At 74.0% G+C, this 56,324-nt stretch carries 49 protein-coding genes, 1 tRNA gene and 1 riboswitch (1 of these 51 running past the window's edge); of the genes, 28 read left to right on the forward strand and 22 right to left on the reverse strand.

From position 1 onward, the window contains the following. The first annotated feature begins 115 nt into the window (after window positions 1–115). Together ACXET9_RS13165 and ACXET9_RS13170 are read left to right on the forward strand one after the other, a co-directional pair. On the forward strand, window positions 116–1,036 hold the full coding sequence (locus ACXET9_RS13165) for a carbohydrate ABC transporter permease (protein ID WP_457887098.1): 921 nt from the start codon (window positions 116–118) through the stop codon (window positions 1,034–1,036). Next, the gene (locus tag ACXET9_RS13170; protein WP_457887100.1) at window positions 1,033–1,947 is read left to right on the forward strand and encodes a carbohydrate ABC transporter permease; all 915 of its coding nucleotides are present in this window, start codon (window positions 1,033–1,035) and stop codon (window positions 1,945–1,947) included. The genes ACXET9_RS13165 and ACXET9_RS13170 overlap by 4 nt, the downstream gene beginning before the upstream one ends. Before the next feature lie 41 nt (window positions 1,948–1,988). Here the strand turns inward: ACXET9_RS13170 and ACXET9_RS13175 are convergent, their stop codons facing one another. After that, window positions 1,989–2,846, reverse strand: a complete 858-nt coding sequence (locus ACXET9_RS13175; RefSeq protein ID WP_457887101.1) for a hypothetical protein — start codon at window positions 2,844–2,846, stop codon at window positions 1,989–1,991. A 172-nt stretch (window positions 2,847–3,018) separates the two neighbouring features. Next, the gene (locus ACXET9_RS13180) at window positions 3,019–4,260 is read right to left on the reverse strand and encodes a calcium:proton antiporter (protein ID WP_457887102.1); all 1,242 of its coding nucleotides are present in this window, start codon (window positions 4,258–4,260) and stop codon (window positions 3,019–3,021) included. A gap of 353 nt (window positions 4,261–4,613) precedes the next feature. Between ACXET9_RS13180 and thiD the strand changes: the two genes are divergently transcribed. After that, window positions 4,614–5,555 carry a bifunctional hydroxymethylpyrimidine kinase/phosphomethylpyrimidine kinase gene (gene thiD / locus ACXET9_RS13185; protein WP_457887103.1) on the forward strand — a complete coding sequence of 314 codons (942 nt, stop codon included), beginning with the start codon at window positions 4,614–4,616 and terminating at the stop codon, window positions 5,553–5,555. Window positions 5,556–5,601: 46 nt separating this feature from the next. Here the strand turns inward: thiD and ACXET9_RS13190 are convergent, their stop codons facing one another. Next, entirely contained in the window at window positions 5,602–5,832 is a 231-nt protein-coding gene (locus ACXET9_RS13190; RefSeq protein WP_457887104.1) for a hypothetical protein, read from the reverse strand. A gap of 77 nt (window positions 5,833–5,909) precedes the next feature. Then, the gene (locus tag ACXET9_RS13195; protein WP_457887105.1) at window positions 5,910–6,260 is read right to left on the reverse strand and encodes a hypothetical protein; all 351 of its coding nucleotides are present in this window, start codon (window positions 6,258–6,260) and stop codon (window positions 5,910–5,912) included. Between the two features lie 269 nt (window positions 6,261–6,529). Between ACXET9_RS13195 and ACXET9_RS13200 the strand changes: the two genes are divergently transcribed. Then, window positions 6,530–8,113, forward strand: coding sequence for a SulP family inorganic anion transporter (locus ACXET9_RS13200; protein ID WP_457887106.1), 1,584 nt, complete (start codon window positions 6,530–6,532; stop codon window positions 8,111–8,113). Window positions 8,114–8,162: 49 nt separating this feature from the next. On the opposite strand, the gene ACXET9_RS13205 is transcribed toward ACXET9_RS13200, so the two are convergent. From ACXET9_RS13205 to ACXET9_RS13225, 5 genes are all read right to left on the reverse strand, one after another. After that, window positions 8,163–9,008, reverse strand: a complete 846-nt coding sequence (locus ACXET9_RS13205) for a carbohydrate ABC transporter permease (protein ID WP_457887107.1) — start codon at window positions 9,006–9,008, stop codon at window positions 8,163–8,165. Beyond that, window positions 9,005–9,859: a carbohydrate ABC transporter permease gene (locus ACXET9_RS13210; RefSeq protein WP_457887109.1), complete on the reverse strand. Its 855-nt coding sequence runs from the start codon at window positions 9,857–9,859 to the stop codon at window positions 9,005–9,007. The genes ACXET9_RS13205 and ACXET9_RS13210 overlap by 4 nt, the downstream gene beginning before the upstream one ends. A 76-nt stretch (window positions 9,860–9,935) precedes the next feature. Continuing rightward, on the reverse strand, window positions 9,936–11,246 hold the full coding sequence (locus ACXET9_RS13215; protein WP_457887110.1) for an ABC transporter substrate-binding protein: 1,311 nt from the start codon (window positions 11,244–11,246) through the stop codon (window positions 9,936–9,938). Window positions 11,247–11,334: 88 nt separating this feature from the next. After that, the gene (locus ACXET9_RS13220; RefSeq protein ID WP_457887111.1) at window positions 11,335–12,492 is read right to left on the reverse strand and encodes an LLM class flavin-dependent oxidoreductase; all 1,158 of its coding nucleotides are present in this window, start codon (window positions 12,490–12,492) and stop codon (window positions 11,335–11,337) included. 197 nt (window positions 12,493–12,689) lie between these two features. Continuing rightward, window positions 12,690–12,762 (reverse strand) — tRNA-Arg (locus ACXET9_RS13225). 84 nt (window positions 12,763–12,846) lie between these two features. Here ACXET9_RS13225 and ACXET9_RS13230 point away from each other — a divergent pair. Then, the gene (locus ACXET9_RS13230) at window positions 12,847–14,316 is read left to right on the forward strand and encodes a nitrilase-related carbon-nitrogen hydrolase (protein ID WP_457887112.1); all 1,470 of its coding nucleotides are present in this window, start codon (window positions 12,847–12,849) and stop codon (window positions 14,314–14,316) included. 23 nt (window positions 14,317–14,339) lie between these two features. Then, window positions 14,340–15,023, forward strand: a complete 684-nt coding sequence (locus ACXET9_RS13235; protein WP_457887114.1) for a copper resistance CopC family protein — start codon at window positions 14,340–14,342, stop codon at window positions 15,021–15,023. Window positions 15,024–15,164: 141 nt separating this feature from the next. Here the strand turns inward: ACXET9_RS13235 and ACXET9_RS13240 are convergent, their stop codons facing one another. Then, window positions 15,165–15,347 carry an antitoxin gene (locus ACXET9_RS13240; protein ID WP_457887115.1) on the reverse strand — a complete coding sequence of 61 codons (183 nt, stop codon included), beginning with the start codon at window positions 15,345–15,347 and terminating at the stop codon, window positions 15,165–15,167. 166 nt (window positions 15,348–15,513) lie between these two features. Between ACXET9_RS13240 and ACXET9_RS13245 the strand changes: the two genes are divergently transcribed. The 4 genes from ACXET9_RS13245 (at window position 15,514) to proC (ending at window position 22,560) form a co-directional block, all read left to right on the forward strand. Further along, window positions 15,514–16,428, forward strand: coding sequence for a DeoR/GlpR family DNA-binding transcription regulator (locus ACXET9_RS13245; RefSeq protein ID WP_457887116.1), 915 nt, complete (start codon window positions 15,514–15,516; stop codon window positions 16,426–16,428). A gap of 99 nt (window positions 16,429–16,527) precedes the next feature. Beyond that, window positions 16,528–21,297: a hypothetical protein gene (locus tag ACXET9_RS13250; RefSeq protein ID WP_457887117.1), complete on the forward strand. Its 4,770-nt coding sequence runs from the start codon at window positions 16,528–16,530 to the stop codon at window positions 21,295–21,297. 20 nt (window positions 21,298–21,317) lie between these two features. After that, the gene (locus ACXET9_RS13255) at window positions 21,318–21,587 is read left to right on the forward strand and encodes a hypothetical protein (RefSeq protein WP_457887118.1); all 270 of its coding nucleotides are present in this window, start codon (window positions 21,318–21,320) and stop codon (window positions 21,585–21,587) included. A gap of 82 nt (window positions 21,588–21,669) precedes the next feature. Then, window positions 21,670–22,560 (forward strand): pyrroline-5-carboxylate reductase, encoded by an 891-nt coding sequence (gene proC, locus ACXET9_RS13260; protein ID WP_457887119.1) that lies wholly within the window; start codon window positions 21,670–21,672, stop codon window positions 22,558–22,560. Between the two features lie 109 nt (window positions 22,561–22,669). On the opposite strand, the gene ACXET9_RS13265 is transcribed toward proC, so the two are convergent. The 3 genes from ACXET9_RS13265 to ACXET9_RS13275 all read right to left on the reverse strand — a co-directional run bounded on the left by ACXET9_RS13265 (window position 22,670) and on the right by ACXET9_RS13275 (window position 27,310). Continuing rightward, the gene (locus tag ACXET9_RS13265) at window positions 22,670–24,904 is read right to left on the reverse strand and encodes a phosphatase PAP2 family protein (RefSeq protein WP_457887121.1); all 2,235 of its coding nucleotides are present in this window, start codon (window positions 24,902–24,904) and stop codon (window positions 22,670–22,672) included. Window positions 24,905–25,132: 228 nt separating this feature from the next. Then, window positions 25,133–25,819, reverse strand: coding sequence for a potassium channel family protein (locus tag ACXET9_RS13270; RefSeq protein WP_457887122.1), 687 nt, complete (start codon window positions 25,817–25,819; stop codon window positions 25,133–25,135). 75 nt (window positions 25,820–25,894) lie between these two features. After that, a complete protein-coding gene (locus ACXET9_RS13275) occupies window positions 25,895–27,310 on the reverse strand; it encodes a TrkH family potassium uptake protein (protein ID WP_457887261.1) in 1,416 nt (471 codons plus the stop codon). Between the two features lie 162 nt (window positions 27,311–27,472). Between ACXET9_RS13275 and ACXET9_RS13280 the strand changes: the two genes are divergently transcribed. The 4 genes from ACXET9_RS13280 to ACXET9_RS13295 all read left to right on the forward strand — a co-directional run bounded on the left by ACXET9_RS13280 (window position 27,473) and on the right by ACXET9_RS13295 (window position 32,625). Continuing rightward, complete coding sequence (locus ACXET9_RS13280) at window positions 27,473–28,726, forward strand: acetoin utilization protein AcuC (protein ID WP_457887123.1); 1,254 nt, start codon at window positions 27,473–27,475, stop codon at window positions 28,724–28,726. 197 nt (window positions 28,727–28,923) lie between these two features. Then, window positions 28,924–30,675, forward strand: a complete 1,752-nt coding sequence (locus tag ACXET9_RS13285) for a dynamin family protein (protein WP_457887125.1) — start codon at window positions 28,924–28,926, stop codon at window positions 30,673–30,675. Continuing rightward, window positions 30,672–32,408, forward strand: a complete 1,737-nt coding sequence (locus tag ACXET9_RS13290) for a GTPase family protein (protein ID WP_457887126.1) — start codon at window positions 30,672–30,674, stop codon at window positions 32,406–32,408. Before ACXET9_RS13285 ends, ACXET9_RS13290 begins: the two co-directional genes overlap by 4 nt. A 118-nt stretch (window positions 32,409–32,526) precedes the next feature. Then, window positions 32,527–32,625 (forward strand): 30S ribosomal protein bS22, encoded by a 99-nt coding sequence (locus tag ACXET9_RS13295; protein WP_019174583.1) that lies wholly within the window; start codon window positions 32,527–32,529, stop codon window positions 32,623–32,625. 297 nt (window positions 32,626–32,922) lie between these two features. Here the strand turns inward: ACXET9_RS13295 and ACXET9_RS13300 are convergent, their stop codons facing one another. Both ACXET9_RS13300 and ACXET9_RS13305 read right to left on the reverse strand, forming a co-directional pair. Continuing rightward, window positions 32,923–33,225 carry a glutaredoxin family protein gene (locus ACXET9_RS13300; protein WP_457887127.1) on the reverse strand — a complete coding sequence of 101 codons (303 nt, stop codon included), beginning with the start codon at window positions 33,223–33,225 and terminating at the stop codon, window positions 32,923–32,925. A gap of 144 nt (window positions 33,226–33,369) precedes the next feature. Beyond that, window positions 33,370–33,897, reverse strand: coding sequence for a YceI family protein (locus tag ACXET9_RS13305; protein ID WP_457887128.1), 528 nt, complete (start codon window positions 33,895–33,897; stop codon window positions 33,370–33,372). Window positions 33,898–34,059: 162 nt separating this feature from the next. Between ACXET9_RS13305 and ACXET9_RS13310 the strand changes: the two genes are divergently transcribed. From ACXET9_RS13310 to ccsB, 6 genes are read left to right on the forward strand one after another with little or no spacing between them, the layout of a single operon-like run. After that, a complete protein-coding gene (locus ACXET9_RS13310) occupies window positions 34,060–34,635 on the forward strand; it encodes a MarR family winged helix-turn-helix transcriptional regulator (protein ID WP_457887129.1) in 576 nt (191 codons plus the stop codon). A 55-nt stretch (window positions 34,636–34,690) separates the two neighbouring features. Next, complete coding sequence (locus ACXET9_RS13315) at window positions 34,691–35,338, forward strand: histidine phosphatase family protein (RefSeq protein ID WP_457887130.1); 648 nt, start codon at window positions 34,691–34,693, stop codon at window positions 35,336–35,338. Further along, a complete protein-coding gene (locus ACXET9_RS13320) occupies window positions 35,335–35,958 on the forward strand; it encodes a TlpA family protein disulfide reductase (protein ID WP_457887132.1) in 624 nt (207 codons plus the stop codon). Before ACXET9_RS13315 ends, ACXET9_RS13320 begins: the two co-directional genes overlap by 4 nt. Then, the gene (locus ACXET9_RS13325) at window positions 35,955–36,821 is read left to right on the forward strand and encodes a cytochrome c biogenesis CcdA family protein (RefSeq protein ID WP_457887133.1); all 867 of its coding nucleotides are present in this window, start codon (window positions 35,955–35,957) and stop codon (window positions 36,819–36,821) included. The genes ACXET9_RS13320 and ACXET9_RS13325 overlap by 4 nt, the downstream gene beginning before the upstream one ends. Then, on the forward strand, window positions 36,821–38,725 hold the full coding sequence (gene resB / locus ACXET9_RS13330) for a cytochrome c biogenesis protein ResB (RefSeq protein WP_457887134.1): 1,905 nt from the start codon (window positions 36,821–36,823) through the stop codon (window positions 38,723–38,725). Before ACXET9_RS13325 ends, resB begins: the two co-directional genes overlap by 1 nt. After that, the gene (gene ccsB, locus ACXET9_RS13335; protein ID WP_457887135.1) at window positions 38,722–39,813 is read left to right on the forward strand and encodes a c-type cytochrome biogenesis protein CcsB; all 1,092 of its coding nucleotides are present in this window, start codon (window positions 38,722–38,724) and stop codon (window positions 39,811–39,813) included. Before resB ends, ccsB begins: the two co-directional genes overlap by 4 nt. 13 nt (window positions 39,814–39,826) lie before the next feature. On the opposite strand, the gene ACXET9_RS13340 is transcribed toward ccsB, so the two are convergent. Then, entirely contained in the window at window positions 39,827–40,252 is a 426-nt protein-coding gene (locus ACXET9_RS13340) for a PLD nuclease N-terminal domain-containing protein (protein WP_457887136.1), read from the reverse strand. 71 nt (window positions 40,253–40,323) lie between these two features. On the opposite strand from ACXET9_RS13340, the gene ACXET9_RS13345 reads away from it, so the two are divergent. Continuing rightward, window positions 40,324–40,761 (forward strand): DUF4229 domain-containing protein, encoded by a 438-nt coding sequence (locus ACXET9_RS13345; RefSeq protein ID WP_457887137.1) that lies wholly within the window; start codon window positions 40,324–40,326, stop codon window positions 40,759–40,761. Here ACXET9_RS13345 and ACXET9_RS13350 read toward each other — a convergent pair. The 3 genes from ACXET9_RS13350 to ACXET9_RS13360 form a co-directional block, all read right to left on the reverse strand. Beyond that, complete coding sequence (locus tag ACXET9_RS13350; RefSeq protein WP_457887138.1) at window positions 40,725–41,621, reverse strand: 1,4-dihydroxy-2-naphthoate polyprenyltransferase; 897 nt, start codon at window positions 41,619–41,621, stop codon at window positions 40,725–40,727. The two genes, ACXET9_RS13345 and ACXET9_RS13350, sit on opposite strands and share 37 nt — an antisense overlap. 196 nt (window positions 41,622–41,817) lie before the next feature. Then, entirely contained in the window at window positions 41,818–43,116 is a 1,299-nt protein-coding gene (locus ACXET9_RS13355) for an AMP-binding protein (protein WP_457887139.1), read from the reverse strand. A gap of 9 nt (window positions 43,117–43,125) precedes the next feature. Next, window positions 43,126–44,121, reverse strand: a complete 996-nt coding sequence (locus ACXET9_RS13360) for a 1,4-dihydroxy-2-naphthoyl-CoA synthase (protein WP_457887140.1) — start codon at window positions 44,119–44,121, stop codon at window positions 43,126–43,128. Window positions 44,122–44,179: 58 nt separating this feature from the next. Here ACXET9_RS13360 and ACXET9_RS13365 point away from each other — a divergent pair, with 58 nt between their 5' ends. From ACXET9_RS13365 to ACXET9_RS13375, 3 genes are read left to right on the forward strand one after another with little or no spacing between them, the layout of a single operon-like run. Next, window positions 44,180–45,157, forward strand: coding sequence for an o-succinylbenzoate synthase (locus tag ACXET9_RS13365; protein ID WP_457887141.1), 978 nt, complete (start codon window positions 44,180–44,182; stop codon window positions 45,155–45,157). Window positions 45,158–45,182: 25 nt separating this feature from the next. Then, window positions 45,183–47,072 carry a 2-succinyl-5-enolpyruvyl-6-hydroxy-3-cyclohexene-1-carboxylic-acid synthase gene (gene menD, locus ACXET9_RS13370; protein ID WP_457887142.1) on the forward strand — a complete coding sequence of 630 codons (1,890 nt, stop codon included), beginning with the start codon at window positions 45,183–45,185 and terminating at the stop codon, window positions 47,070–47,072. Then, window positions 47,072–48,808 (forward strand): S1C family serine protease, encoded by a 1,737-nt coding sequence (locus tag ACXET9_RS13375; protein WP_457887143.1) that lies wholly within the window; start codon window positions 47,072–47,074, stop codon window positions 48,806–48,808. Before menD ends, ACXET9_RS13375 begins: the two co-directional genes overlap by 1 nt. Window positions 48,809–48,856: 48 nt before the next feature. On the opposite strand, the gene ACXET9_RS13380 is transcribed toward ACXET9_RS13375, so the two are convergent. Then, the gene (locus tag ACXET9_RS13380; RefSeq protein WP_457887144.1) at window positions 48,857–50,164 is read right to left on the reverse strand and encodes an isochorismate synthase; all 1,308 of its coding nucleotides are present in this window, start codon (window positions 50,162–50,164) and stop codon (window positions 48,857–48,859) included. Window positions 50,165–50,286: 122 nt separating this feature from the next. Here ACXET9_RS13380 and ACXET9_RS13385 point away from each other — a divergent pair, with 122 nt between their 5' ends. Further along, window positions 50,287–51,732 carry a cell division protein PerM gene (locus ACXET9_RS13385; RefSeq protein WP_457887145.1) on the forward strand — a complete coding sequence of 482 codons (1,446 nt, stop codon included), beginning with the start codon at window positions 50,287–50,289 and terminating at the stop codon, window positions 51,730–51,732. A gap of 14 nt (window positions 51,733–51,746) precedes the next feature. On the opposite strand, the gene ACXET9_RS13390 is transcribed toward ACXET9_RS13385, so the two are convergent. Continuing rightward, window positions 51,747–52,217, reverse strand: coding sequence for a hypothetical protein (locus ACXET9_RS13390; RefSeq protein WP_457887146.1), 471 nt, complete (start codon window positions 52,215–52,217; stop codon window positions 51,747–51,749). 138 nt (window positions 52,218–52,355) lie between these two features. Here ACXET9_RS13390 and purN point away from each other — a divergent pair, with 138 nt between their 5' ends. The 3 genes from purN to ppk2 all read left to right on the forward strand — a co-directional run bounded on the left by purN (window position 52,356) and on the right by ppk2 (window position 55,915). Then, window positions 52,356–52,928 (forward strand): phosphoribosylglycinamide formyltransferase, encoded by a 573-nt coding sequence (gene purN / locus ACXET9_RS13395; RefSeq protein WP_457887147.1) that lies wholly within the window; start codon window positions 52,356–52,358, stop codon window positions 52,926–52,928. Window positions 52,929–52,958: 30 nt separating this feature from the next. Beyond that, window positions 52,959–53,036: riboswitch (ZMP/ZTP riboswitch) on the forward strand. A 44-nt stretch (window positions 53,037–53,080) separates the two neighbouring features. Then, a complete protein-coding gene (gene purH / locus ACXET9_RS13400) occupies window positions 53,081–54,742 on the forward strand; it encodes a bifunctional phosphoribosylaminoimidazolecarboxamide formyltransferase/IMP cyclohydrolase (RefSeq protein ID WP_457887148.1) in 1,662 nt (553 codons plus the stop codon). Window positions 54,743–55,009: 267 nt separating this feature from the next. After that, window positions 55,010–55,915, forward strand: coding sequence for a polyphosphate kinase 2 (ppk2, locus tag ACXET9_RS13405; RefSeq protein ID WP_457887149.1), 906 nt, complete (start codon window positions 55,010–55,012; stop codon window positions 55,913–55,915). Window positions 55,916–56,019: 104 nt separating this feature from the next. Here ppk2 and ACXET9_RS13410 read toward each other — a convergent pair whose 3' ends face one another. Then, window positions 56,020–56,324 carry the end of a polysaccharide deacetylase family protein gene (locus ACXET9_RS13410; protein WP_457887150.1) on the reverse strand. The gene runs 1,417 nt beyond the window's last position, so 305 of the gene's 1,722 nt are visible here — the last part of the coding sequence; its start codon lies off the right edge, out of view; its stop codon occupies window positions 56,020–56,022.

Genomic DNA, 56,324 nt, shown 5'->3' on the forward strand with positions numbered 1-56,324 from the left:
CCGTCGGCCCCGCCCGCGCCTGTCCGTCTCCGCCCGGCTCTGCCCGTCTCAGCCCGGCTCAGCCCGGCTCCGCCCGGCTCTGTCCGTCCGTCATCCGTCGATGCACGAGGTGCCCGTGTCCAGCACGAAATCCCTGTCCTCCCGGGCCCGTCGCTACGGGCCCGCCCTGCTCCTGATCTCCCCGTCGCTGATCCTCGTGGGGATCTTCGTCTACGGGCTGATCGCCAAGAACCTGTGGATGTCGGCGACCGACAACCACACCGCCGCCCAGGCCAACGGCCGCAAGCCGATCGCCTTCGTCTTCCTGCAGAACTACATCGACCTGTTCGCGACCTCCGCGTTCCGGCATTCGATGGCGAACCTCGTGCTGTTCACCGTGGCCTTCCTGATCGGCGCGATGGTGATCGGCTTCGTGTGGGCGTGGCTGCTCGAGCGGCCCCTGCCCGGCGGGCGGATCTTCCAGACCGTCTACCTGTTCCCGATGGCCATCTCGTTCGTCGCCTCGGGCGTCGTGTGGCGGTGGCTGCTGAACTCGAACCAGGGGGAGTCCGCCTCGGGCCTGAACCGGCTGTTCCAGATGGTCGGCGTCGGCTTCCTGCAGAACCCCTGGTGGAACAACGTCACCTTCGGCATCCTCGCGATCGCCCTGCCCGCCGTCTGGCAGCTCTCCGGCTACGTCATGGCGCTGTTCCTCGCGGGCTTCCGCGGGGTGTCCGACGAGCTGCGCGAGGCCGCGCGGATGGACGGGGCGAGCGAGCTGAAGATGTACCGCCACGTGATCTTCCCGCAGCTCACGCCCGTGCTGATGAGCGCGGTCGTGATCATCGCCCACATGTCGCTGAAGTCCTTCGACCTGATCATGTCGATCTCGAAGCCCGCGAACTTCCAGACCAAGGTGCCCGCCGTCGACATGTTCGTGTTCAAGTCGAGCTACGACTACGCGAACGCGGCGGCCGTCGGCATGATCCTGCTGATCGTCGTCGGCATCCTCATCGTCCCCTACCTCATCTCGCAGAACAGGGAGAAGCGCCGATGAGCGCCGCCGCCCGCACCGACAGCAGCATCCCCGCGGGGACTGTCGCCTCGGCCCGCCCCGCCTCCCCCGATGCGCGCAGGACCCGCGCCCGTCGCGGCCGCGGGATCCTCACGATGCGCTACCTGCTGCTCCTGGCCGGCGTCGTGTTCGTGATGATCCCCGTCTACGTCCTGCTCATCACGAGCTTCAAGGGCGTGGGGGATGCGAGCCCCGCCCGCGCCTGGCTGCTGCCCGAGAGCTGGACCCTGCAGAACTGGTCGACGGCCTGGGACCAGCTCGCCCCCGGCCTCCTGCGCTCGGCGACGATGGTCATCCCCTCGACGATCCTGTCCTCGATCCTCGGCTGCATGAACGGGTTCGTCCTCTCGCGCTGGCGGTTCCCCGGGGCCGACATCGTGTTCACGCTGATCCTGTTCGGCATGTTCCTGCCGTACCAGGCGGTGATGATCCCGCTGCTCGAGCTGGTGCTCGCCCTGCCGATCCCCAACGGGATCCCCTCGCTGATCCTGCTGCACGTCGTCTTCGGCATCCCGATCACGACGCTGATCTTCCGCAACTACTTCGAGACGGTGCCCGAGGAGCTCATCGAGGCCTCGACGGTCGACGGCGCCGGCATGCTGCGCACCTTCTGGTCGGTCGCCCTGCCGATCGCGGTGCCGGGCTTCGCCGTCGTCCTGATCTGGCAGTTCACGAGCGCCTGGAACGACTTCCTGTTCGCCGTGTTCTTCTCGACCGCGGTGAACGGGCCCGTCACGCTCGTGCTCAACAACCTCGCCAACGGGGCGCTGCTGACCGACTACGGCGTCTCGATGGCCGGCGCTCTGCTGACCTCGCTTCCGACGCTGCTGGTGTACGTGCTGCTCTCGCGCTACTTCATCGCCGGTCTCATGTCCGGCTCGGTGAAGGGCTGAGCCGCGATGCAGGGGTGAGAGGGGGGGCGGGCGACGCCGCGTCAGCCGACGGCGCGGCTGAAGCGCACGAGCTCCTCCGACGCCTCCTGCACGCAGCTCGGCAGCGATTCGTCCTCGGCGACGAGGCGGGCGCGAACGAGCCACGAGGAGCTCGAGGGGTCGAACAGGTAGCCCCACAGCGGGGCCTCGGGCACCGCGCAGGCGACCGCCGCGGTGGCCGCGTTCAGGCGGGCTCCGAGGTCCGAGGACCTCTCGAGCAGCTCGGCGGAGTGGTCGACGGGGCGTCGCCCGTCGGCCGCTGCCGCCGCCAGCAGGTACACGCGGCGGACCCCGGGCCGATGCGCGGTCCCCTCGATCTCGGCGCGCAGGCGCGCGAGTGCGAGACCGGCCGGGTGGACGCCGTCGGTCCAGGTCAGCGTCGCCTGCAGGGGGATCCAGCGGGGCTGGCGGCGGTCCCAGAACAGCGAGGTCGTGGCGGCGAAGGGATGCCCGGTGGCGGCCGCGATGAGGGAGAGCGTCACCGCGGGATGCCGCCATTCGGCGTCGGTGGTGTCCCGGAAGACCGCGATCTCGCCCTCCCAGCGCGGGCGCAGGGCGTCGACGTCCTCCGCCCGGCCTCGCCCGTGGGCGACGAGCACCTCGAGGCACAGGGCGATCTCCGCGAGCGTCGCCGTGGGATCGCCGAGGCGCTGGTGCAGCCGAGCCTCGATGCCGGCGGAGAGATCGATGAAGGCGTCGAGCGCGGCGCCGCCGTCGATCCGCGTGCCGTCGGACCGGGTGCCCTCGACGCCCGCGTCCTCCAGCACGTCGCCGTCGAGGACCTCCCAGGGGTCCGGCGTCCGCACCCGCGGGCCGCGGAGGCGGGGCCCGCGCAGGAGGTCGCCGTCATCGAGGGTCATGGGGGCCTCCTGCAAGTCCGTTCTGCGCTGGCCCGAAGCATGGCCGACGGGACCGAACCGCTGGTGGCCGGGGGATGTCGGGAGGACGAGCGTTCGGCGCAGGAGCATGATCCGCCTCACGAACAGGCGGAGGACCGCCCGGGATCAGCTCAGCGGAGTCAGCTCAGCGGAGTCAGCTCAGCAGGAGGACCCCGTAGACGGCGAACAGCACCAGATGCGCGACGCCGTGGACGGGCCCGGGCCGACGCGACAGCAGCGTCACCGCCGTCAGGGCGAGCGAGGCGCCGAGCATCGCCAGCATCGCCGGGCTCTCCGCGGAGATCACGTGCGCTCCGGTCAGCAGCGAGATCGCGAGGACCACCGGGATGGTGAGGCCGACGGTCGAGACGAGGGCGCCGTGGCACAGGTTCACCACGCGCTGCATCTCGCCGCCGATCGCGGCGCGCACCGCGGTGATCGACTCCGGCGTGAACACGATCAGTGCGATCAGGAGGCCGCCGAGCGCCGTCGGCGCGCCGAGGCGGGCGAGGCCGTCGTCGAGCAGGTCGGCCATCCGATGGGACAGCAGGACGATCGGCAGGGCCGTCGCCACCAGGATCGCGGCGCGGACGAGCAGCTCCCCGCGGTGGGCGGACACGAGGGCGCCCAGGGAGCGGGCCGAGGCTGACGCGGGGGCGGAGCCCGTACCGACCTCCTGGAAGTCCGCGGCACCGCGGCCGGTCTGCAGGACCAGGAAGAGCACGTAGACGCCGATCGTCAGCAGCACGATCGGCACCTCCTGGGCGCGCGAGAAGGAGCCGTCCTCGCCGATCAGGGCCGGCAGGGCGAAGGCGATGAATCCGAGCACCGTCAGCAGCACGAGATAGACGACCGCGCCCCGCGGATTCGCGCGGGGGAGGGGTGCGGTGGCGGCGGGGCCGACGGCGACGCGGCCGGCAGCGGGGCGGCGCGGACGGCGTGCGAGGGCCGCGGCGAGGAGGCAGACGCCCATGACCAGGTTCAGGATGATCATCGAGACCGCCGAGACGGAGTCCCGGCCGATCGTCGGATGTTCACCGGGGCCGAGGAGCACCGCGGCGATCAGCACCACCTCGATGGTGACGATCGACAGGGTCAGCACGAGCGTGCCGTAGGGGTCGCCGAGCAGGCGGGCGAGGGCTTCGGCCTGGTGGACGACGCCGAGGGCGCACACCACGATCACCGCGATGATCGCCGCGAGCACGGCCACGAGGACTCCCGCGGGGAGCGTCGCCGAGAGGGGGCCCGCCAGCAGGATCGTCGCGAGCACACCGCCCCAGCCCAGGACGAGGCGGAGCACGGTCGGGAGATCGAGGAGGGCGGCGAGGCGCCGGCCGGCGCGGTGGGCGCGGGCGGCGTCGGGCGCGCTCCCGGCGGGGGAGGGGGTGGACGGCATGGTGTCGGGGCCTGTTCCGCGAGGCCGTCCTCGCCCGGAGGGGGGGCCGACGGGTCGTCCCGGCGGCCGCGCCCCGTCGTCGGGCGCCCGTCCAGGCTAGGCGATCGCGCCGTCGGCGGCCAGCGATCGGGGCGGGATCCACGGGCGTGGTGACCGGTCTGACCAGGACGTCCGGGGGAGGTCGGGAGCGTCCGGACCGGTGGCCGGGGATGGCTGGCAGCTGCTCGGATTCCGCGGGCGCGCGGTGCGACGCGTAGCATCGGGCGCGTGGCACGGGGTGCCGGCGGTGGTCGTCGGCTGAGATCAGACCCGTCGAACCTGCTCCGGTCAGCACCTGCGAAGGGATCGTCACGATGTTCAGCACCAGCGCGCCCGCGCTCCCGATCACGAAGCCCGACGAGGGGCTCCGTCCGCCGACGGCGCTCACGATCGCGGGCTCGGACTCCGGCGGCGGCGCCGGCATCCAGGCGGATCTGAAGACCTTCAGCGCCCTCGGCGTCTACGGGACCTCCGCCCTGACGGGCCTGACCGCGCAGAACACCCAGGGGGTGCAGGGGATCCTGCCGGTCCCCGTAGACTTCGTGATCGCGCAGCTCATGTCCGTCGTCGACGACATCCCGATCGACGCGACGAAGCTGGGGATGCTGACCTCCGCGGAGATCGTCGAGGCGCTCGCCGAGCGGATCGGCGGCCGACGGGACGACTTCGGCCTGATCGTGCTGGACCCCGTGATGATCGCGACCAGCGGGGACGCGCTGCTGCCGGAGAGCGCGAGCGCGGCCCTGCGCGACCGGCTGCTGCCGCTGGCCGACGTGCTCACGCCGAACCTGCCGGAGGCGGCGGCGCTCCTCGACGAGGAGGTCGCCGTGGACCTCGCGGGGATGCAGGCGCAGGCGGAGCGGCTGCGCGCGCTCGGCCCGCGGACGGTCGTGCTGAAGGGCGGGCACCGCGACGGAGTCGCGCTGGGCGGCGCGGCGGACGGCGCGGTGGACGGCGCGGCAGAGGACGCCGCGGACGGGGACGACGAGGTCGTGGACGTCGTCGCGCACGAGGGCGGGGTGGAGCTGCTGCGGGCCCCGCGGGTCCGCACGCGCAGCACCCATGGCACGGGCTGCACGCTCTCCTCGGCGATCGCCGCGGCGCATGCGCGGCGGGGCCGTCGGGAGCTGGATCTCGGGGCGGTGCGCGCGGCCCGCGACTTCCTGCAGCGGGCGCTGGTCGGGGCGCGCGACTGGGAGCTGTCGCGCACCCCGAGCAGCGGGCGCGGTCCGGTCGACCACCTCGTCGACTGGTGAGCGCGCCGGATCCGGCGGGCTCGCCGGGACCTGCGGGGTCGGCCGCTCAGGCGGAGCGGCGCGTGATCCGCGGATAGACGGGGCGCGGGGCGCGGGCACCGAGCGCGGCGAAGCGCGTGAGGTCCGCGTCGCGGTCGGCGTCGAGCTCGGCGGAGCGCTCCGGCTCGAGGACGGCGGTCGTGCGACGGCGGGTCAGGACCCGGTCGTCGGCGGCATCGTGCTCGTCGAGATAGTCGAAGTGACGGGCGGCGGTGTCATGCGTGTCGGTGATCTTCACGGAGATCTCCTCCCTGGGCAGGTCAGGGTGTCGGTATCCGACGAGGGGCCTCGTCGGTCCGCTCAGCATGGCACCCGTCACTCCGCATCAGGCGAAGGCGAGCTGGGTTGTGGATGAGTGTCGTCGGGGGAGGACTCAGGAAAGCCCTTGTCCGACGCAGAGTCCGGCGCAGCAGGCGCAGAAGGGGTCCCATAGAGCCCCTGGGCGCGCGCGAGATCGTCCTCGATGTCCTCTTCGCTGACCTCTCCGCGACCGTTCCGGAAGCCCATCGTCACGCCGATCACGACGCCGATCACGACGCCCAGGACCGCCCCGGCGAGGAGGTTCCCGAAGCCCGCCATCCCGATCGCGATGCCGACGACGATGCCGATCGGCATGCCGAAGGTGAGCCAGGTGGCATCGAACGAGGAGCGCTTCTCGTCGGACATCGGTCCTCCGTCCGGGTCGCCCGGCGGGATGCGCCGGGGTGGGGTGGGGTGGGTCGAGGGTGCGCTTCGAGCGTAGTCCCGCCCCGTGCCCGGGCCGCTCGCAGCCGGGGCCGGGGAGGCCGACGCCACTCGGCCGACGCCGCTCGGCCGTCGCCGCTCGGCTCCGGCTCGGCCCCGGCTCGGCCCCGGCTCGGCCCCGGCTCGGACCCCGCCCGGACCCCACTCGGACCCCGCCCGACCGTCGGACCCCGCTCCCGTAGGATCCGGACGTGAACTCCCCCCACGCCGCCGAGGCACCCGTGCGCTCCGTGACCGAGGCCCTCCGCAGACCGCGCGCGCTGACCACCGAGGTCCTCGCCGGCGCGGTCACCACCCTCGCGCTCATCCCCGAGGTCATCTCCTTCTCGGTGATCGCCGGCGTGGACCCCAAGGTCTCCCTCGTCGCCTCCGTCGTGCTGGCGATCTCCATGTCGATCCTCGGCGGACGCCCCGCGATGATCACCGCCGCCGCGGGCGCCGTCGCCCTCGTCGTCGCGCCGCTGGTCGCCGAGCACGGCGTCGAGTACCTGCTGCCGACGGTGATCCTCGCCGGCATCGTCCAGATCCTCTTCGGGGTCCTCGGCCTCGCGAGGATCATGCGGTTCATCCCGCGCTCGGTGATGATCGGCTTCGTCAACTCCCTGGGCATCCTCATCTTCACCGCGCAGCTGCAGCATGTCCTCGACGTGCCCGCGGCGGTCTATCCGCTGTTCGCGCTGACGCTCGTGATCGTGATCGGCCTGCCGCGGTTCACGCGCGCGGTCCCGGCGCCGCTGATCGCGATCGTCCTGGTCACCGCGATCGCGATGATCGGCGGCCTCGACGTCCCCGATGTCGGCGACCAGGGCGAGATCGCCGGCGGCCTCCCCGGCCTCACGCAGCTGCAGGTCCCGCTGAGCGTCGAGACGCTGCGGATCATCGCGCCGACCGCCCTCAGCGTCGCGTTCGTCGGCCTCATGGAGACCCTGCTGACGGCGAAGCTCGTCGACGACATCACCGACACCCGCTCCTCGAAGTCCCGCGAGTCCTGGGCCCTCGGCGTCGCGAACATCCTCGCCGGATGCTGGGGCGGCATCGCCGGCTGCGCGATGATCGGCCAGACGGTCGTCAACGTGAAGCTCGGCCGCGCCCGCACCCGCATCTCCACCTTCATCGCGGGCGCGCTCCTGCTGCTCCTGGTCACCGTGCTCTCGGACCTCATGGCCCGCATCCCCATGGCCGCGCTCGCCGCGGTGATGATGGTCGTCGCGGTCTCGACCGCCGACTTCCACAGCATCCGTCCGTCGACGCTGCGGCGGATGCCGCTGTCGGAGACCTGCGTGATGGTCGTGACCGTCGTCGTGGTCGTCGCGACCCACAACCTCGCCATCGGCGTCGGCACCGGCGCGATCCTCGCGATGGTGCTGTTCGCGCGCCGGGTCGCGCATGTGACGACCGTCCGACGGAGCGTCGTCCCGGCCCCGTCCGACGGCGCTGCGATCGACGGCGCGGCCCCGGAGGTCCGGTACACGGTCCGGGGTCCGCTGTTCTTCGGATCCAGCAACGACCTCGTCGAGCAGTTCTCCTATGCGGAGGACGCCGAGACGGTCGGGGCCGATAGAACCGATGGAACCGATGGAGCCGACGGCGCGGACGCTCCAGGGGGCTCGGTGCTGGTGGACTTCTCGGCGGCGCAGATCTGGGACGCCTCGACGGTCGCCGTGCTCGACGCGGTGCAGACGAAGTACGCCGAGCACGGGCTGGACGTGCGCTTCGCCGGCCTCGACGAGATCTCCGCCCGCTTCCACGGACGGCTGACGGGGACGCTCGGCTGACGGGGATGCTCGGCTGATGGGGGCCGGCCGACGGGCGGTCCGGGCCCCGTCATCCGCGCAGCGCGCCCGCGGTCATGCCGGCGACGAACCAGCGCTGCAGGAGGACGTAGGCGAGCACCATCGGCAGGGAGGCGATGATGACGCCCGCGAACAGCAGCGGATAGTTCGTCGCGTACTCGCCCTGGAAGTCCAGGAGGGTCTTGGGCAGGGTCGAGCGGCTTGGGTCCGTGATGAACAGCAGCGGGTAGAGCAGGTCGTTCCAGTGCATGACGAACAGGAAGATCGCGGCGGCCGACAGCGAGGGCGTCGACAGCGGCATCGCGATCCGCGCATAGAGCTGCCAGGAGCTCGCGCCGTCGACCTCCGCCGCCTCCATGAGTTCCCCCGGGAGGGTGCGGAGGAAGCCGGTGAGGAGGAAGATCGCGACCGGGCAGGTCACCGCGATGTTGATGAGCACGAGGCCGGTCAGGGTGTTCGTCAGGCCCAGCTGTCGGAAGATCACGTACTGGGGGATCATCGCGACCTGCGCCGGGACGGCGAGGCCGAGGGCGAACAGGCCGAAGAGCCCGGTGCCGAGGAGCCCGCCGATCCGCGAGATCGCGAATGACGCCCAGCTCGAGACCAGCAGCGTCAGCGTCACGGACGCGGCGGTGACGATGGCGGAGTTGCGCAGCGCGGGGCCGATCCGTCCGCCCGTCAGGAGTGCGACGAAGTTGTCCGCCGTCGGCACCGCCGGCAGCGAGAACGGATCCGCGAACAGCTCCTGGGTGGTCTTCACGGAGGTCACGAGCACCACCAGCAGAGGCAGGCCGATGACGAGCGTATGGACGAGCAGGAGCGAACGGCGGGGGAGGTCGCCCCAGTCGGTCGCCCGACGCAGGCGCGTGCGGCTCATCGGTCGCTCCCGCCGGAGACGAGCGCGACCGCGCGGCGCGGCAGGAGCGTGATCGCGGCGATCAGCAGCATGAGCAGGATCGACTGGGCGGCGGCATAGCCCATCTCGAAGTTCCCGAAGGCGGAGTGGTAGATCAGCGTCGCGAGGATCTCCGTGGCATGGTTCGGGCCGCCGCCGGTGCTGACGATGATCAGGTCGAAGGCCTTGAAGGACTGGATCGTCGTGTAGGCGACGACGATGACCGTCGCCGGCTGCACCAGCGGGACCGTCACATGGCGGAGCTTCTGGAGGCGCCCGGCGCCGTCGAGCGACGCCGCCTCATACAGCTCCTGCGGGATCTGCTGGAGGCCCGCGATGTACACGACCATCAGCTGACCGGCGTGGAACCACACCTGGACGATCGCGAGGTAGAAGATCGCCAGCTGCTGGTCGCCCAGCCACGGCTGCTGCAGGGAGCCCAGGCCGACCGCCTGCAGGAGGCGGTTCGCGAGCCCGAACGTCGGGTCGTAGACGAAGCTCCACACGAAGGCGACCGCGACCGACGACAGCACCGTCGGGAAGAAGAACAGCGCTCGCAGCGCCACATGGGCCCGCGAGTTCCGCACCAGCGCGAGCGCGAGGACGAACGACAGGGCCGTCTGCGCGACCACCACCGTCAGCATGAACACCAGCGAGTTCCCGAACGCCTTCGCGAACACCGAGTCGCCCGTCAGCAGCCGCCGGTAGTTGTCCAGCCCCACCCAGGAGAAGTCCGCGGAGAGGCCGTCCCAGTCCGTCAGCGAGTACTGGACCGCCTGCACCACCGGCCACAGCACGAACCACGAGAACACGACCGCGGCCGGCACCAGCATGGCCGCGAGCGTCGGGTCGAGATGCCGCCAGAGCACCGCCCGACGTCGGCCGGGCCGGCTCAGAGCTTCTCCTCGATCAGCGCCTGCGCCTCCTCGGCGGCCTGCTCTGGGGTGCTCCCGGTCGCGACCGCGAGCAGGGAGTTCTCCACCGCGGTGCGGATGTCCAGGTCGATGAACTGGAAGCGGGGCGCGAGCAGGGTGCCCGCGACTGCCAGGGGGAGAGGGCCTGCAGGTCCGGGTTGGTGTACTCGACGCCCTGCACGGTGACGTGCTGGGCGGTGCCGTCGGCGTAGAGCGCCGCGTTCTCCGGGTCGGAGAGGAACTCGATCCAGGCGAGCGCGCCGTCGGGATTCGTCGCCTGCGTGTTCACGCCGAGGATGAAGGTGGAGTTGAAGATGCCCTCGTAGGCGGGGTCGGTGCCGGCGTCGTTGGTCATGACGGGCGAGAGGTCGATGCCGAACTCGGCGCCGGCCGCGCGGGCGACCCCGATGTGGAAGCTGCCGGTGGGGAGGATCGCGGCCTGCCCCTGGCCGAACAGCGCGACGGCGCCGTCGGTCGTGGTGCCCTCGAAGTTCGCCTGGAAGTACTGGGCGATCGTCGCGAACTGCTCGAGGGAGCGCAGCCACCAGTCGTCCGTCGCCGCGTACTCGCCGCTCTCGATGCGGGCGAACATGTCGTCCGTCGGCCCGTTGTTCATCGCGAGCGAGTTGATGATCTGGAAGGCGTTGGCGGCGTCGCCGCCGGGCCAGGCGATCGGGTCGACGCCGATCCCCTTGAGCCTGTCGAGCGCGTCGACGTAGGCGTCCCAGTCGCCCGGGACCTCCGAGATGCCGGCCTGCTCGGCCAGGTCCGTGTTCAGCAGCGGCATGTTGAACACGAGCTGGTAGGGGACGCCCAGCTGGGCGCCGTCATGGATGCCGGGGCTGATGAGGTTCGGCTCGTAGCCGCCGACGAGCGCGGCGTCCGTGAGATCCGTGAAGATCCCCAGCTCCGCGAACTGCTCCAGCTGCGTGCCGCGGAACGCGGTCAGCGCGTCGCCGACGTCGCCGTCCTTCGCCTTCTGCGCGGCCGTGGACTGGTACTGGTCGGAGGGGTCGATGACCTGCTCGACCGCGAGACCGTCATGCTGCTCGGCGAAGGTCGCGGCGAGGTCCTCGAGGACGGTGCGGTCCTCGCTGCGCCAGTGGTAGAAGCTCAGGGACCCGGAGGCGGAGCCGCCGTCGGAGGCGCCGGCTCCCGCGGACGAGCTGCCGGGCCCGCCGCAGGCGGACAGGGCGAGGCCCGCGGCGGCGGCCCCGGCCGCGCCGAGGACGGTGCGACGGGCGGGAGCGGCGCGGAGTGCAGACGCGGTGCGGCGGGAGGCGGGGGAGGTCGAGAAGAAGGGCATGGGGGCTCCAGAGGCGAAGGACGTGCGAGCGCAGGACGTGCGAAGGGAGGACGAGCGAAGGAGGACGAGCGGGACGCGAAGGGCCGGGTCAGACGCCGGCGCGCCGGCCGGCGGAGGTCAGGGCCTGCACACGCGGGACGACATGGGCGCCGACGCGCAGCGCCTCCTCGCGGTGCGGGTAGCCCGGAAGGATGAACTCGTCGATCCCCAGGTCCGCGTACTCGGCGAGGCGCTCGGCGACCTCGTCGTAGGAGCCGACCAGCGCCGTCCCCACGCCCTCGCGCACGAGCCCGATGCCGGACCACAGGTTCGGGCCGATGACCAGGTCGGCGACGTCGGAGGGGATGGATTCCCCGTGCAGCGCCCCCATCCGGGCCTGGCCGACGGAGTCCATCGACGCCAGCCGCGCCTGCACCTCCGCGACCGCGGCCGGATCGAAGGAGGACTGGATCGCCCGGGCGACGTCCCACGCCTCCTCGGCGCTCTCGCGGGCGATCACGTGGATGCGCAGGCCGAGACGGAGCGTGCGCTCGCGCCCGTGATCGTGTTCGACGGCGCGGACGCGGGCGATGCGCTCGGCGATCTGCGCGAGGGGCTCGCCCCACAGGAGATAGGTGTCCGCGTGGTCGGCGGCGACCTCGAGGGCCTTCGGCGAGGCGCCGCCGAAGAAGATCGGCACCGGCTGCGGGGAGGGGTCGACGAGCTCCGCGCCGACGAGGCGCAGGTGGGAGCCCTGGAGGTCGACGCGCTCGCCGTGCAGGAGCGGACCGATGGCCCGCAGGGCCTCGTCGGTGATCTCGTAGCGCTCGTCGTGGGCGGCATGGACCCCGTAGCCGGCCTGCTCGGAGGGGTTGCCGCCGGTCACGACGTTGAGGATGAGGCGCCCGCCGTGGATGCGCCGGAAGGTGTCGGCCTGCTGGGCGAGGAGGGTCGCCGACTGCAGGCTGGGACGGAAGGCGACGATGAAGGACAGGCGCTCGGTCCGCGCGGCCACGGCGGAGCACACCACCCAGGGGTCGGGGCAGCCTATGCCCACGGGCGTGAGGACGCCGTGGAAGCCGGCCTCCTCGGCCGCGAGCGCGATGTCGGTGAGCTCGGCGAGGAGGGCGGGGGAGTCCGGTGCCGGCGCGGGGGAGGCGGAGCGGTGGTGGGCTCCGGGCGTCGTGGAGTCGCCCTGCGGGGGCAGGAACCAGTGGAAGCGCGGCAGGGCGGCCGAGCGCTCCGCGGCGAGAGAGGACGAGGTCATGGCGGGGTTCACTCCCGGGAGGGACCCGCATCGGTCGGCGGGTCGCGGTCGAGGACACCCAAACCCTATCGAATGGATCGGATAACTAGAGATTATGTGAACGCCTGCGGCGCAGCGGTGCGGTGAGGGGGTGTCTCGTCAGGGTGGCCTCGACGTCGGATGCAGCGGCCGGCGCGCCGTCGCGCTGGTCAGATCAGTGCCCCCGGGCAGATTCGAACTGCCGACACCCGCTTTAGGAGAGCGGTGCTCTATCCCCTGAGCTACGGGGGCCGATCGGTCCGACGAGCAGTGGCGCGGGGCGCCTCCGGATGCACGGACCTCGGTCATCCTAGCGGGCCGTGGCAGGATCGCCCCATGTCGACCGCCGCCGCGTCCGCAGAACCTCACACCGCGGGGGAGCACGGGCCCCGCATCGCCGGGATCGTCCTCGCCGGGGGCGCCGCCACGCGCCTCGGGGGCGAGGACAAGACCCGTCGGACGATCGCCGGGGCGACGAGCCTCGAACGGGTCCTGCGCAGCATCCCGCCGGGGCTGCGGGTCGTCGTCGGCCCGGAGAAGGATGACGGCGCGCGGATCGCCGCCGAGCACGGCGCCCGGTTCGTGCGGGAGGACCCGCCGCGCTCCGGGCCCCTCGCGGCGCTCGCGCGCGGGGTCCAGGAGGTCGTCGCGCTCGAGGACTCCGACGTCCGGGTGCTGGTGCTCGGCGGGGACATGCCGTTGCTGCGTGCCGAGACGCTCGAGCGCCTGGTCGCCGCGGATCGGGCGGGGGAGCGGGTCGTCGCGCTGACCGCGCCCGACGGGCACCTGCAGTTCCTCTGCGCCTGCTGGCCGCTCGCGCGGTTGCGGCGGGCGCTGGCCGCGGTCGAGCGGCCCGAGGGCGGATGGGCCGACCTCAGCCTCCGCCGCCTCTACCGGGAGCTCGCCGAGGGGGAGCTGATGACGCTGCCGGCGACCGGCGCCGAGGTGGCCGACCTCGACACCCCCGAGGACGTCGCTGCGGTCGAGCGCGCCGCCGGGCCCCGCATCGCCCTCGCGCAGATCCGGGCGAGCGAGGTCGTGGAGACGAATCTGCGGGCCGTGGAGGCCGCCGCGGCGGAGGCCGCCGGGGCCGGCGCCCATCTCGTGCTGCTGCCCGAGGCGACCCTCACGCCCTTCGGCACCGACCTGCATCGCGCGGCGAGCGCGCACCATGAGCGCTTCGAGAACGCGGTCGCGGAGATCGCCGAGCGCCACGGGATCGTCGTCGTCGCCGGCTCGTTCGTCGCGACCGACGACGGACGGGTGCGCAACACGGTCATCGTCCGCGGCGGCGGACTGCACGCCGACTACGCGAAGATCCACCTCTACGACGCCTACGGGGCGCGCGAGTCCGACACCGTCGAGCCCGGCACCGAGCTCGTCACCATCGACCTCGCCGGTGCCCGGTTCGGGATCGCCACCTGCTACGACGTGCGCTTCCCGGCGCAGTTCACGGCGCTCGCCCGCGCCGGCGCGCAGGCCGTCCTGCTGCCCATGGCCTGGGGCGACGGCCCCGGCAAGAGCGATCAGCTCGAGGTGCTCCTGCGGGCGCGGGCGCTCGATGCGACGGTCGCGATCCTCGCCGCCGACCAGGCGCCCGACCCTGAATACACCGGGAGGGCGGCGCGCGGGGTGGGGCTCAGCGCCGTCGTCGGGCCCCTCGGCCAGGTGCGCCGGCAGCTGGGCCGGGAGCCGGGGATGATCGTCGCCGATCTCGATCTCGCGGAGATCGCGCAGGCCCGCGCCGCGCTGCCTGTGCTCGAGCACGGTGCCGAAGACCACCTCGGGGGCGCGACCCCGCGCTGAGACGGAGGACTAGCCTGGAGGGCGTGACCACGACGACCAGCCCTCGCCCCGCGCCGCGCAGCATCCTGCGCAGCTCCGCCCCTGCCGCGCTCGTCGCCCTCCTGGGCGCCCTGCTGCTGGCGCTCGCGCTCATGCCCGTCTCCGCGAGCGCGCACGACACGCTGATCTCCTCGGATCCCGAGGACGGCGCGACGGTGGAGACCTCGCCGGAGCAGCTGACGTTCACCTTCTCCGCGGACATCCTCGACGTGACGCCCGTCGTGCGGATCAGCACCGAGGACGGCACCGAGGTCCTCGAGGCGACCCCCGCGATCGACGGTCCCGAGGCCGTCGTCGTGCTCGACGAGCCGCTCGCCGCGGGCACCTACACGATCCAGTGGCGCGTGGTCTCCTCCGACGGCCACCCCATCGAGGGCACGCAGACCCTGACCGTCGAGCAGGACACGGCGGGTGCGGCCGACGCGACCGATGGCGCGGCCGACGAGGCGACCGGTTCCGCCGACGCGACCGACGAGGCGAGCGCCGCGAGCGACGCCGGCGGCGCCGAGGAGACGGAGCAAGCGACCCCCATCGCCGAGGACACCGTCATCGAGGAGCCCGCCGAGGAGGAGGGCGGCGCGCCGGTCGTGCTGATCGTCGTGATCGCCGTCGTCGTGATCGCCGTGATCGTCGCGGCCGTGCTCACGCTGCGCAAGAAGAAGGACTGACCTCCGGGTCCTGAGGCCCCAGGCGCCTGAGGCCCCTCAGGCGCCTGGGGCCCTCGCGGCTCCTGCGGGCCGTGCGGACTCTGCGCGGCCCCGGACATGACGAAGCCCCCGACGATCATCGTCGGGGGCTTCGTCATCGGCTCACTTGTCGCTGAGGCCCAGCTGATCGCGGGCGGCGTCGGCCGCCTGGTCGACCTTGTCGTCGTACTGGTCAGGAGTGCGCTCCTTCACCTGGTCGGTGACGGCGTCGATGCCCTTCTCGACCGCGTCCTCGTTCTGGCCGGCGAGGTCCTTGACCTTCTTCAGCGCGTCGTCGAAACCCATCTCTCGATGTCCTCTCGTCCTTCGGAGACGCCCCGTCCGGGACGACGCCGACAATGTAGGACAGGGGAGACGCGGCGCACAATCCGCACCGCCGACGCGCAGCGCCCGTGCCTGTTCCTGCGCGGACGGACGCTCGGGATCGCGGGTTCCGCGCAATACTGGATGCGTGAACGTGAGCATCCCGCCCTCCGACCAGGTCCCCGCCGTGCCCGGCACCGGCACCGGCACCGGCGACTCCGGCGCGCCCGCCGTACCCGACACGCCCGCGCCCCCCGCGCGACCGGCCGCTGCGCTGGACAAGCCGGCCCGCTGGGACCACGTGCTCACCCTGCTCAGCGAGGCCAAGCGCCTATCCGTCGCTGACGTCGCCGCGGACCTGGGCATCAGCGAGTCCACCGTCCGCCGCGACTTCGTCGAGATGGAGCGCGCGCAGCTGGCCCGCCGCACCCACGGCGGGATCGTCGCGATCGACGTCGCCTACTCCCTCGCCGCCGGCCCCCGCTCCACCGATCAGGACGGCGCCCACCGCGAACGCGTCGCCACCCATGCCGCGACCCTCGTCTCGCCCGGGCAGATCATCGGCTTCAACGGCGGCCGCACCACCACCTCGACCGCCCGCCGCACCGTCTCCCGCCCCGACATCGACTCCCGCGACGGGGCCCCCGGCCTCACCGTCGTGTGCGCGGCGCTGAACATCGCGACCGAGGCGGTGCTGCGACCGGCCGTGCGGACCGTCGTCCTCGGCGGCGTCGCCGAGCCCTACTCCTTCGAGCTCACCGGCCCCCTCGCGACCGCGACGATGCGGGACCTGTGGCTCGACACCATGTTCGTCGGCACCGTCGGCATCGACGTCGACGCGGGTCTGACCTGCAACTCCGACGCCGAGGCCGGGGTCACGCGGATCATGATCGGCCACGCCCGGAGGGTCGTCGGCCTCGCGACCGCCGACAAGATCGGCCACCGCGCCCTCGCCGGCATCTGCCCGGTCTCGGCACTCACCGACCTCGTGATCACCGGACCCGTCGACGACGCCCTGCGCGAGCACCTCGCCGATGCCTCCGTCCGCCTCCACGAGGTCTGATCCCGCGCGGTCGCCACGACGTCGGTCCCGCTCGTGATCTGCGGCGGCCACGGCACGCCTGCACGGCACGGCCAGGCCCTGGCGGTAGCGTGACGAAGCATGTGGAGACTTCTGCGCGGGAAGAAGCGTTCCGAGGACCCCGCCGGGGAGTCGGAGCGTCAGGACGACGCGCTCGCCGCGGCCGCCCGCGGTGTGCGCGAGGAGCGCGAGCGCGCCCGGCAGCGTGCGCTCGCGCAGACCGCGGCGCTCGCCGCCGAGGTGCGGGCGGGCTCGGTCGCGCCCGCGCGGGAGACCGCTCCGGCGCCCGTGCCGCCGAGCCCGACCGGCGGCGTCGGCGTCATCGTCTCCGCCCACCATGACGAGGTCGGCGCCGGCATCGCCCCCGAGCAGAACGAGGACGACCTCGGTCATGAGCCGCGCGAGGTCGCCCCGCTGAGCCGCGAGGACGTCGTCGCCGAGGCCGTCGACGGCTGGATCCACCAGATCACCGGCGGCGTCACCGCCCCGTCGTTCCTCACGCAGATGCGGGCCGGCGAGACCGTCCTGGACCTCACCCACTCGCACCCCTCGGGTCTCGCGCAGCTCCTCGCGGGCCGCGGCCCCACGCGCCTGTCCTCGCTGGTCCGCGAGGTCGGCGCGCTCGCCGACGCCCGCGCCCACGCCCGCTCCCTCCGCGAGGCCGCCGAGCGGCACGCCGAGGAGGTGGGTCTGACGACCTGCCACCTGGGCATCGGCGAGGCCACCTGGATCCCCGCCGACGGCAGCGCCCCCGTGCACGCCCCCGTCCTGGTGCGGCCCGTGACCCTCCGTCTGCGCGGGAACGCCCGCGAGGACGTGGAGCTCGAGGTCGACGCCACCGCCGACCTCAACCCCGTGGTGCTGCGCGCCCTGCGCGAGGCCGGGGTCGCGATCGACGCCCGCGCCCTGCTCGCCACGACCGACGGCCCCTACGGCTTCGACCCCAACCCCGTGCTCGACGCCTTCCGCGCGCTCGGGCAGCCCCTGCCCGGGTTCCGCGTGACCCACGCGCTCGTCGTCGGCAACCTCATGGACGCGACCGGCTCCGTCGCCGAGGACCTCGCCGCCGACACCGCGGACTGGGCCGCCGACGATCTCGTCGCCGCGCTCGCCGGTCATGCGGGCGCCCGCGCGCTGCTGCGTCCGGAGGCCGACGGGGCGTCCGGGGAGGCCGAGGCCCCGACGATCCCCGAGACCGATCTCGTCGCCGCCGTCGACCCCGACCACCGTGCCGTGATCGAGCGGGTCCTCGCCGGCGGGGACCTCGCCGTCGCGGCAGTCCCCGGCACCACGTCCCTCGACCTCGTCGTCGACCTCGCCGAGGAGCTCAACGCCCGCGGACGCAGCGTCCTGGTCGTCTCCCAGCGCGCCCGGAACCTCGCCGCCCTCGCCGAGATCGCCCGCGAGCGCGGCATCGGCGAGCTCCTCGCGGACCTCTCCCCGGACCCGTCCCTGCAGCGGAAGTCCTCGGCCGCGCTCCTGCACAGCCTGCGCCGCGCCGGCACCCACGCCCTCGCCGAGACCGAGACGGGGCCGAGCCCCGAGGACCTCGCGGCCCTCGCCGAGGCCCGCGAGATCCTCACCGGGCACGTGGACGCCATGCACCGCGTCCAGGAGCCGTGGGGCGCCTCCGCGCACGACGCGATCTCGGCGCTCGCCGCCCTGACCCGCCTGCGGCCCTCGCCGCGCACCGCGGTGCGCCTGGACGTCTCGGTCGCGGCCCGCATGATCGGCGAGGCCCGCCTCCCGTATGCGGAGGCGCTGCGGGAGGCCGCCGAGTTCGGCGTGCTCACCTCCGGTCCCGAGGAGACCGCCTGGTACGGGGCGCCCATCAGCACCTCCACGCAGGCCGAGCGGGCCATCGAGCTCGTCGACGAGCTGCGCGCCGAGCTGCTGCCGCGCCTGCGCGCCGCCCTGGACGCGACCGGCACCGCGCTGGGCCTGACCGCGACCTCGACCCTCGAGCGGCTGCTCGAGCGGATCGCGCTCATCGACCGGGTGGCGGTCCTCCTGGACACCTTCCAGGGGGCCGTCTTCGCGGCGCCGCTCGAGGACCTCGTCGCCGCGACCGGCGACAAGCGCTGGCGCGCCGAGCACGGCGTCACCATGGGCTGGGGGACGCGTCGGCGCCTGCGCAAGGAGGCCTCCGCCCTGCAGCGGCCCGCCGCGCTCGCCCCCGACCTGCACCAGGAGCTCGTCGGCGCGCGGCGCCTGCGCGAGGACTGGCGCCGCGAGAGCGCCCAGGAGGACTCGTCGCCGACGGTCCCGGAGGGCCTCGACAGGGTCCGCACGACCGCCGCCCGGGTCCAGAAGGCCCTCGACGAGCTCGGCGTGCTGCTCGACGGCACCGAGATCGGCTCCCGCCTCGCCCGCACCGACATCGCCGCGCTCGAGGAGCGGATGGAGCATCTCGCGCGCGATCGCGACGACCTCGCGACCCTCCCGCGCCGCACCGTGCTCCTGCGCCGCCTCGCCTTCGACGGCCTCGGCGACCTCGTCGAGGACCTGCGGCTGCGCCGCGTGCCCGCCGGGCAGGTCGCCGCCGAGCTCGAGCTCTCCTGGTGGCGCAGCGTGCTGGAGCTCATCGCCGGCGCCGAGCCCACCATCTCGCAGTACGACGGGACCTCGCTGTCCCAGGTCGCCGAGCGCTTCCGCCGGCTCGACGCGCAGCTGCTCGCCGACGCCTCCGAGCGCGTCCACCGCGGTGCCGACGAGGTCCGCGTGGAGACCATGAAGGCCTATCCGGACACCTCCCGCGCGGCGATCGCCGAGCTGGTCCGCTCCACGACGGTGTCGATCCGCGATCTCGCGGCGAAGTACGAGGACATCATGTTCCGGGCGCGCCCCACCTGGCTCGCCTCCCCGTACCTGGTCCCGCAGGTGATCCCGCGCGGCCACCACTTCGACGTGGTCATCGTCGCCGACGGCGGCCGCCTGCCCACCGCCGCGGCCCTGCCCTCGATCGTGCGGGCCCGGCAGACCGTCGTCGTCGGCGACCCCCTCGAGTACGGGGGCGAGACCGCCCCGAGCCTGCTCGACGACATGCTCCGCATCGCCCCCCACATCGAGCTCCACCGCGACACCCACACCGCCCGCGAGGGCCTGCGGGCCTTCGCGCAGCGGCGCGCGCTGAGCGTCGACGTCATCGCCGTCCCCAGCCCGGTCCCCGCCGAGGACGATCGCCTGGTGCTCGTCGAGAACGGTCGCGGCCCGGTGACCGAGGGCATGGAGTACGTCGAGTCCACGGAGGCGGAGCTGCGCCGCGTCACCGACCTGGTGATCGAGCACGCCCGCTCCCGCCCCGAGCGGTCCCTCGCGGTCCTCACCTTCACCCCCGAGCATGCGCGCCGGGTGATGGAGCGGGTGATGAGCACGGTCTCGGTGATCCCGAACCTGCGGCCCTTCTTCGATCCCGGCGCGGGCGAGCTGTTCACCGTGCTGCCCGCCGCCCATGCCTCCTCGATCGTGCGCGACGACGTGATCGTCTCGGTCGGCTTCGGGAAGACCCCGCACGGCCGCCTGCTGCACCGCTTCGGCCCGCTCTCCGAGCCCGGCGGACGCAAGGCCCTCGCCACCGTCATCACCCGCGCCCGCGGCCGCACGACCGTCGTCTCCTCGATCGACGTCGACGACCTCGACCCCTCCCGCCTGCGCTCCGACGGCGCCCGCGACCTGCGCGCCATGCTCTGGGTGCTGCGCGGGGGCCCCGACGTCCCCGTGCTCTCGCATGTCGCGGAACTCACCGGCCAGGGAGAGGCCGTCGCCCCGCCGGAGCCCGAGGCCGACGCGGCCCCCGGCGCTGACGGGGCCCGGGGAGCCGACGGGGCGGATGCCCGGCTCGCCGGCACCAGCCTCGCCCCGCGCCCGGGGGAGGGCGCCGCCGCGGCCGACGGCGGAGCCGCGAGCACGGCGAGCACCTCGAGGACCGGCTCTGCGGGCGGCTCCGGCTCCGAGAAGACGGACGACGAGCTCTCCGACGAGGACCTCGACGCCGCGATCGCCGCGGCCCTCGCCCGCAAGACCGGCTCGGGATCCTCGGCGTCGGCGTCGGCGTCGGCCCCGGAGCAGGCCCCGGATCAGGCCTCGGAGCCGTCCCCGGCATCCGCCTCGGCGGACCCGGCCGGAGGTGCCGCGGAGCCCGCGGGCGCGTCGGACGACTCGCCGGCCGCCTCCGTCGCCTCGGCCGCCTCCGCAGCGTCTGCGTCATCCGCATCGGCGGCCTCGCCGACGGACGCCGCCGAGCCGCGCGGACTCGAGACGGATGCGCTCGTGCGGGACCTCGCTGACCGCCTGTGGCGCCTCGGCCTGCTGGTCGAGCGCGACTTCGGCACCACCGAGGACCGCATCGAGCTCGCGCTCGGGCATCCTGATCTCCCCGGTCGTCTGCTGCTCGCCGTCGACACCGACGGCGCCCGCTATGTCGACACCCCCAGCCAGCGCGAGCGCGACCGCCTGCGGGCGGAGCGCCTCGAGGCCGCCGGCTGGGCGACCGAGCGCGTGTGGTCGTGGGCCCTGTTCATCGATCCCGACGGCGAGGCTGAGCGGATCCGTCGCGCTCTCGACCGGGCCTATCGTCTCGTGCAGGCGGAGGAGCTGCCGGGTGCACCGAAGGGCGTCGGGACGGTCCGCCATCGTCTGCCGCGCCCGCAGATCGCCGCCGGGCACCCGCTCTCGTTCTACTCGAGCGAGGACTTCGACCAGGTCGTCGAGTACATCTGCTCCGACGGCCGCGCCCGCCTCGAGGAGCACCTGGGAACCGAGGTCCGCAGCTTCCTCGGCTTCGAGAAGCGCTCCGTGCTGCTGGACGTCGCCGTCATGAGCGCCATCCGCCGCTACCAGGAGCGCCAGTGAGCGCCCGGCCGAGACGGATCGTGATCTCGTCCCTCACCGGTCGCCCGATCCCCTGGGACGACGAGGCCGACGCACCCGCGAACGGCCCCGGGACGGGCGCCGGTTCCGGGACGGGCGCCGGGAGCGGGTCCCGCGGCGGGACGGGCGCCGGCGGACCCGCGGACGTGACGGGCGGGGCGAAGATCCTGCCCGATCGGGTCGCCGAGGATGCCCCGCGGCCCGGTGAGGACGAGTCCAACGACGACCGCCTGCTGCGGGACGTGCCCCCGCACTGGGGCCGCGGCGCCTGAGCGCGCGTCGGACGGTCGCGCGGAGCGGGGCCGTGCGCGGTCCGGTGAGCGCCAGCGGCTCGTCGGCCCCTACGATCGATCCATGAGCTCGCACGACACCTCGTCCACCACCCCGCCGGCCCCCGCCGCCGGCTCTGACCCTGCTGACCTCGCTGACCTCGCCGATCTCGCCGACCTGTCGATCGCCGTGATCGGCGCCGGGAACATGGGCGGGCCCGTCGTCCGCGCGTTCCTCGCCGCCGGCGCGGATCCGCAGCGCCTCGCGATCGTGAACTCGAGCGACGAGAGCAGCGAACGGGCCGCCGCCGCGCTCGGCGTCACCGCGCCCGGGCGCCGGGAGGCGATCTCCTCCGCCCGCGTCGTCGTGCTCGGCGTGAAGCCGTACCAGGTGATCGCGCAGCTCGGCGAGATCCGCGAGCTCCTGGCCGAGGATGCGCTGGTCGTGTCCCTCGCCGCCGGGATCTCCCTCGCCGCGATGGAGGAGGTCCTCGGGGAGGGGCGCGCCGTGCTGCGCGCCATGCCCAACACGCCGATCGGGATCGGCGAGGGCGCCGTCGGGATCATGCGGGGCACCGCGGCCGACGACGCGCAGGTCGAGCTGGTCCATGCGCTGTTCGCCCGCGCCGGCGTCGTCGTCCCGATCACCGAGGACCAGATCCACGCGTTCATCGCCGCCGCCGGCTCCCTCTCCGCGATCGTCTTCGCGCTCGTCGAGGCCATGGTCGACGAGGGCGTGCGGCAGGGCCTGAAGCGCGACCTCGCCGCGGCGCTCGTGCAGCAGACCGTCCGCGGGGCCGCGACCATGCTGCTCGAGGACGGCACCCACCCGGCCGTCGCCCGCAACGCGGTCTCCAGCCCCGGCGGCACCACCGTCGAGGGCCTCGCCGAGTTCGACCGCCAGGGCGTGCGCGCCGGCGTCGCCGCCGCCATGGCCGCCTGCGCCCGACGCTCCCGCGAGATGACCGGCAACTGACCGCCGGACCCGGACCCGGACGGGACGCAGAGGACGACGACGCCCGCCTCGCGCTCTCCGAGCGCAGGGCGGGCGTCGTGCCGTCCGGGAGAGGGCGGAGCCGATCCGGTCAGCCGCGGCGGCGCACCAGCACGGTCGTGCCGACGCCCGCGGCGATCAGCAGCCCGGCCGCGGCGGCCAGGCCGAGCGCCGGGAAGCCCGTGCGAGCCAGGGAGCCCTGAGGACGGGACGAGGTCGAGCCCGCCTCGGTCGAGCCGGTCGAGCCGGTCGACCCGGTAGAGCCCGTGGACCCGGTCGCCGAGCCCGCGGAGGAGCCGCCGTCGGACGCGGCGCTCGTGGCCTCGCCGGTGCCGGAGCCCGCGGGGTCGGCGGACTCGGCGGGCTGGGTCGCCGGAGCGGTCGTCGGCTCGGCGCCGTCGACGGGCGCGGTCGCGCCGTCGGTCGGCTCCTCGGAACCGTCGGTCGGCTCCTCGCCGTCCGTGCCGGGCTCGCCGGACTCGTCGCCGGCGGCGGTCAGCACCAGCTGGCCGTCGCGCACCGCGAGCTCGGCGTCGACGCCGTCGGCGAGGCCCTCGACCTGCAGCTGCAGGGCGTCGGCATCGGCGGACAGCGCGGCGGCGGAGACGAGGATGACGTCCTCGGAGAGGTCCGTGCCCGCGGGCACGCTCACGCGGACGGTGCCGGCGAGAGAGGCCTCGCCGGCGACCTGCACGAGCGCGCCGGAGCCCGCGACGGTGCCGGCGGCGGAGCCCGTGGCGTCGAGGACGAGGGCGCCGTCGGAGCCGAGGTCGAGGCCGCCGTCGAGGACGAGCGAGCCGTCGACCGCGAGGGTGCCGCCGGCCACCGCGACATCACCGGTGCCGAGCGCCGAGGCGGTCGCCGCGCGCAGCAGGCCGCCCTCGACGAGGGTGCCGCCGGTGTAGGAGTTCTCGCCCGCCAGGACGAGCTCGCCGTCGCCGGCGAGGGTGAGGGAGCCCGCGCCGTCGATGTCGTTCTGCCAGGCGTCGGCGGCGGAGTAGCCGCCGTCGGCGGTCGAGAGGGTCACGGCGACATCCGTGTCGAAGGCGCCGTAGCCGCCCTGCGCCGCGTACAGGTTCAGGCGGCCCCAGCCCTCCTCGTCGTCCAGCAGCGGGTAGCCGGACTCGAGGCCCGTGGAGTGCAGCACCCAGCGCAGCTGCTCGTCGTCGAGGTAGGGGAAGCGGGTCTCGATGAGGACCTCGGCGCCCTTGGGCACGCGCACGTCCTCGTCGGTCGCGCCAGTCTGCTCGAAGCCGTAGGTGAGCGAGGCGGTGTAGGTCGCGAGCTCGGCGTCGTAGTCGGGGTCGACCAGCGGCTCGTCCTCGCCCTGGGTCTCGAGCCAGGCCTGGCCCTCGTCGTAGGCCTCGTCCTTGACGGCGTCGAGGGAGTCGTCGGAGAGCGCGCCGGCGGTGATCGCGGTCGACAGGACGCGCCCGCCCATCACGTCGAGCGGCGAGTGCATGCCGAGCTGGATGCGGCTGGTGCCGATCTCCTGCGCGGTCAGCAGCAGGTCGTCGTACTGCTGGGGGAACGAGTGGGCGAGGCCGTAGACGGCCATGTACCCGGCGCTCGTGTGGCCCGAGGGGAAGCCTCCGTCGCTCCCGGCCTCCTCGACGGGCTTGCGCAGGGGCTCGGCGTAGGACGGCAGGTCCACGTCCTCGGACCAGCGGTACGGCCGCGGGTACTGGTAGTACGCCTTGGCGTTGTTCGAGGTCGCCGAGTGGTTGCGGATGTCGTCGACGAGCTGGACGGTCGCCCCGAGCTCGCCATCGGCGTCGGCCCAGGAGCCGTTCTCGTTGGACTCGTCGGAGTACTTCACCGTGGAGGCGTCCGCGGGGACCTCGTCGGGGATCGTGGTGCCCGCGTTGACGGCGGCCCGGTAGGCCTCCGTGTAGGGGCCGAGGCCCTCGGTGGCCGTGTAGTTCTGGTGGCGCCGGTCGATGACGTAGGCGCGCTCCTGCTGGGCGTCGGTCGCGCTCGTGGAGATCTCGATCGACTGGGCGATGTTGGAGTCGGTCACCGCGGGCTGCAGGGAGACGCCGGAGTCCCAGGTCTCCCCGGGCTGCCAGATCTCCAGCATGCCGTCGAGGACGCCGACGGCGGCGTTCCCCGAGGGATCCAGGACGTCGGAGGTGTTGGTGTCCCACACGTCGACGTAGTAGCCGTAGACGGCGGCGTGCGGGGCGATCGCGGAGGAGTCCAGCAGCGCCTCGTCCTCGGGGGCGGCGAGGGCGGCGGTGGGCAGGGCGAGGGTGGAGAGCACGGCGGTGCCGGCGAGGAGGGCGAGCGGCCGACAGGCGCGGGACGTGCGGGCGGGGTGGGACAAGCGGTCACCTCGGGGGATGGGGCGGGGAATCGGGACCCGTCGAGGCTAGGAAGCGTCGGGGAACGGCAGGGCGACGGCCGATGGACGGCGAGGGACGCGCAGGCCGCACGCCGGTGACCGCTCGGTCACGACTTTATGGCGGATAGTGCCGTCTCCAGTGCTGCAGCCGTCGGAGGTCTCGGCGCCGCGGGCGCCGATGCCCCGCCTCCGATGCCCCCGCCTCCGGCGTCACTTGGGACGCGTGGAGAACCGCTCGATCGCCCCGGTCTCGCCGGCGACGATGACGACGTCATGGGGCTGCACGATGGTCTCCGGCGCCGCATAGGTGAAGTCGCGGCCCGGGGACTTCACGCCGACGACGGTCACGCCGAACAGCTTGCGCACGTCCGACTGCGCGAGGGTCAGGCCGTGGATCTCCTTGGGCGGGCGCATCTTCACGATCGCGAAGTCGTCGTCGAACTCGATGAAGTCCATCAGCCGCCCGTTCACGAGGTGGGCGACGCGGTTGCCGGCGTCGGCCTCGGGGAAGACGACATGGTGGGCGCCGATGCGCCGCAGGATCTTCCCGTGCGCGGCGGAGATCGCCTTCGCCCAGATCACCGGGCCGCCGAGGTCCACGAGGTTCGCGGCCACCAGCACGCTCGCCTCCACCGAGGAGCCGACGCCGACGACGGCGACGGAGAAGTCGCGGGCGCCGATCTCCTCGAGCACCTCCGCCTGCGTGGCGTCGGCCTGGACGACGTGGGTCAGCTTCGGGGCGTACTCCTGGACGAGATCGGCGCGGGCGTCGATCGCCAGCACCTTGGTGCCGAGCTCCTCGAGGGTCAGGGCGAGGGCGGCGCCGAAGCGTCCCAGCCCGATCACGAGCACGCCGTCGCCGTGCTGCCGCTGCCGACCGCCGTTGCTGCGAGCCATGGCTCCTCCTGCGGGGATGGATGGGGAGAGAGGGGAGAGAAGGGAATGAAGGGAGAGAGCGGGTGAGCGCCGGGCTCAGCCGACGATCGGCCGCTCGCGCGGCAGGCGCACCAGGCGCGCGCGGGAATGCAGCGCGAGGGCGGCGCCGACGGTCATGGGGCCGAGTCGCCCGACGTACATGCAGATGATCAGCACGATCTTCGCATCCGTCGGCAGGGCGCCGGTGATGCCGGTGGACAGGCCCACGGTGCCGAAGGCGGAGACCACCTCGAAGAGCGACTGGTCCAGCGAGAAGGGCGTCATCCGCAGCAGCGCGAAGGTGCCCACGAGCACGATCGTCGCCCCCAGCATGAGCACGCCGATGGCCTGGCGGATGGTGTCGTGGGGGATGCGCCGGCCGAATATCTCGACGTCGGGGTCGCCGCGCACCTCCGCCCAGATCGACAGCACGAGCAGCGCGAAGGTGGTCACGCGGATGCCGCCGGCGGTCGAGCCGGAGCCGCCGCCGATGAACATGAGCACGTCGGTGAACAGGCGCCCCTCGGTGGTCAGCTCGCCGACGTCGAGCATCGCGAAGCCTCCCGAGCGGGGCATGACGGCGGTGAACGCGGCGGCCAGCAGCTTGCCGGGGAGGCTCTCGGCGCCGAGGGTCTGCGGGTTCGACCACTCCATCGCGAGGAACCCGACCCAGCCGGCGGCGAGCAGGACCGCGGAGGTCGCCAGCGTGAGCTTCACGTGGACGCTCCAGCGGTGCGGGGTCCGCCACTTCTTGACCAGCACGAGGATCACGGGGAAGCCGAGCGAGCCGATCGCGACGGCGATCGCGATCGGCACCATGAACAGCGGATCCCCGGCGTACTGCTCGATCCCGGCGGCCTCGGGGACGAAGCCCGCGTTGTTGAAGGCGCTGATCGCGTAGAACATGCCGAGGAACAGCGAGCGTCCGGTGCCGTGCTCGGTGGAGATCATGTACGGCGTCATCGTGATGAAGGTGAGCACCTCGAGGGAGGTCGAGGTGATCACGATCGTGCGCAGCACCCCGCCGACCTCGGCGAGGCGCTCGGTGCGGGTCTCGGAGGCGGTGCTCAGGCGCTGGGCGAGGCCCAGGCGGCGCATCACCGACAGGCTCAGCAGCGAGGCCAGGGTCAGCATGCCCATGCCGCCGAGCTTGATCGCGATCATGATGACCAGCAGCCCGAAGGTCGACCAGTGGCGGCCCGTGTCGACCGTCGACAGGCCCGTCACGCAGATCGCCGAGACCGCCGTGAACAGGGCGTCGACGACGGGGGTGCGGGTGCCGTCGGTCGTCGCCGCAGGCAGCTCGAGCAGGAGCGTGAACAGCAGGATCAGGCCCGTGAAGGCCGCCAGGGCCAGACGCACCGGCGTCGGCCGGCGCAGATGCGCGGCGGCTCGGCGCCAGCCGACGGGGCGCTGGCGCGCCGGCGCCCGTCGGATGCGGCGCAGCCCGGAACCGGGTCCGTCGTGGACCATCATCGGCCCGCCTCCTGCCTGCCGTCCCGCTGCGGGCCGAGGACGGCATCCCCGGGGATCGGGGATGCACCGCGCCCGGGAGGGCGCACCCGCTGCGCGCCGGGCAGTCTACGTCGCAGGCGCGTCCCCGGAGCGCCGTCCGCGATGGGTACGCTTCGATCCATGCGTGACGAGGCGAAGGACGCGGCGGACCCGGAGCAGACGGCCGCCGGCTGCGCCGTGGTGTGGGACGACGCCCTCGCGGCCTACGACTTCGGCCCCTACCACCCCATGTCCCCGGTGCGGCTGACGCTCACCCACGAGCTGGCTCGCAGCGCCGGGCTGCTCGGGAGGCCGGGCGTGCGACGGATCGGCGCGCCGGTCGCGACCGACGAGCAGCTGCTGACCGTGCACGAGCCCGAGCTCCTCGCCGCGGTCAGGCGCGCCTCGCATCCCGCGGACCTCGCCCATCCCGACGAGCTGATCGCCTTCGGCATCGGCGGCGACGACGTCCCCGCCTTCGAGGGCATGCACACCGCGGCCGCGCGCATCGCCGGCGGCTCCCTCGCCGCGGTCGACGAGATCCTCTCCGGCCGTGCGCGCCGCGCCGTGAACATCGCCGGCGGCATGCACCATGCGAAGCCGGGCGCTGCCTCCGGCTTCTGCGTCTACAACGATGCCGCGCTCGCGATCCGCCGCGCCCTCGACACGGGCGCGGAGCGGGTGCTGTACGTCGACGTCGACGTCCATCACGGCGACGGCGTCGAGCGGGCGCTGTGGGACGAGCCCCGCGCGATCACGCTGTCGATCCACGAGACGGGGGAGCGGCTGTTCCCCGGCACCGGCTTCATCCAGGACACGGGCGGCTCCGGCGCCCCGGGCAGCGCGATCAACGTGCCGCTGCCGGCCCGCACCGACGCCGCCGGCTGGGTGCGGGCGATCGGGGCCGTGGTCCCCGCGCTCGCGCGCGCGGTCCGGCCGACGCTGCTGGTGACCCAGCACGGCGCCGACACCCACCACGGGGATCCGCTCGCGGACTTCACCGTGACCCTCGAGGCCCAGCGCGCGGTGATGATGATGCTCGCGGAGGTCGCCGACGAGGTCTGCGAGGGCCGCTGGCTCGCCCTCGGAGGCGGCGGCTACTCCGTCATCGACGTGGTCCCGCGCTCCTGGGCGCAGCTGATCGCCGTCGCCAGCGGCGAGAGCGTGGATCCGACGACGCCCCTGCCCGCCGCCTATCTCGAGGCCGCCGCCCGCGCCCGCGCCGACCACGGCCTCTCCCCGGAGCCCGGGATCCTCACCTGGGGCGACGAGCGGCCGCTCGCCGTGCGCGACTGGACCCAGGGCTTCGACCCCGAGGACCCCCTGGACCGCGCGGTCCAGGCCGCCCGCCGCGCCGCCTTCCCCGACTGGGGCCTGGACCCCTTCCTCGACTGACGCCGCCGCCGGCGCCGCCTGCTCCGCCGGCGCCGCCTGCTCCGCCGCGCCGCCTGCTCCGCCGCGCCGCCTGCTCCGCCGCGCCGCCTGCTCCGCCGCGCCGTCGCCCGTCTCCGTCGCCCGTCCCTGCGACAATGGCCGCGATCCCTGCCCGCGACCGTCCCCGGCCGCGGGACCCGGAGCGATCGGGAGGTTCCATGAGCAGCACCGACACCGCGGTCCTCGACGACTTCGCCGAGCACCTGCGCGCCCTCGACCTGCCGCTGCCGGTCGACGGCGCCGAGGAGGCACGCACGGAGGTCGCGGGCGCGCTCACGCAGCTCGGCGATCATGTGATCCCGCGCCTGGAGTCGCTGGACGCGCCGCTGCTGGTCGTCGTCGGCGGCTCCACCGGCGCCGGCAAGTCCACGCTCGTGAACTCGCTCGTCGGCGAGGAGGTCAGCCGCTCCGGCGCGATCCGCCCGACGACCCGCCGCCCGGTGCTCCTGCACCATCCGGCCGACGAGGCCTGGTTCACCGGGCGTCGGATCCTGCCGGGCCTCGCCCGCGTCCGCGGCGGCGACGGGACCGGCGGGGCCGACGGCACGGGCGCCGAAGGGGACCTCGCACCGTCGACGAGCCTCGAGCTGCGCTCCCTCGAGGCGGTCCCGCGGGGCCTCGCCCTGCTGGACGCGCCCGACATCGACTCCGTCGCGATCGGCAACCGCGAGCTCGCCCGGCAGCTGCTGCGCGCGGCCGACCTCTGGCTGTTCGTCACCACCGCGAACCGCTACGCCGACGCCATCCCGTGGGAGGTGCTGCGCACCGCCGCCGCCCGCGACGTGACCGTCGACGTCGTCATGAACCGCATCCCCGACGTGCCCGGCGTCGCCGAGGAGCTCGAGGAGGACCTCCGCGCCATGCTCGCGCGCGAGGGCGTGCCCGCGACCCGTCTGCTGCTCGTGCCCGAGACCGACCTCGGGGAGGACCGGCTGCTGCCGGAGACGGCGATCTCCGCGCTGCGCGAGCATCTGACCGCCCTGGCCTCCGATGCCGAGGGCCGCGGACGCATCGCCCGCCGCACCCTCGCCGGCGCCGTCGGCTCCCTCGCCGGCTCGGCCCGCGGGATCGCCGCCGGGGCGCGGGCCCAGGAGGCCGAGCAGCAGCGGCTGCGGGAGGAGGCGGCCGCCGCCTTCGCCGAGTCCCGGGCGCGGATCGAGGAGGCCGTCGGCGACGGCTCCCTGCTGCGCGGCGAGGTCCTCGCGCGCTGGCAGGACGTCGTCGGCACCGGCGAGTTCCTCCGCGGCGTCGAGACCGTGGTCTCGCGCCTGCGCGACCGCATCGGCATGGCGCTCACCGGCCGCACGGCCCCGGCCGTCGCCGCCGAGGAGGCCCTCGGCACCGGCCTCGTGCATGTCCTCATCGACGAGTCCGCGCGCGGCGCCGAGCGTGCCGAGAGCGCCTGGCGCGCCTCGCCCGCCGGGCGCTCCCTCGTCGAGGGTCGGGACCTCTCCCGCCTGCCCGACGGCTTCGGCGACGAGGCCTCCGCGGCCGTCCGCGCCTGGCAGGGCGATGTGCTCGAGATGGTCCGCTCCGAGGGCGCCGACCGCCGCACCAAGGCCCGCGTGCTGTCCCTCGGCGTCAACGCCGTCGGCGTCGCCCTCATGATCGTCGTGTTCGCCTCGACCGCCTTCATCCCCACAGGCCTCGAGGTCGGGGCCGGCGCCGCGACCGCCGTCGTCGGCCAGAAGCTGCTCGAGACGATCTTCGGCGACGAGGCCGTGCGCCGGATGGCCCGCATCGCCCGGGAGAAGCTCACCGCGCGCCTGGACGCCCTCGTCGACGCGCGGGTCGCCGTCTTCGACGCCCGCCTCGACGAGCTCGGCCTCGGCGGCGGCGCCGACGCCCTCGACGCCGACGCCGCGGCCCTCGAGGACCTCGCCCGCGGCATCCGCGAGGGCGCGGCATGAGCCCCCGGGACGGCGGCGCTCGCCGGGGCCGGGGTCGGGGTCGGCGCCGCGGGGAGGCGGCGGTCCCGCTCGCCGAGCGGATCGCGGCGCTCGAGCGGGCCGTCGGCGCCCTCGACGGCGTCGCCCCGGACGGCGAGGTCGCGGCGGTGCGCGAGACCCTCGGCCGGATCGACCGTCGGCGCGCGCTCTCGGCGGAGCACACCGTCGTCGGCGTCTTCGGCGCGACCGGATCGGGGAAGTCGAGCCTCGTCAACGCGCTCGTCGGCCGCGAGATCTCGCGGGCGGCGGTGCGGCGTCCGACGACGGGCGCACCGGTCGCCGCGGTCCTCGGCGAAGCGGGCAGCGAGGCGCTGCTGGACTGGCTCGGCGTCGAGGACCGGCACCTGCTCGACGGCAGCGGCGCCGTTCTCGAGACCGCCGCGCGCGAGACCGCCGCCCGCGGTGCCGCCGACGAGGGCGCCGGGCTCCCCGGCCTGGTGCTGCTGGACCTCCCGGACTTCGATTCCGTGGAGGCCGACAACCGCGCGATCGTCGAGCGGATGACGGGCATGGTCGACGTGATCGTGTGGGTCACCGATCCGCAGAAGTACGCCGATGCGGTGCTCCACCGCGAGTTCGCGGCGCCCTTCGCGGGGCACGATGCGGTCACCCTCGTAGTCCTCAACCAGCTCGACCGGCTGCGTGCCGACGAGCGGGAGGGCGTGCTCGCCTCCCTCGAGCGGATCATCCGCGCCGACGGGCTCGCCTCCGCCCCCGTGCTGGGGGTCTCCGCACGCACGGGCGAGGGCCTGGACGATCTGCGGGACCGGATCGCGGGGATCGCCCGCGGACGGGAGGCCGTCGCCGCCCGGCAGCGGGCCGACGTCGCCGGCGCCGCGACGCGCCTGCTCGCCGCCGCGGACCCTGCCGGGCTCCCGGGGCGCATCCCCGCGGCCGCCGTCGACGCGCTCGTCGAGGACCTCTCCGTCGCCGCCCGCATCGACCCGGTCGCGACCGCCGTCGGCGCCTCCTACCGGTACCGCGCGCAGGGCCGGGTCGGCTGGCCGCCGGTGCGCTGGCTGCGGAGGCTGCGGCCCGACCCGCTGCGCCGCCTGGGCATCGGCACCGGCCGCGACCGCGCCGAGCTCGAGCGGACCTCGCTGCCGGCCCCCGATGCGGCCGCCCGCGCCCGCGCCTCGGGCGGCGTGCGGCGCCTCGCCGACGCCGCCTCCGCGGGCGGCACCGACCCCTGGCGCGCGGACCTGCGCCGCGCCGCCCGCGCCCGCGAGGACGAGCTGCCCGATGCGCTCGACCGCGCCGTCGCCGAGGCCGATCTGCGCGCGGGGGAGCGCGCCCCGTGGTGGCCGCTGCTGGACGTGCTGCAGTGGATCGCGCTGCTCACCGCGGTCGTCGGGCTCGGCTGGCTCGCCCTGAACGCGGGCCTCGCCTTCCTCGGCATGCCCTCCCTGCCCCTGCCGATGCTCGAGGGGCTGGGGGTGCCGGTCCCGCTGCCGACCGCCCTCATCGTCCTCGGCATCGCGGTCGGGATCCTGCTGGCCACGGCCGGCACCGCGATCGCCGTCGCCGTCGGCGCCGGGCATCGTCGGCGCGCCCGACGGGTGCTGCGCGGGCGCGTGCGCGAGGTCGCGCAGGCGCTCGTCGTCGCCGAGGTCGACGAGCGCCTGGAGGCGGCCTCCGCGGCTGCGAGCGATCTCGCACACGCCGGAGGGGTGAGGCCCAGCTCTCCCGTGTAGAATCGCTGGTCGACCGTGGCGCCGGACCCGCGCACTACCGCTGTGGAGCATCCGCGGGCCGCGCATCTCACTCCGCCGCACCACCAGCAGGCCTCCGGCCTGCAGAACAGAGGCACCCATGGGTTCTGTCGTCAAGAAGCGTCGCAAGCGCATGTCGAAGAAGAAGCACCGCAAGCTGCTTCGCAAGACGCGCCACCAGCGTCGCAACAAGAAGTGAGCTGACGCCCCGACCTGCGGCGCCGTCGGCGGCGCTCGTCAGGGCCGGCTCCCGACCCCCTCGGACCAGATCCGCGGGGGTCGTTCTCTGTCCGCCGCGGGAGGCGCCGGGAGCGTGCAGAGCCGCATGCGCCGGAGCGCGCAGGCCGACGAGCGGACGGACGGGGAACGGACGGGGAGAGGCATGAGGAGACGCGCGCTGCTCGGCCTCCTCCTCGGCGCGGGGCTCGTGCTGCGGACCGTCCTCGTCTCCTGCGAGCGGGTCGAGGGGCCGGCCGCGCCCGCGAGGGAGCGGGAGTCAGCGGCGCAGCAGGCGGCGCCACAGGCTGCGGCGGGAGAGCGCCGAGCGCAGGGCCTCCGTCTCGACCCGGTACTTCGCATGGACGGCGCCGTCGACGATGATCACCGGGACGTCGTAGTCCCAGTCGGCGCGCAGTCGCTCGTCCTCGTCGATGTCGCGCACCTCGACGGTCGTGCCGGCGCGGTCCGCCTCGGCGCGCACGACGGGCAGCGCCTCGTCGCACAGATGGCAGCCCTCGCGGGTGAGGAACAGGACCCGGGCGTCGGGGTCGGTCGGAGCGGGGATGCGCGGAGCGGACATGCTGCGAAGCCTAGTCGTGGGGGAGGTGCGGAGGGGAACGACGACGGGCCGCCCGCCGAACGGCGGACGGCCCGTGGATCGCGCAGCGGTCCCGGGGCCGGGGGCGGCCTCCGGGCCCGGCGCGGAGCTCGGGGGAGAGCGGGATCAGGCGGCGGCGGGCGCCGTGAACTCGGCCTCGATGGCGATCTTGACCTCGTCGGAGACGAGGACGCCGCCGGCCTCGAGGGCCGCGTTCCAGGTCAGGCCGAACTCCTTGCGGGAGATCTTGAGGTCGGCGGTGAAGCCGGCGCGGTAGGTGCCGAAGGGATCGGTGGCGGCGCCCTCGTAGGAGAGGTTCAGGGTGACGGGCTTGGTCACGCCGTGGATGGTGAGGTCGCCGACGAGCTCGTCGCCCTGCACGGAGGTCGACACGAAGGTGATCTCCGGGAAGTTCTCGGCGTCGAAGAAGTCGGCGCTCTTGAGGTGGCCGTCGCGGTCCGGGTTGCCGGTGGAGACGGAGTCGACGCGCAGCGACGCGGCGAAGGAGAGCGCACCGCCCTCGGCGACGGTCAGCGAGCCCTCGACCTCGCCGAAGTGGCCGCGCACCTTGGAGATGCCGGCGTGGCGCACGGTGAAGCCGGCGGAGGTGTGGGAAGCGTCGAGGGTCCAGGTGCCGGGGGTGAGGTCGCTCATGGGGAGACTCCTTCTGGTGCGGGTCGGATCCCGGTCCGCGGGATGCGGTCGGCCTGTGTGCCGTGCCGCGTCGAACCGGTTGTGCTTGAAAGCTAAACTAGAATCCCGGATGATGCAAGAGGGCGCAGAGCCCGGTCATCAGCAAACGTGATGGAGGTCATGATGGCAAGCGATATGACGAAGACGGCCGGCGCGTCGCCGGCGGAGGCGGGGGACGAGCGGGCCTCGACGCCCGAGGAGCTCTGGCTGACCCGGTCCGAGCAGCAGGCGTGGCGGCAGTTCCTCTACGCCACGACCCTGCTCACGGAGAACCTCTCCGCGGCGCTCGAGGCCGATTCGGAGATCGACCTGACGCTCGGCGAGTACGAGATCCTGGTGCGCCTCTCGGAGGCCGACGACGGCTCGATCCGCATGTCGGACCTCGCCGACCAGGTGGTCCACTCGCGCTCGCGCCTCACCCACACGATCACCCGCATGGAGAAGCGCGGGATCGTCGAGCGCGTGCGCTGCGCCTCCGACGGGCGCGGCCGCCAGGCCCAGCTCACCGCGGCCGGCCGCGCCCTGCTGGAGCAGGCCGCGCCCACGCATGTGCGCTCGGTGCGCGACCATCTGCTGGACGTCGTCGGGCACGAGGATCTCCTCGAGCTCGGCCGGATCCTCGCCAAGACCCTGCCCGACGGCGCGCCCACGGGCATCGGATGTCCCTCGGCTCACTCGGCCGACGCGGACTCAGCCTGAGCGGACCTTCGGTTGGTACCGTGAGGCGGCTCAGTCCCCGGAGGAAACGGCACCCATGACGACGACCACCGTCCACCTCGTCCGCCACGGCGAGGTGCACAACCCCGAGCGCATCCTGTACGGACGCCTGCCCGGGTACCGCCTGTCGGAGCGCGGCGAGCAGATGGCCCAGCTCGTCGGCGCCCACCTGGCGGAGGCGGACATCGCCCTCGTGCGCGCCTCCCCGCTGCTGCGCGCCCGGCAGACCGCCGCCCCGATCGCCGCCCCCCACGGGCTCGAGATCGTCCCCGACCAGCGCCTCATCGAGTCCGAGAACCACTTCGAGGGCCAGCGCATGGGGCATGGCGAGGCCCGGTTCACCGATCCGCGCAACTGGCGCTACTTCGTGAACCCGCTGCGCCCGTCCTGGGGCGAGCCCTACCGCGACCAGGTCGCCCGCGTCACCTCCGTCATGCACGAGGTCCGCGCCGAGGCCGAGGGGCGCGAGGCCGTGCTGGTGCTGCACCAGCTGCCCATCTGGCTGACCCGGCGCAGCGCCGAGGGCCGGCCGCTCGTCCACGATCCCCGTCGGCGCCAGTGCGGACTCTGCTCGGTCACGAGCTTCCGCTTCGACGGCCCGCATCTCACCGGCGTCGACTACGCCGAGCCCGCGGCCGCCCTGTACGCGGGCGCGGTCGACGCCACCGGAGGCAAGCTCACATGACCCCGTCCCTCCCGCGCGGCGCCGCCGCGCCCTCCCGCCGCGCGCTCCTCGCCGGTGCCGGCTCCCTCGGCGCCGCGGCCCTGCTGGCCGCCTGCGGGACCGACACCTCGGACCGCTACGCCACCGGCGGGTCCGACGACGACTCCGGCTACGTCTCCGGCGATGGCATCGCCGTCGAGATCGACGCCGCCGACCGCGGCGATGCCGTCGACTTCTCCGGCACCGACTACGACGGCCAGGCCTTCGCCTCCGCCGACGTGCTCGGCGAGGTGCTCGTGCTGAACGTCTGGTACGCGTCCTGCCCGCCCTGCCGGCAGGAGGCCCCGGACCTGCAGGCCATCCACGAGGAGTTCGCCGAGGACGGCGTGGTGATGGTCGGCGTGAACGTCCGCGACGAGGCCGGCCCCGCGCAGGCCTTCGAGGAGAAGTACGGGCTGACCTACCCGTCCCTGCCGGACCTCGACGCGACGATCATGTACGCGCTGCGCGGGCAGGTCTCGCCCAACGCGGTCCCCTCGACCCTGGTCATCGACCACGAGGGCCGCGTCGCCGCCCGCATCTCGGGCGCCGCGGACCCCTCGACCCTGCGCGCCATGATCCAGAAGGTCCTGGCCGAATGATCGTCGCCGACATCGGAGAGGCCTTCCAGGCGACGGCGCTGTCCGGCTCGCTGCTGCTGGCGATCGCGGTCTCGGCCGCCGCCGGCCTGGTCGCCTTCCTGTCCCCGTGCGTCCTGCCCGTCGTGCCCGGCTACCTCGGCTACGTCTCCGGCCTCGCCGGCCAGCGGGCGACCGCGGCTCCGCGGGTCGGCGCCCAGCCCGGGCTCGGGAAGGTCGGCGCCGGAGCCGCCGGACCCGCCGCACGCGGCACCCGCTTCGGCGGCCGCGCCGGGACCGGGCGGATGCTCGCCGGGAGCCTGCTGTTCGTCGCGGGCTTCGCCCTCGTCTTCATGGTCCTGGGCGGCTTCGCCGGCACCCTCGGCTACCTGCTGCAGGCGCACACGGTGTGGATCAACCGCATCGCGGGCGTCGTCGTGATCGTCATGGGCCTGGTGTTCATGGGCGCGATCCCCGGGCTCTCCGGCACGGCGAAGGTCGGGAGCCGTCGGCCCGATGCGGGCCTGATCGGCGCGCCCCTCATGGGCATCGTCTTCGGGCTCAGCTGGACCCCCTGCATCGGGCCGACCTACGCCGCGATCGTCGCGCTCTCCCTCGACGGGGGAGCGGGCGGCGGAGCGGCGATGCGCGGGGCCGTCCTCGCGCTCGCCTACTCCCTGGGACTCGGCATCCCCTTCATCCTGTTCGCCCTGCTGTTCGACAAGGCCCTCGGGCTGAGCCGAGCCATCGCCCGGCATCGCCGGACGATCGGCCTGCTCTCCGGCGCCCTGCTGATCGCCATCGGCGTCCTGCTCCTCACCGGCCAGTGGTCGGTGTGGATGGCCGGGCTGCAGGGCATGATCGCGACCTACGAACCGGTGGTGTGATGGCTCGCAAGAAGAACGCCGACGGCGCGACGACGGCCGACGGCGCGGTGCCCGACGGCCCGACGACCGACGGGCCTGCGTCCGACGGCCCGACGTCCGGCGGCCCGTCGGCCTCGGATCCCGCATCGGAGGGGTGGAGCAGCAAGACCGACAAGGACGGCGTCGTCGTCCCGCCCTCGCTGGGGCTGCGCGGCACGCTGCTGTTCCTCTGGCGCCAGCTGACCAGCATGCAGACCGCGCTGATCCTGCTGATGCTGCTCGCCGTCGCGGCCGTCCCCGGGTCCCTCTACCCGCAGCGCTCGGTCAACTCGACGCTCACGGCGGAGTTCCTCGAGGAGAACGGCACCTACGGCGAGGTCCTCGACAAGCTGGGGATGTTCGACGTCTTCAGCTCGCCGTGGTTCTCGGCGATCTACCTGCTGCTGTTCATCTCGCTGATCGGCTGCATCGTGCCGCGCGTGATGGTGCATCTGCGCCAGCTGCGCGCGAAGCCGCCGCGGACGCCCTCGCGGCTGAGCCGCTTCGTCGGCCATACCCGCGTCGAGCTCCCCGGCGTCGACGCCGACGAGCTCCTCGCGACCGCGCAGAGGACCCTGCGGCGTCGCCGCTACCGCACCGACCGGATCGTCGAGAAGCGCTCCGGCTCGGTCAGCGCCGAGCGCGGCCTGCTGCGCGAGACCGGGAACCTGGTCTTCCACATCGCGCTGCTCGGCGTCCTCGTCTGCGTGGCCGGCGGCCAGCTCACGAGCTATCGCGGCCAGGTCACGATCATCGAGGGCGGCGGCTTCTCGAACTCGCTGACGCAGTACGACTCCTTCGACTCCGGGGTGCTCTTCGACTCCGCCGAGCTCGCCGAGCTGCAGTTCACCCTCGACGACTTCCGCGCCACCTACGACACCTCGCAGACCGACCGCATCGGGACCCCGCTCTCCTTCGAGGCCGACGTGACGGTCACGACCCCGGACCGGGACGCGTTCACCCAGACGCTGCAGGTCAACAAGCCCCTGAACGTCGACGGGACCTCCGTGTTCCTCCTCGGCAACGGCTACGCCCCGGAGATCACGCTGACCGACCCCGAGGGCACCGTCGTCGCCGAGGGCCCGCTCATCACGATCCCCTCCGGCGACACCGGGTACACCTCGCAGCTGGTGCTCAAGGCCCCCGACGCGGAGCCCGAGCAGACCGCCGTCGTCGGCTACTTCCTGCCCACCGGCGTGATCGACGAGAGCGGCCCCCATTCGACCTACCCGGATCTGCTGGACCCGCAGATCGCGGTGACCGTCTACCAGGGCGATCTCGGCCTCGACGACGGCATCCCGCAGAACGCCTACTCGATCGACCTGTCGACCCTGACGCCGCTCACGGCCGACGACTCCGACAGCCCGCTGCTGATCCGCCTCTCCCCGGGGGAGGAGTACGAGCTGCCCGACGGCTCCGTCCTCAGCTTCGACGGCGTCCGTCGCTATGCGGCCTTCGACGTCGCCCACGACCCGTTCGAGCGCTGGGTGCTGGGCTTCGCGCTCGCCGCCGCGCTCGGCCTGATCCTCTCGCTGTTCGTCCCGCGCCGTCGCCTGTGGGTGCGCGCCGCGCCGACGGCCGACGGGAGCGGGACGATCCTCGAGGTCGCCGGTCTCGCCCGCAGCGAGGACCCGTCCCTCGAGGACGACGTCGCGGCCCTCGTCCGCCGCCTCGCGGGCGACGAGGTCGCCCCGGCGGGTCCGACGGCTCCGACGGATGCGCAGGTGTCCACGGCGCAGGAGACCTCGACCACCTCTCTGGATGCCGATCCGTCGGTCCAGGGGGACAATGGCCCCGCCGCGCCCGCGTCCGATGACGCCTCCGCCGGCACCCCCGCATCCCCCACGGATCGCGCGGACGACACCCCTGAAGGGAGCAACCGGTGATCGATCAGCAGCTGGCGGAGGTCTCCAACCTCTCCATCGTGATCGCGATCGTGCTGTACGTGCTGGCACTGATCGGCTTCGCGGCGGACCTCGCCTCGACCTCGCAGCGTCGCAGCGACGAGCGTCTGGCCGAGCAGGATCGCAAGGCCCTGCGCCGGCAGGAGCTCGCCGCCGTCGGCGCGAGCACCGGCACCGCGGGCTCCGCGGGGAGCCTCTCCGCAGACGCTCCGGCCGATGCTCTGCGCGATGCGTCCAGCACGTCCACCGGGGGCGCGTCCTCCGCGGCGGAGTCCTCGATGTCGCCGCAGACCTTCGGGTTCCTGCTAGCCTCCGCGGGCGTGGTCCTGCATGTGGCCGGCGTGGTCATGCGTGCGATCGCCACGCAGCGCGTGCCGTGGGCGAACATGTACGAGTTCGCGACCACGAGCTCCGCGGTCGTCATGCTGGCGTTCCTCGTCTTCGCGATTCGCCGTGCGGACCTGCGGGCGATCGGCACGTTCGTGGTGGGCCCGGTCCTGCTGCTCATGCTGCTCGCGCAGACCTTCTGGATCGTGCCCGCCGCCGAGCTCACCCCGAGCCTGCAGAACTCGCACTGGCTGTACATCCACATCGCCGTCGCGATCCTCGCGACCGCGCTGTCGGTCCTCGGCGCCGTCATCGCCGGGCTCCAGCTGGCCAGCGCGCGCCACGAGAAGGTGCTCGCGCAGCGCATGGCCGCGGGCGAGGAGGACCCGGAGCACTGGGGTCGCATCGGCCACGTCATCGACCGTCTCCCGCATTCGAAGGAGCTCGAGGCGCTGAGCTTCCGCATCCACTCGGTCGCCTTCGTCTGCTGGACCTTCACGCTGATGTTCGGCGCGATCTGGGCGCGCGACGCCTGGGGCCGCTACTGGGGCTGGGACCCCAAGGAGGTGTGGACCTTCATCATCTGGGTGGTCTACGCGGCCTACCTGCATGCCCGCGCGACCGGCGGCTTCCGCGGCTCGCGCGCCGCCTGGCTCGCCCTCGCCGGCTTCCTGTGCGTGGTGTTCAACTACACTATCGTCAACACCGTGATCAACGGCCTGCACTCCTACTCGGGGCTCTGAGCCCCGGCGGATCTCAGCCGTCGGCCTGCTCGTCGGTCCCGCGGTCCTCGCGCTCCTGACGATCCCGTTCGCGCCGCTCCCGACGGATGTCCGCGTCGAGCTGACGCAGGAAATCGGGATCCTCGTCGGGAGCGAGGGGGCCGCTGCGGCGCGGGGAGCGCCCGGGGCGTCCACCCTGGTCACCGCCGTATCCGCCGCCCCAGCCGCCGCCCCAGCCGCCGTCCCCGCCGCCCGGTCCACCACGGCGGGGCTCGCCCCCGGAGCGGTCCTTGCCGACCAGCAGCCAGGTCAGCGGTCCGGCCAGGGGGATCAGCACGATCAGCACGATCCACGCCCAGCGGGGGATCCCGCGCACGACGCGGTCCTCGGTCTGGATGCAGTCGGCGAGGGCGAAGATCGTGAGGCCGAGAGAGACGACGGCGGCGAGGGCGCGGAGCATGGCCGCAGTCTAGGCATGGTGTCCGTCTCGGCGGGCAGGTCGTTCCCATGCGACGGATCTAGGCTGGTGCCATGCGTGATGTGATCGTCTTCGGCCTGATCCGGCTCGCCCTCTGGGCGGTGCTGTGGTGGCTGCTCGCCCTCGCAGGCCTCGGGACGATCCTCGCGGGTCTCGTCGCGGTCCTGATCGCGATGATGCTGTCCTTCCTGTTCCTCAACCGCCAGCGCGATGCCGCGGCGATGAGCTGGCAGGAGGCCGACGAGCGTCGACGCGAGAACAAGGTCGAGAAGCGCGACGAGGACGCCGATGCGGAGGACGCCCTCGTCGACGCCGCCGCGTCCGACGCCGACGGGTCCGATGACTCCGGAGAGTCCGTCGCATCCGATGACTCCGGCGAGCCCGACGACACCGCCTCCGACGCCGCGGCGTCCGATGCCTCAGAGGCCGATCCGGGGGAGGACCGGAGCGAAGATCAGAGCACGAGGCCGACGAGCAGCAGCAGCGAGTAGGCGAGCTCGATCTTCCCGGTCGCGCCGAGCACAGGGATCAGGTCGCGGCCCGTCGCCCCGGCGAGCACCGTCCGCACGGGACGGATCGCGAGGATCAGGCCGAGGAGCGCGATGACCGCGGTCCACTGGAAGGCCATGAGCACGACGGCCAGGGCGAAGGGCACGAGCACGACCGCGGCGAACAGGATCCGCGTGCCGCGGTCCCCGAGGCGGACGGCGAGGGTCCGCTTGCCGCTGAGGGTGTCGGTGGGGATGTCGCGCAGGTTGTTGGTCAGCATGATCGCGACGGCCAGCAGCCCGATCGCGACCGAGGCGATCAGCGCGACCGGGTTCGGTCGCAGCGTGATCGCATAGGCGGTGCCGTTGACGGCGACGAGGCCGAAGAACACGAACACGAACAGCTCGCCCAGGCCGAGATAGCCGTAGGGCTTCTTCCCGCCGGTGTAGAACCAGGCGGCGGCGATCGCGGCGGCGCCCACGATCAGGGTCCACCAGATCCCCGCGAGGGCGATGAGCACCAGGCCGAACACCCCACCGGCGGCGAGGGAGAGCACGGCGGCGCGCTTGACGGCGGCCGGCGCGGCGGCCCGCGAGCCCGTCAGCCGGAAGGGGCCGACGCGGTCGTCGTCGGTGCCGCGGATCCCGTCGGAGTAGTCGTTGGCGTAGTTCACGCCGATCTGGAGGCTCAGCGCGACGAGCAGCGCGAGCAGTGCGCGCACGATCACGACGGCGAGGTCGAGCGGGGCGTCGTCCAGACGCAGCTGCCAGACGGCGGCGCCGGTGCCGGCGGCGACCGGGGCGATGGCGGCGGGCCAGGTGCGGGGCCTGGAACCCTGCACCCACTGCGAGAGGCTGGCCATCGTGCTCCTGTCCGATCCGTCGGCCGACGGCGGGACCGCCCGGCCGGAGGCGCACCGGGACGATCGCCCGGCGCGGGCCCTCCGCGCGGAAGGCCCAGAACAGCGTACGTCGCCGTCGCCCGCCGGATGCGGCCGACGGCTGTGATCCGCGGCCCGCGGACCAGGAGGCGACTGCGGAACGGGCGCGGCCCGCGATTCAGGCGCGGGCGGCGGCGAGACGGCGCGCGGCGGCGCGGTCGATCTTGCCGATCCCCAGCAGCGGGAGCTCGTCGATCACGTGCACGGCCTTCGGCACCGCATGCCCGGGCAGGTCCGCGGCGCGCAGGACCCGCTGCACGAGGCCGGGGACCTCGGCGTCGGGGACCTCGCCGGTGGTCGTGACGAGCGCCTCGATCCGCTGCCCCCACTCCGGGTCGTCGACGCCGACGACGACGCAGCCGCGCACCGTCGCCCGCAGCTCCTCGGCGTGCTCGATCGCCCGCTCGACATCCTGGGGAAGGACCTTGCGGCCGCCCGTGACGATGACGTCGTCGGCGCGGCCGAGGATGCGCAGCAGGCCGTCGTCGATCCGGGCGAGATCGCTCGTGATCAGGACCCGCTCGGACCCCGTGCCGCGGAGCCCGCCGTCGACCTCCTCGCCCGCGGGGTCGAGGTGTCCGAGCGCGAGGGTGGGGGAGGAGATCAGCAGACGGCCCTCCTCCGCGGCGGGCTCGTCCCCCGCGGGGGCGGGGGCCGCGTCGAGGGCGAGGGCGACCCCGGGCAGGGGGGTGCGGTCGTAGACGCAGCCGCCGGCGGTCTCCGAGGAGCCGTAGGTGGTGCGGATGCGGATGCCTGCGGCGCGCGTGGCGGCGAGGACCTCCGGGGAGGTCGCGGCGCCGCCCACGAGGACCGCCGCGAAGCCCCGCAGCACGGATCGGGCGCGCTCGTCGTCGGCCCAGGTGCCCGTGACGATGCGGGCGAGCTGCGTCGGCACCAGCGAGGTGAAGGCGGGCAGGCCCTGGGCGCCCGCCTGCTCCAGGGCGGCCTCGGCCGGACCGAGGAAGGAGGCGGCGTCGAAGTGCCCGGTGAGGTCCGGCAGCGGATCGGGCAGCGGGGCCCGCTCGAGCCCGAGCACCCGGGCGGTCCGCAGCGCACGGGCGATGACCTGCACGCCCGCGATGTGCGTCGGCGGCAGCAGGGGCAGCCAGAAGCCGTGCCCGCGCGTCTCCGCGGCGGTGCCGTCGGCGGCGAGGAGCGCGGCGGTCGCATCCTGCGAGGCGCGCAGTGAGGCGAGGCCGTGGACGACCGCCTTGGGCGTGCCCGTCGACCCCGAGGTGGGGACGACGAGCACGGCATCGGCGAACGCCTCCGGCAGCACGGCGGGCGGGTCGAAGGGGCCGAGCCACACGCGGGCGTCGCCCGCGACCATCCGCGCGAGCGCGTCGACGTGCTCGGCGAGGGAGGCGGCGGTGCGGTCGTAGGGCGCGGGCCGCAGCCAGGGCGTCGGGTCCTGCATCGGGACCGCTCAGCCCTGCGGGTGCGGGAAGGCGGACCAGTCGGGATCGCGCTTCTCGAGGAAGGCGTCCCGGCCCTCGGCGGCCTCGTCGGTCATATAGGCCAGGCGGGTCGCCTCGCCGGCGAACACCTGCTGGCCCATGAGACCGTCGTCGGCGAGGTTGAAGGCGAACTTCAGCATGCGGATCGCCTGCGGGGACTTCGTGGCGATGGTCGCGGCCATCGCCAGGGCCGCGTCCTCGAGGTCGGCATGGTCGACGACGCGGTTCACGGCGCCCCAGTCGTAGGCGTCCTGCGCCGAGTACTCCTCGGCGAGGAAGAAGATCTCCCGGGCCCGCTTCTGCCCGACCTGCTTGGCGAGGTACGCGGAGCCGTAGCCGCCGTCGAAGGAGCCGACGTTCGCATCGGTCTGCATGAAGCGGGCGTGCTCGCGGGAGGCGATCGAGAGGTCCGAGACCACGTGCAGGGAATGCCCGCCGCCGGCGGCCCAGCCGTTGACGACGGAGATGACGACCTTGCCCATCGTCCGGATCAGGCGCTGCACCTCGAGGATGTGCAGGCGGCCGGAGGACCCCGTGCGCACCTGCCCCGTCTCCCCGAGCTCCTCCGCAGCGGAGTACTCGTAGCCGGCGCGGCCACGGATCCGCTGGTCACCGCCCGAGCAGTAGGCGCGGCCGCCGTCCTTGGGGGAGGGCCCGTTGCCGGTCAGCAGGATCACGCCGACGCCGGTGTCCAAGCGCGCATGGTCCAGCGTCCGGTACAGCTCGTCGACCGTGTGCGGACGGAAGGCGTTGCGCACCTCGGGTCGGTCGAAGGCGATGCGCACCGTCGGCAGATCGCGGACCGTCGGCTCCCCGTCCGGGGTCTCGCCCCGCTCCACCGCCCGGTGGTAGGTGATGTCGGTGAGCTCGGGCCCGCCGAGCTCCGCCGCGGTCACCTCCCGCCAGCGTCGGGGATCGAAGGTCTCGGAGACCTGACGGGGCAGGGGGGCATCGGCGGAGGTCATGGGGCCAGCGTATCGCCGCGCTTCGCCGCCGCGCCGCACGCTGACTACCCTCGCTCCCATGCGCATCCCCTCCGTCCTGCGCGAGCGCGGCATCGACCGTGCGCTCGCGTGGTCGATCCCCATGACCACCCGCTTCCGCCGCATCACCGAGCGCGACGGCGTGCTCCTGCACGGCCCCGCCGGCTGGGCGGAGTTCTCGCCGTTCTGGGACTACGACGACGCCGAGTCCGCCGCCTGGCTGCGCGCCGCGCTCGCCGACGCGACCGGTCCGCGGCCCGCGCCCGTCCGCGAGAGCATCCCGGTCAACGCCACGATCCCCGTGGTCCCCGCCGCTCTCGCGCACCGCATCGCGACCGTCGGCGGCGCCGGCACCGCGAAGGTCAAGGTCGCCGATCCCGGCTCCACCCTCGCCGAGGACCTCGAACGGCTCGAGGCCGTGCGCGACGCGATGGGCCCGCATGCCCGCATCCGCGTCGACGCCAACGCCGCCTGGACCCTCGACGAGGCCCTCGCCGCGCTCCCGCAGCTGGACCGCGCCGCAGGAGGCCTCGAGTACGCCGAGCAGCCGTGCGCGAGCATCGAGGACCTCGCCGCGCTGCGCCGCGCCCTCGAGGTGCCGATCGCGGCCGACGAATCGGTGCGCCGCGCCGAGGATCCGCTCCGCGTGGCCCGCGCGGAGGCTGCCGACGTGCTGGTGATGAAGGTGCAGCCGCTCGGGGGCGTCGCCCGCTGCCTCGAGCTCGCCGAGCGCGCCGGGCTGCCCGTCGTCGTCTCCTCGGCGCTCGAGTCGAGCGTCGGGCTGTCGGCCGGGATCGCGTTCGCGGCGGCCCTGCCGGAGCTGCCGTACGCCTGCGGGCTCGCGACCGCGACCCTCCTGACCGGCGACCTCGTCGCGGAGCCGCTGCGCGCCGCCGAGGGGAGCCTGCCCGTCGCCCGGCCCGAGCCGGACCCGGAGGAGCTCGCCCGCCACGCCGCTCCGGCGCCCCTCGCCGAACGCTGGCAGCAGCGCCTCGAGGCCTGCGCCGCGCATCTGTGACCTGGCGGAGAACTACCCTGGGCGCATGCCCGAGGCCATCGAACCCGTCGCCCCCGTCCTGATCCCCGCCCCCGAGCCGACCGGCTCCGGGGCGGTCGACGAGGCGGTCGCGATCTGGCGCGCGCTCGCCGCGCTCGGCGTCCGCCATGCGGTCGCCGCGCCCGGCTCCCGCAGCGCCCCGCTCGTCTACGGCCTCGCGCTCGTCGGGGCCGACGCAGCCGACGGGGCCGACGGTGACAGCGGGTCCGGGGGGGCCGACGGTCCTGCCGCTGCCGACGGGATCCCCGCGCACGTGCGGATCGATGAACGGGCCGCGGCCTTCACGGCGCTCGGACTCTCCCGGGCGGACCCCGCGCACCCGGCGGCGGTGTTCACGACCTCCGGCACCGCGGTCGCGCACCTGCTCGCCGCGGTCATGGAGGCCCACCATGCGCGCGTCCCGCTGCTCGTGCTGACCGCCGACCGGCCCGCCGAGCTGCGCGGCACCGGCGCCAACCAGACGACTGTGCAGCCGGGCCTGATGGCGCCCTTCGTGCGCTTCGCCGCCGACCTTCCCGCTCCCGCCGCGGACGCCGCGAGCACCGTCGAGCTGCGCACCGCCGTCTCGACCGTCGCCCGTGCGGTCGCGGCCGCGACCGGAGCGCATCCGGGCCCGGTGCACCTGAACCTCGGCTTCCGCGACCCGCTGGTGCCGACGCCCCGGGGAGTCGCGACTCCCGACTTCGTCCCCGACACTGCCCCCGTCACCGTCCCCGGGATCGTCCTCACCCGGCGCACCCTGCAGACGACCCCGCAGCCCGAGCAGGTGCCCGTCGGCCCCCGCACCGTCGTCGTCGCCGGCGACGGCGCCGGCCCCGAGGCCGCGCGCTTCGCCGCCGAGCAGGGCCTGCCGCTGCTGGCCGAGCCCAGCTCCGGCTCCCGCCGCGGCGAGCAGCTCGTGCCCGGATATCCCGCGCTGCTGCCGCTGGTCATGGGCGCCGGACGAGCCGCCGGCGCGGCAGGACCCGACGGCGTCACGGCACCGCTGCCGGCGCGCCCGGACCGCGCGATCGTGCTGGGACGCTCGACCCTCTCCCGCGGCGTCGGCCGCCACCTGCTCGGCGCCGACGACGTCGAGGTGATCGTCGTCGACCCGGCGCCCGGGGCGGACTGGTCCGATCCCACGCGCCGCGCGAGCCGCATCGTCGCCGCGCTCGACGCCCCCGCGCCCTCGCCCGAGGAGGAGCGTCAGCGGTCCGAGAACCTGCGGGCCTGGCAGGACGCCGGCCGCCGGCTGCTCGCCGAGCGCACCGCCGCGCACTCCGCCGACGGCGCGAGCTGGCAGGAGAGCGCCGCGCTCGCCGTCTGGGAGGCGAGCGGCCCCGAGGACGTGCTCGTGCTCGGCTCCTCCTCCCTGGTCCGGGACCTCGAGCTGTCCGCCCCCGCGACCTCCGCGACGGTGATCGCGAACCGCGGCCTCGCCGGCATCGACGGCACCGCCGCGACCGCCGGCGGCATCGCCCTGGCCCGGGCCCGCCGCGGCGAGCCCGGCCGCGTCCGCCTGCTCATGGGGGATCTCACCGCCCTCCACGACCTCACCGGGCTGCTCGTCGGCCCCGAGGAGGAGCGGCCCGCGCTCGACGTGATCGTCGTCGACGACGGCGGCGGCCGGATCTTCGGCGGCCTCGAGCACGCGGCCGCGCCGCCGGCGCTGCTGCGCCGCTTCTTCACCACGCCCCACGGGGCCGACATCGCCGCCGTCGCGGCCGGGCTCGGCGCCGACGCGCGCACGCTCGCCCCCGCGGACCTGCCCGCCGCGCTCGCCGAGACCGGGCCGGAGCCGAGGGGGCTGCGGGTGCTGGTGGTGCGCGAGGACGAGATCGCACAGGAGCATCACAGCTCCCTGACGAGCAACTCCGGGGATCGGGTGCTGTGATGGCGGACGTGAACGAGCAGACCAGCCCCCTGGAGCCCTCCCGTCCCGAGGATCCGACGCCGCGCACCGATGCCGCCGCCGTCGAGGGCGCCGCCGCCCCCGACCAGCCCACCGAGGTCTTCAGCGGCCTCGGCGCCGAGACCGAGACCGCGGCCGCGGCCGCGCCGCGCCCGGCGCCGCCGCTCGAGCAGCGGGCGGAGCCGCCGACGGAGAACCTGAGCGCGCAGCCCGCCGCGACCTCCAGCGCCCCCGCCGCGCAGCCGGCCCCGGCCGCGCAGCCGGAACCGGCCGACGGCTGGTGGTCGCCCGTGGCGCAGACCTCCGTCCCCACCGCGGACTCCGCCGCGGCGGCTCCTTCCGCGGCGTCTTCCACGGACCCCTACGGCGCCTACGGGGCGGCCCCGCGGCCGAGCTACGGCCAGCCCGACCAGGGCCAGCCGCTGCACACGGCCTCGACGGCCGGCTATCCGGCGCACGACGGCTACTCCGCGTCCGATGGTTACTCCGGGCACGACGGCTATTCCGCCGGCCCCTCCGCCTATGACACGGCGGCGAGCGCCGCCGCACCGGGCGCCGCGACGGCGACCGCTGATCCCGCGCGCCGCCGCGCTCCCGGATGGGCCGGGGTGACCACGCTCGTCGTCGGCGGCATGATCCTCTCGAGCGCCGTCACGCTCGGCGGCGTCATCGCCTACGATCAGCTGCTCGGGCAGGACGGGGCGACCACCGCGCAGAGCGGCGACGACACCGCCGCGAGCACGACCGACGAGTCCGACACCGCCCAGCCGATCTCCTCGACCGCGGAGGATCCCGACTGGTCGGCCGTCGCCGAGGCCGTCTCCCCGAGCTCGGTCGCGATCCAGGTCGCCACCGCCTCGGGCACCTCCACCGGCACCGGCGTCGTGCTCGACACCGACGGGAACATCCTCACGAACAACCATGTCGTCTCCGGCGGCACGCAGGTGCAGGTGACGCTCTCCGACGGCCGCACCTACTCCGCGAGCATCGTCGGCACCGACTCCTCGAGCGACCTCGCGGTGATCCGTCTGGACAGCCCGCCCGACGACCTCCAGCCGGCGACCTTCGGGGACTCCGACGACGTGACCGTGGGCGAGGGCGTCATGGCGATCGGCACGCCGCTCGGCCTCGAGAACACCGTGACCACGGGCATCGTCTCCGCCGTCGGCCGACCGGTCACCACGACCGGCGAGTCCGGCGACGGCTCCGACGCGACCTACACCTCCGCCATCCAGACGGACGCGGCGATCAACCCCGGCAACTCCGGCGGGCCGCTCGTGAACGGCGACGGCGAGGTCATCGGCATCAACTCGTCGATCGCGGCGGTCGCGGGCTCCACCACGGAGTCCGCCGGCAGCATCGGCCTGGGCTTCGCGATCCCCGCGAACACCGCGACGATGATCGCCGAGCAGCTCATCGAGTCCGGCACCGCCCAGCACGCCTTCCTGGGCGTGACCGCCCGCGACGGCCAGGCCTCCCTCGGCGACGTGTCCTATGCGGGCGCCGAGGTCGTCCAGACCGAGTCCGGCACCCCGGCCGACGACGCGGGCCTGCGCTCCGGCGACGTCATCACCGCGGTCGACGACACCGCCGTCAGCGGCGCCGCCGCGCTCACCGGCGTCGTCCGCGGGCTCGCCCCGGACTCCGAGCACACGCTGACGGTCCTGCGCGACGGCCAGGAGATCGAGGTGACGGTCACGCTCGCCGCGAGCGAGTGACCGTGCGGCGCTGACCCGCGGCGGGCGGCCGTCCGGTCGCGGGACCGGTCAGGCGCGGTCGCCGCGCAGCGCCCGCAGCATCGGACGGCACTTCGCGAGCACCTCGGCGTGCTCGGAGACCGGATCGGAGGCGGCCACGAGGCCGCCTCCGGCCTGCAGGCGCACGGTGCGCGGATCGATCAGGTGCGCCATCCGCAGGGCGATCGCCCACTGGCCGTCGCCGCTCGCATCCATCCAGCCCACCGGGGAGGCGTAGCCGCCGCGGTCACGGGCCTCGAGCCCGGCGATGATCGCATCGGCCTGCTCGCGGCCGGTCCCGGAGACCGCGGCCGACGGATGCAGCCGGGCGGCAACATCGAGGCTGGTCAGGCCCGGGCGGAGCCGTCCCGACACATCCGAGGCGAGATGCTCGAGACCGGGCAGGCGCAGCACGAAGGGCTCGGGGGAGCAGACGAGGTCCGCGGCCGGTCCGTCGGCGCCGCCGAGCCGCGAGACCACCGAGTCCACCGCGTAGGCGTGCTCGGAGCGCTCCTTGGCGTCGGCCAGGAAGGCGCGGCGGTCGGCCTCGGCGAGCTCCCCGTCGTCGGCGACGGCGCGCGTGCCGGCGAGGACCCGCGAGAACACGCGGCCCTCCTGGGTCTGCGCGAGCATCTCCGGGCTCGCGCCGATCACATCGCCCACGTGGTAGACCCATGTGCTGGGGTACGCCTCGGCGAGGCGCGCGAGCAGCGTCGAGGTCGCGAGCGGAGCGTCGGAGCGCACCGTCGTCGTCTCCGACAGCACGACCTTCTCGGCCCGGCCCGCACGGATCGCCGCGACGGCGTCGTGCACGAGCGCCTGGTACTCGTCGGGGGAGTGGTCGGGCTCCAGCTCGAGATGCGCGGGCGCGGCGGGCGCGGTCGAGGGGAACAGATCCCGCCAGCTCACCGGCAGCTCCGGCTCCTCGCCGACGCCGACGACGGTGAGGAACGCCCGCCCGTCGTGCACGCCGAGGATCGCGCGCGGCACGATCAGCGTCGAGGGCCGGGACGAGGACGAGGCATAGGAGAAGCTGCCGAGCGCGACGAGGCCCGAGCCGCGGGTGCGGACCTCGTCGTCGACGCGGGCGGAGGCCGCGATCGCACGGAAGGCGGCGCTCGCCGCGGAGAAGCGGTCCGCCCCCGAGGTCGAGGACTCCCAGGCACGCCCGACGCCGACGAGACCCTGGCCGTGGCGCAGCCAGGCGGCGGTGATCGAGGACGGCAGGTGCGCCGCCAGCTCGACGGGCTCCTCGATGCCGACGGTGCGCACCACCAGCTCCGGGGGCGCCGAGGGCGCGGAGGCGGCGGGCGCGGGGTTCAGCTTCGGGGACGACATCCGTGTCATTATGCGACACCGGGGGTTCCCTGCGAGGGTGAGACTGCTCGCCCTCCCCGAGCCCCGCGTCGGCCGTCCGCGCGCCGACCTCCCCCTCGAGACCGTCCGGACGGAGCAGGCACGTGAGCAGCAAGGGCGAGAGCCTCGCCACCCCCATGGTGCGGGGAGTCCTCGCCGCCGCGACCTCGCTGGGGGCGGCGGTCGCGCTCGCCGTGATCCCGGCGCTCGCAGCGCAGGTCGCGGGCACGAACTCCACGGCCACCGCGCTCGACGCGATCATCATCGCCCTGAACGTGCTCGTGCTCGGCCACGGCGGCGGCATCGTGCTGAGCACGGGCGTGATCGACGGCTCGGTGACGCTCACCCCCTTCGGACTGATGGCGCTGCTGGTGCTGCTCTCCATGCTCGCCATGCGCCGCGTCGGCCGCGCCCTCGACCTCGTGCGCGACGACGGCGTCCTCAGGGTCCGGGCCATCCGCGACGCCGGCAGCGCCCTGGCCTCCTACGGCATCGTCTACGCGGTCGGGATCGCGGTGCTCGCCGCGATCGGCCGCAGCACCGACGCCGCCCCCGTGGTCGCCTCCGCCGTGGTCTCCGGCGCCCTCGTCGCGGTGCTCGGCGGCCTCGCCGGGCTCCTGTGGTCCCTGCGCCGCGAAGCGACCGACACCGTCCCCGGGGTGCGGGTCCTCGCACTCCTGCCCACCCCCTACGACGCCGTGGCGAAGGCCGTGCTGATCGCCGTCCTCGGCCTGTTCGGCGCCGGCATGGGCCTGCTGCTCGTCCTCCTGGTCACGGGGATCCCCGCGCAGGCGGCGCTGTTCGAGCAGCTGCATCCCGGCATCGTCGGCGGCATCGTCCTCACGCTCGTCCAGCTCGCGCTGCTCCCGCTGCTCGCGGTCTGGGGGACGGTCGTGCTGTGCGGCGGGACGATCTCCGTGGGCACCAGCACCGGCATCTCCCTCACCGGCTCCGCGACCGGCGTGCTGCCCGCGCTGCCGATGCTCGGCGCGCTCCCGCAGCCGGGGGACTTCCCCGCCGGGTTCCAGGCGCTGATGCTCCTGCCCGTCCTCGCGGTCGCCCTCGGCGCCGTCCGCCTGGTCCGGGACCTCGACGGGCTGGCACTGCGGGAGCGCGCGATCGCCTGGACCACCTATGCGGTCGGCGTGCTGGTCGCGATGCTCCTGCTGGCCGGGCTCTCGACCGGCGGGCTCGGCGACGGCCGGCTCGTGCACCTGGGACCGCTCATGTCGACCCTGCTGCTGCCGCTCGTCGGCATCGTCGTGCTCACCACGGCCCTGGTCGTCGTGGTGCTCGAGAGCCCGCTGATCCCCGCGATCCAGGGCCTGGTCGCCGGCCTGCGGGCACGGGTCGAGAGCGCGGAGGCGAAGGAGGGGCGCGCGGACCGTGCGGCGGCATCGGCCGCCTCGCCCGCGTCGGCCACCTCGCCCGGGTCCGCGCCGTCCGCTGGTTCCGCTGGTTCCGCCGGTTTCACCGGTTCTGCTGCGTCGGCGAGATCGGCCGCATCGCCGGTCTCGGCCCGCACCCCGTCGTCGGCCGACGAGCGCTGAGCGCCCGCCCGGGATCAGCCGCCCAGCAGACCCTCCATCCAGGTGACCACGGAGCCCTGGACCTGCTCGGTGCAGGCGGCCTCCGCCTGCACGGTGATCGCGGTCGCCCGGCACTCCTGCAGCTCGTGCATGGGGCCGTAGAACAGGGCCGACGTCAGCGTGGACAGCAGGATCATGCCGGTCGCCAGGGTCCCGATGACGCCCAGCCCGAGGGCGGCTCCCCGGCGGCCGTCGCGGACCATCCCGATGACGACCGGGACCAGCAGCACGAGCGTCGCGAGCGAGGTCGCGCCCGCGACGAGGGACAGCGGCAGCGGCGCCAGCGTCAGCAGGCAGGAGGCCAGCATCGTCAGCGCGAGAGCCCCCAGCAGACGGATCCGTCGCGGGCTCGGGGTCGCTCCGTCCCCGCCCGTCCTGTCGCCACTCGTCCTGCCGCCGCTCCGGTCGCGTCCGTCGCCGCCCTGATGATCATGTTCGCCGCTCACCGGGCCCATTGTGCCGTGCCCCGCTGACCGGGTGCGCTGTCCGGGTGCGCCGGCCGGTGCGGGCAGACCGGTCGCGTCGGCCGGTGCGGGCATCGGACGGGCGATCGTCCCCTCCCACCGGGCCGGTACGCTGGCGCCATGGCCCGCACCCCCGTCGTCGTCCTCATCTCCGGCACCGGATCCACCCTCGCCGCGCTGCTCGCCGCCGCGCAGGAGCCCGAGAGCAGCTACCAGGTCGTCGGCGTCGTCGCCGACCGCGAGGCCGTCGGCCTCGAGCATGCGAAGGTCCTGGACATCCCGACGGCCGTGGTGCCGCTGCGCGACCATCCCGACCGCGCCGCCTGGGACCGGGCCCTCGCCGACGCCGTCGCCGCCTTCTCTCCCGATCTCGTGGTCCTCGCCGGCTTCATGAAGCTCATCGGTCCGCCGCTGCTGGACGCCTTCGGCGGGCGCATCGTCAACACGCATCCGGCGCTGCTGCCCTCGTTCCCCGGCGCGCACGGGGTGCGCGACGCCCTCGCCCACGGGGTGAAGATCACCGGGGCCAGCGTCATCGAGGTCGACGCCGGCGTCGACACCGGCCGCATCCTCGCGCAGGTCGCCGTCGAGGTGCGCGAGGACGACACCGAGGACGCGCTGCACGAGCGCATCAAGGCCGCCGAGCAGCCGCTGCTGGTGGACGTCGTGCGCCGTCTCACGGCCACCGCCTGAGCCCCTCCCCGGCCGGAGCCCCGGGCTAGGATGGGGGCACACGACTGGCGAAGGTGGGGGACCACCGGGGAGTGACGGTTGTGGGCATCGACCGCCTGGGTGCCCGCCGCAGAACCTGACATGCAGGGACCGATCCGACAGGAGCACGCCACGTGACCACCGCAGAACGACGCCCGATCCGCCGCGCCCTCATCTCCGTCTTCGACAAGACGGGCATCGTCGACCTCGCCGCCGCGCTCGCCGAGTCCGGCGCCGAGATCGTCTCGACCGGCTCGACCGCCGCCACCATCCGGGACGCCGGCATCGCGGTGACCGAGGTCGAGACCGTCACCGGCTTCCCGGAGATCCTCGACGGCCGCGTGAAGACCCTCCACCCGCGCGTCCACGGCGGCATCCTCGCCGACCAGCGCCTGGAGTCCCACCGCGCCCAGCTCGCCGAGCACGACATCGCGCCCTTCGATCTGGTCGTGGTGAACCTCTACCCCTTCGCCGACACGGTCGCCGCCGGCGGCGGCTTCCAGGAGATCATCGAGAAGATCGACATCGGCGGCCCGTCGATGGTCCGCGGCGCGGCGAAGAACTTCGCCTCCCTCGCCGTGGTCGTCGAGCCCGAGGGCTACGCCGAGGCCGCCCGGGCCGCTCGCGCCGGCGGCTTCACGCTGCTCGAGCGCCAGGAGCTCGCCTCCGTCGCCTTCCAGGTCACCGCCTCGTACGACGAGGCGATCGCCGAGTGGATGGTCGCGCAGCTCACCGACGAGGAGCTCGAGGCCGAGGACGCCGAGGAGCTCGCGGGCGGCCGCGCCGGCGCCGCCTCGCTGCTGGACCTCTCCGAGGAGGACGCCGCGGCGATGGGCTTCTCCGCCACCCTCCGCTACGGCGAGAACCCGCATCAGCGGGCGCGCCTCGCCGTCGTCGACGACGAGGAGCCCGGCCTCGCCGGCGCCGCGCAGCTCGGCGGCAAGGAGATGAGCTACAACAACTACGTCGACGCCGACGCCGCGGCCCGCGCCGCCTACGACCACGATCGGCCGTGCGTCGTCGTCATGAAGCACAACAACCCGTGCGGCATCGCGGTCGCCGCCGAGGGCGAGGACATCGCCCTCGCGCACGCCCGCGCCCACGGCACCGACCCGGTCTCCGCCTACGGCGGCGTGATCGCGGCGAACCGTCCCGTCACCCTCGCCATGGCCCAGCAGGTCAAGCCCGTGTTCACCGAGGTCATCCTGGCCCCGGCGTACGAGGAGGAGGCCCTCGAGGTCCTGCGGACGAAGAAGAACCTCCGCATCCTCCAGATCCCGGACCGTCCCCGCGAGGGCGTCGAGATCCGCACCATCTGGGGCGGCACCCTCGTGCAGGACGCCGACGCGATCGACGCCGCCGGCGACGATCCGGCGAACTGGACCCTCGCCGCCGGGGAGGCCGCCGACGAGGCGACCCTGGCCGACCTCGCCTTCGCCTGGCGCTCGGTGCGTGCGGCGAAGTCCAACGCGATCCTGCTGGCCAAGGACTCCGCGGCCGTCGGCATCGGCATGGGCCAGGTCAACCGCTTGGACTCCTGCCGCCTCGCGGTCTCCCGTGCGAACTCGCTGGGCGAGCATGCCGAGGGCGAGCCGGCCCCGGAGCGCGCCCGCGGCGCGGTCGCGGCGTCGGACGCCTTCTTCCCCTTCGCGGACGGCGCGCAGATCCTCATCGACGCGGGCGTCAGCGCCATCGTCCAGCCCGGCGGCTCGATCCGCGACGAGGAGGTCATCGAGGCGGCCCGCGCGGCCGGCGTGACCATGTACCTCACGGGCACGCGCCACTTCGCGCACTGACCCGGTCGGCGGGGCGGCGGTTCGGCACTCTCGCGGAACCGCCGCCCCGCCCCCTCGGACACCAGCGGTTCCACAGCGGTTCCCCACGCGGCGTCGGCCGCATCCGGAGCGCTCCGTCCCTCGTCGGCGGGGCGCTCCGGCGCACCCGGGGGAGCGACCTCGCACGGATCGGATGACTCCGTCGTCGCAGGGCGACGCATGTTCACCGCCCGGCCATGCAGGCGCTCTAGGGTGTACCCAACCATCGACGAGGGAGAAGGAGAGACCGTGAAGATCCCGGACAACCAGAGCCTGCGCGAGTACATCGAGCACCTGCGCGAGGAGGGGTACACGGTCCAGGACGGGCACACTCCCGACCCCGACCTGATCGACCCGCAGGGCAACCCCGTCTACACCTGGCAGGAGGGGTACCCGTACGACACGCGCATGGATCGCGACGCGTACGAGCTCGAGAAGTACCGCCTGCAGGTCGAGCTGCTGAAGTACCAGTACTGGCTGGAGGACAACGGCCACAAGTCGATCATCATCTTCGAGGGCCGCGACGCCGCCGGCAAGGGCGGCACCATCAAGCGCTTCACCGAGCACCTGAACCCGCGCACCGCCCGTGTCGTCGCGCTGAACAAGCCCAGCGACCGCGAGCAGGGCCAGTGGTACTTCCAGCGCTACATCCAGCACCTGCCGACGGCCGGCGAGATGGTCCTCTTCGACCGCTCCTGGTACAACCGTGCGGGGGTCGAGCGCGTGATGGGCTTCGCGAACCCCGAGCAGTACGAGACCTTCATGAACCAGGTCCCGCACTTCGAGCGCATGCTCGTCGACTCCGGCATCCACGTCACCAAATTCTGGTTCTCCGTGTCCCAGAAGGAGCAGCGCACCCGCTTCGCGATCCGTCAGCTGGATCCGGTGCGCCGCTGGAAGCTCTCCCCGATGGACCTCGAGTCCCTCGACCGCTGGGAGGCGTACACCGAGGCGAAGGAGGAGATGTTCCGGCGCACGGACAAGAAGTACGCGCCGTGGACGATCATCCGCTCGAACGACAAGAAGCGCGCCCGCATCAACGCCATGCGCTACTTCCTCTCGCAGTTCGACTATGAGGACAAGGACTACGACGTCGTCGGCTCCCCGGATCCGAAGCTCGTCATGCGCGGCAAGATGGAGGAGGCCGACGAGTGAGTCGGCCCGCGAACCGTCAGTAGGCCCTCGGGGCCGCTGGACGAGGCCCCGGCTCATGAGCCGGGGCCTCTGCCGTTCTGCTGCCGTTCTGCAGGTCCCTCGGCTCAGTAGCCCACCCCGTGGACGAGGCCGCGCCAGTAGCTGTGCCCGGCGCGCCAGCGCTGCGCCCCGAGCTCCTCGCAGGTGACGAGCGTGCGGCCGTCGGCGGCGAGCTGCGCGAGGCAGGCGGGGACGGCGGCGACGGACTCCTCATGGATCTCGTGCATCAGCGCGATGGTGCCGCGCTGGGTGCCCTGCGCGATGGCGTCCTCGGTCTTCTGCGCGTCGAGGGTCTTCCAGTCCAGCGTGTCCAGGTCCCAGCCGAAGAGCGACTCGCCGACCGCGTCGACCGCGCCCGCCGCGGCCGTCA

This window comes from Brachybacterium netajii (SeqCode) (assembly GCF_054114245.1).

Bases quoted from the DNA above. Each gene is read 5' to 3' on its own strand.
- ACXET9_RS13240 (WP_457887115.1), bottom strand. From the start codon at position 15,347: ATGGGTTTCGACGACGCGCTGAAGAAGGTCAAGGACCTCGCCGGCCAG.
- ACXET9_RS13250 (WP_457887117.1), top strand. From the start codon at position 16,528: ATGTGGAGACTTCTGCGCGGGAAGAAGCGTTCCGAGGACCCCGCCGGG.
- ACXET9_RS13310 (WP_457887129.1), top strand. From the start codon at position 34,060: ATGGCAAGCGATATGACGAAGACGGCCGGCGCGTCGCCGGCGGAGGCG.
- resB (WP_457887134.1), top strand. From the start codon at position 36,821: ATGGCTCGCAAGAAGAACGCCGACGGCGCGACGACGGCCGACGGCGCG.
- ACXET9_RS13340 (WP_457887136.1), bottom strand. From the start codon at position 40,252: ATGCTCCGCGCCCTCGCCGCCGTCGTCTCTCTCGGCCTCACGATCTTC.
- ACXET9_RS13350 (WP_457887138.1), bottom strand. From the start codon at position 41,621: ATGGCCAGCCTCTCGCAGTGGGTGCAGGGTTCCAGGCCCCGCACCTGG.
- proC (WP_457887119.1), top strand. From the start codon at position 21,670: ATGAGCTCGCACGACACCTCGTCCACCACCCCGCCGGCCCCCGCCGCC.
- ACXET9_RS13175 (WP_457887101.1), bottom strand. From the start codon at position 2,846: ATGACCCTCGATGACGGCGACCTCCTGCGCGGGCCCCGCCTCCGCGGC.
- ACXET9_RS13305 (WP_457887128.1), bottom strand. From the start codon at position 33,897: ATGAGCGACCTCACCCCCGGCACCTGGACCCTCGACGCTTCCCACACC.
- ACXET9_RS13375 (WP_457887143.1), top strand. From the start codon at position 47,072: ATGGCGGACGTGAACGAGCAGACCAGCCCCCTGGAGCCCTCCCGTCCC.
- ACXET9_RS13285 (WP_457887125.1), top strand. From the start codon at position 28,924: ATGAGCAGCACCGACACCGCGGTCCTCGACGACTTCGCCGAGCACCTG.
- ACXET9_RS13295 (WP_019174583.1), top strand. From the start codon at position 32,527: ATGGGTTCTGTCGTCAAGAAGCGTCGCAAGCGCATGTCGAAGAAGAAG.
- ACXET9_RS13170 (WP_457887100.1), top strand. From the start codon at position 1,033: ATGAGCGCCGCCGCCCGCACCGACAGCAGCATCCCCGCGGGGACTGTC.
- ACXET9_RS13215 (WP_457887110.1), bottom strand. From the start codon at position 11,246: ATGCCCTTCTTCTCGACCTCCCCCGCCTCCCGCCGCACCGCGTCTGCA.
- ACXET9_RS13315 (WP_457887130.1), top strand. From the start codon at position 34,691: ATGACGACGACCACCGTCCACCTCGTCCGCCACGGCGAGGTGCACAAC.
- ACXET9_RS13360 (WP_457887140.1), bottom strand. From the start codon at position 44,121: ATGACCTCCGCCGATGCCCCCCTGCCCCGTCAGGTCTCCGAGACCTTC.
- ACXET9_RS13230 (WP_457887112.1), top strand. From the start codon at position 12,847: ATGTCGACCGCCGCCGCGTCCGCAGAACCTCACACCGCGGGGGAGCAC.
- ACXET9_RS13220 (WP_457887111.1), bottom strand. From the start codon at position 12,492: ATGACCTCGTCCTCTCTCGCCGCGGAGCGCTCGGCCGCCCTGCCGCGC.
- ACXET9_RS13195 (WP_457887105.1), bottom strand. From the start codon at position 6,260: ATGTCCGACGAGAAGCGCTCCTCGTTCGATGCCACCTGGCTCACCTTC.
- purN (WP_457887147.1), top strand. From the start codon at position 52,356: ATGGCCCGCACCCCCGTCGTCGTCCTCATCTCCGGCACCGGATCCACC.
- ACXET9_RS13325 (WP_457887133.1), top strand. From the start codon at position 35,955: ATGATCGTCGCCGACATCGGAGAGGCCTTCCAGGCGACGGCGCTGTCC.
- ACXET9_RS13320 (WP_457887132.1), top strand. From the start codon at position 35,335: ATGACCCCGTCCCTCCCGCGCGGCGCCGCCGCGCCCTCCCGCCGCGCG.
- ACXET9_RS13180 (WP_457887102.1), bottom strand. From the start codon at position 4,260: ATGCCGTCCACCCCCTCCCCCGCCGGGAGCGCGCCCGACGCCGCCCGC.
- ACXET9_RS13300 (WP_457887127.1), bottom strand. From the start codon at position 33,225: ATGTCCGCTCCGCGCATCCCCGCTCCGACCGACCCCGACGCCCGGGTC.
- menD (WP_457887142.1), top strand. From the start codon at position 45,183: ATGCCCGAGGCCATCGAACCCGTCGCCCCCGTCCTGATCCCCGCCCCC.
- ACXET9_RS13205 (WP_457887107.1), bottom strand. From the start codon at position 9,008: ATGAGCCGCACGCGCCTGCGTCGGGCGACCGACTGGGGCGACCTCCCC.
- ACXET9_RS13210 (WP_457887109.1), bottom strand. From the start codon at position 9,859: ATGCTGGTGCCGGCCGCGGTCGTGTTCTCGTGGTTCGTGCTGTGGCCG.
- ACXET9_RS13380 (WP_457887144.1), bottom strand. From the start codon at position 50,164: ATGTCGTCCCCGAAGCTGAACCCCGCGCCCGCCGCCTCCGCGCCCTCG.
- ACXET9_RS13365 (WP_457887141.1), top strand. From the start codon at position 44,180: ATGCGCATCCCCTCCGTCCTGCGCGAGCGCGGCATCGACCGTGCGCTC.
- ACXET9_RS13270 (WP_457887122.1), bottom strand. From the start codon at position 25,819: ATGGCTCGCAGCAACGGCGGTCGGCAGCGGCAGCACGGCGACGGCGTG.
- ACXET9_RS13290 (WP_457887126.1), top strand. From the start codon at position 30,672: ATGAGCCCCCGGGACGGCGGCGCTCGCCGGGGCCGGGGTCGGGGTCGG.
- ACXET9_RS13280 (WP_457887123.1), top strand. From the start codon at position 27,473: ATGCGTGACGAGGCGAAGGACGCGGCGGACCCGGAGCAGACGGCCGCC.
- ACXET9_RS13355 (WP_457887139.1), bottom strand. From the start codon at position 43,116: ATGCAGGACCCGACGCCCTGGCTGCGGCCCGCGCCCTACGACCGCACC.
- ACXET9_RS13345 (WP_457887137.1), top strand. From the start codon at position 40,324: ATGCGTGATGTGATCGTCTTCGGCCTGATCCGGCTCGCCCTCTGGGCG.
- ACXET9_RS13275 (WP_457887261.1), bottom strand. From the start codon at position 27,310: ATGGTCCACGACGGACCCGGTTCCGGGCTGCGCCGCATCCGACGGGCG.
- thiD (WP_457887103.1), top strand. From the start codon at position 4,614: ATGTTCAGCACCAGCGCGCCCGCGCTCCCGATCACGAAGCCCGACGAG.